Genomic DNA, 57,671 nt, shown 5'->3' with positions numbered 1-57,671 from the left:
TAGCTGCGCCACCACAAAGGGCGACGACGGCACCTGCCCGGGTGCCGTCGTCGCCCTATTGCTGTTGGTGGCTTCTAGCCGCGTGCGGCAGACGGCCGCAAGCCTGTGGTCACCGCAAATGCCAGCGCCGGCCCGGTGCTTCCAGCCACCGGATGAACGTTGACGGGGGCCTCGGCGGCAGCCAGGAAAGCGCTGCCGCCCCGGGAAAGCTGCAGGTCGCCCTTGGGTGAGTCCAGGTAGACATCACCGGCAACCACAATCACCACTGCCGCGCCGGACTGGGCCAGCGGGACCGGCGCCGCACCGGGCGCGAGTTCGATGCGCTGCAGCTGGAACTCCTCAAAGGGTGGGCGGAAGAGCTCCTGGTCCATCACCGTCAGTTCGGCGTCAAGCATCGGCACCGCCACCGGCTGGAAATCAATGGTCCGCAGCAGCTCGGGGACGTCAACGAACTTCGGGGTCAGCCCGCCCCGCAGGACGTTGTCCGAGGACGCCATGACCTCAACACCCAGGCCATGCAGGTAAGCGTGGACGTTTCCGGCGGGCAGGTAGACAGCCTCACCCGGCTCAAGCGAGATGCGGTTAAGCAGCAGCGAGATCAGGACGCCGGGATCGCCGGGATACTTCTCATTGAGGCTGATCGCTGTGGACAATTCGGCGTCAAAGGGAGCCAGCGGAGCTCCGGAAAGCAAGGCGGCCACCACCAGGGCGGTATCCTCAGACACTGCCTCACCGCCGGAGATCAGGCGCTCGAACGCCTTCCGCAGGCCGGCGCCTTCGTTGGTGTCCTCAAGATCCGCCAGCAGGGCGCTGATCAGTGCCGGCGCGGCGCCCTCGACGGCGTCAAACGCGGCGGCGACGTGCTGCAGGATTTCCCGGGCCTGCGCTGCCGGACGGAAGCCGCACAGCGCCTCAAACGGCGTCAGGGCAAGGATCATCTCGGGCTTGTGGTTGTCGTCCCGGTAGTTCCTGTTCGGCGCATCCGGGGCAAGGCCCTCCGCGTTCTCCCGGGCGAAGCCTGCCCGGGCCTGCTCCAGGCTGGGGTGGACCTGCAGGGATAACGGCTGGGCGGCCGCCAGGATCTTGGCGAGGAAGGGCAGGCGGGGACCGAAACGTGCCACGGAGTCTGCGCCCAGGAAATGCTCCGGGTCGCCCGCGATCAGGGCGTCCAGGGCGGCAGCGGATCCGTCCTCCGGCAGGCGGGCCACGGACGGAGAGTCAGGGTGCGCACCGATCCACAACTCTGCTTCGGGGCCACCCGACTCCGGCCGCCCCAGCAAGGCGGCGATCGCCGTCGTCGATCCCCAGGCGTAGTCCCGGAGGACATTGTCAATCTCGTACAAGGCGGTGTCCGTTCCGTAGGTAGGTTTGGTGGCGGTGGCTACAACGGGGCGCACTGGCCGTTGGTTGCCACGAGTTCGCGGATGGCCTGTTCGTTGCCCTGGCTCTTGAGCGCGTTGAGCATCGCTTCGGTGATCGGCTCACCGTCAGGGGTGGTGGTCACGGACGTGAAGTCCGACGGCGGGGGAGACTGCTGCGCCCGGGTGCTGCCGGCAAGCAGCGGAGCGGCCGGGTATCGTCCGGGCGCAGCCTGCAGCTGTCCGCCGACGGCGCTGGGCTCCACCATCGCGTCATCCGGCAACCCGGCGGACTGGGCTTCCGACGCCGAGGCCAGCAGCTGGTCCACCCGGGCGTGGATGACGTCGAAGTCGGGAACGGTGGAGAAGGACGCGTCAAAGTCCGGCGGACCGATGGTAAGCCGCTTGATGTCCTGGCCCTTTGCCTTGATGGCCAGGTCCACGAAGCTGCCGAGCTGCGAGGAGGAGATGTTGGAGTCCACCACCTTGGTTCCCGCGTTGGCGATCTCCTCGAACTTGGCCAGCAATGTGGCGGGGTCCAGCTGCTTGAGCATCGCCTGCTGTACGCACTGCTGGCGCTGGATGCGGGCATAGTCGTCCACGAATTCACGTGACCGTCCGTACCAGAGAGCATGGTAGCCATCCAGCGTCTGGTCGCCCGCGGCGATCCAGCCCAGGGGCATGCCGTGGATGCCCCTGGCCTCATCAATGGTCTCGCCGCTGATGGGCACCCAACCCCCGGCCTTGATCCTGATGCCGCCCATGGCGTCGATAAGCTTGGAGAAGCCTTCCATATCCACCAGCACGTACGCCTGCACCGTGATTCCCAGCGTCCCGGAAACTGCCTCGAGCGTTGCCTGGGCGCCGGGATCTGCCACGCCCGGATAGAGGTCTGCGTGCTCGTTGGTCACTTCGGTGTTGATGGCGTTGATCAGGCATGCATCGCCGCAGTCGTAGCCGTCAGGGTAGATGGCCCGCATGGGGGAGTCCTCGCTGAACCGGGCGTTCTGGAGGTTCCGGGGCACGGAGATGATGGCGGTTTGGCCGGTCTTGGCATCGACGCTCAGGACCGAAAGGCTGTCCGTGCGCCTGCCGGTACGGTCATCACCGGCGTCCCCGCCCAGCATCAGGAAGTTGTAGCGGCCGTCCACGGGGTCGATCGCGGGGCCGGAGGAGAAGATGCTGCCGATCGCGTTGCGGCCCACATTGAGCAGGTAGGCGGCGTAACCGAGCGTTCCGCTGCCCAGGACCATCGCCAAAACCAGCGAAATTACGACGGCGGGCCGTGCCGGCGGTGCCAGCAGGACCGGGCGGATGAGCCGCAGGGTATTGATAAACAAGATGGCCCAGCCGGCAGCGAGTGCCACCAGCAGGATCACGATGACCAGCGAGGCAAAGGGGTTGGTAACGATGTTGATGAGCAGGGTCCGGTTGAACAGCAGCAGCAGTACGGCAAGCAGCAGGACCGCCCATACGCAAAGCGTCACCCTCAGTGCCGCCCGTCCGAGTTTGCGGTCGCCCGCTACAAGCTGCGCGCTGCCCGGAACGAGGAGTGTCATCAGCACCAGCACGAAGCCGCGCTTGGTCCGGACCGGAGTGGAAGCGCTGACAGGGTAGCGGACCGGATCGGTAAGCGTTGTGTCCGAGGCTGACCGGGGGACCTTGCTGCTGGACATGGCCGCCTTCCTAACGGCTGCCCCGGAGCGGGCCGCTGCCTTCGGCGAAGACCTCGCTGACCTTCTGCCGCAGGTTTGCCCCCTTGCGCGAGGCTACGGCATTCAGGTCCGCGGCGAACTCTAGGAGGTCCGCGCGCAGTGATGCAGCAAGTTCGTCCGTGCCTGCTGCAAGCATCCGGACCGCCAGCAGTCCGGCATTGCGCGCGCCGGCGATGGAAACCGTGGCCACGGGAACACCTGCAGGCATCTGCACGATGGAGAGCAGGGAGTCCATGCCGTCCAGGGTCTTCAGCGGGACGGGCACTCCGATCACGGGGAGCGGAGTGACGCTGGCCAGCATCCCTGGCAGGTGCGCGGCGCCGCCGGCGCCGGCGATGATCACCCGCAGCCCGCGCTCGTGGGCGGTTTGGCCGTAGCGGATCATTTCGGTGGGCATCCGGTGGGCGGATACAACGTCCGCTTCAAAGGGAATTCCAAACTCAGCCAGGGCGTCAGCCGCGGCTTCCATGACCGGCCAGTCCGAATCCGAACCCATCACCAGGCCTACCAGGGGCCTTGCTGCGGAACCCTGGGAAGGGGTGGTGTCGGCGCTCATGCTTTCTCCTCAAGAATTACTGGCGGTTCTTCGGCGGGTACCCGCCCATCCCGGATGATGCCTGCCACCGTTCCTGCGCGGCGCCGGACGGAGTCAACCTCGTCCGTGGATGATCCCACGAGGTTCACGTGGCCAATCTTGCGGCCCGGCCGTACCGACTTGCCGTAGCAGTGCACTTTGGCCGCCGGCTCGCTGGCCAGCGCCAGCGGGAAGGCGGAAAAAAGGTCCTGGTTGTCGCCGCCGAGAAAGTTCTTCATCACCACAACCGGGGCCAGCACATCGGTAGCCCCCAGCGGGAGGTTCAGGACCGCCCGGAGATGCTGTTCAAACTGGCTGGTCACCGACCCGTCCTGGGTCCAGTGCCCGGTGTTGTGGGGGCGCATAGCCAGTTCGTTAATGAGGAACCCTGCGCCGGAGCCCGGGGTTTCGAAGAGCTCCACGGCGAGGACCCCTGTCACTCCCAGCTCGTGCGCGATGCGCAAGGCGGCGTCCTCCGCGGCAGCTGCAACCTCCACCGGGATGTCCAGGGCAGGGGCGATGACTTCGTCGCACACCCCGTCCACCTGGATGGTGTGCACCACGGGCCAGGCCCGGGCTTCGCCGTCGGGCGTCCTGGCCACCAGGGCGGAAAGTTCGCGGGTGAACTCGACTTTTGCCTCCGCCAGGAGGGGGCTCATTGCCTCAAACCACGCAGCGGTTTCGGTAGCGTCCTCCGCGGAGTAGACGATCCGGACACCCTTGCCGTCGTAGCCGCCGCGGGGGGTCTTCAGGACCACCGGCCATCCGGTGTCCTCGCCGAAGCTGATGAGCGCGGCCACATCCGTCACCGACGCCCATACGGGGTTGGGCAGCTCCAGCCGGTCGATGGCGGCACGCATCACCAGCTTGTCCTGCGCATGGACGAGGGCATCGGGGCCGGGCTGGACGTTGACGCCGGCGTCCTGCAGTGCCCGGAGGTGGTCCGTGGGGACATGCTCATGGTCGAAGGTCATCACGTCCAGGCCCCGGGAGAACTCCAAGAGGGTCTGCAGGTCCTTGTAGTCGCCCACCGGTGAGGTGGACACTGCCGGAACAGCGGAAACGTCCTCGCCTTCGGCAAGGACACGGAGTTCAAAGCCGAGTGCAGTCGCGGCTGGGGCCATCATTCGCGCGAGCTGGCCGCCGCCAACCACACCTATTACTGGAAAAGTCACATATGCCAGCCTACCGAAGACAGCCAGGTATCCCGCTTTTGGGACGCAGCGGAGGCGGAGTTTCCGCCCTGCCCGCCGAATCGGGTGGCACCTGCGGGGGCTGCCCCTCAGCTTCGGGGGCTAAAATAGGCCTCTGGCCGAGTGGCCCATAGTTCCAACGGCCATGGAGGGTCATGTTTAACACACTTGCAGATCGCGTCCGCGGACTCGCCTCACTTTTCTGGCGTGAGGTAGCCAAGTTTGGAGCCGTAGGCGGTGTGGCATTCGTCATCGACAACGGCCTCACGTATTACCTGATGCATGGTCCGATGACGGACAGTGAGGCCAAGGCCCGGTTTGTTGGCGCCTCGGTGGCCACCATCTTTTCCTGGATCGCAAACCGTCTCTGGACCTTCCGGCACCGCCGGCAGGACAACGTGCTCCGCGAATTCGTGATGTTCATCCTCATCAACGGAATCGGCATAGGGATCTCCACAGGCTTCACTGCCCTGGCAAAATACGGGTTCGGCATCACCGACAAGAACATGCTCTTCTTCGCGGGTGTGGCAGGCATCCTTGTGGCCACGGTAGTGAGGTTCTTCGCGTACCGGTTCCTGGTGTTCAACAAGGAGCTGGACCAGGAACCGGAGTTCTCCCACGACCACGAACTCATCGAAATCCACCACCATGCCGCAGACAGCGTGAGCACCGGCGTGACGGAGCGGGAGCCATTCACGGAGGGCCCCGCCCAGCCCAAAAACTAAGGGCCGGGCCGCCTCAGCGCGTCAGCTGCCGTGGATGCGTTCCGCGGCCAGCAGCTTTTCAGTGGGTTCCACATCGGGGTGCGTCAGGACCACTGAACCCCCGCTCCGCCATGCGCCCAGAGCGTTGGCCAGCGCCGCCTCCAGTCCGTCCCGCCCCGGGATGTGCAGGCGCACGGACTCTTCGTGGGGCATGGCGAAACCGTCAAGCAAATCGTGGTGGGAGTGCCTTCGGCCGTCCTTGGCAACGATCGCGCAGGCAGAGGGGTCGGCCTCGGTGTGTTGCATAAACACGTCTCCGTGGGAGCGCACTTCAGCCGCGTAGTCCAGGTAGCCGGCCGGCAGTTCGCCAGCCCAGCGCATTGCCAGGGCCGGCAGCGCAACCGCCACGACGGCGTCGTACTTTCCTGCTGCCGATTCCGGCTGTGCCGTGGCGAGGAGTTCCGCCTCGCCGCCGTCGAGGACTGTTTCAAGGCCCAGCTGCCAGGCTGCCAGGGCCCATACCATTCCTTTCCAGTGTGCGGGCAGGTCCAACGCCAACCGCATGCCGGGTTCGGCGTCCAGTTCGACCTGGAGGAGGTTGCTGGTCTTTGCCACCCAGTTGTCCAGCACCTTTCCGGACAGCTCCACGCGCTCTGAGTCGGGGCCGTACCAGGTGAGGCGTGGGGCGGTGGAGTTGCCTGAGCGAAGGCTGGTCATCAGATCGATTGCCGGGGTAGTCATGGCTCAATCCTGCCATTGAGGACCGGCGCGGTCACTGGGGCGTGATGTCATTCGGCGCACGATGTTTTTGGTGTGACCTTCGTCTCAGGCAAAGACGCTGCACTTGTCACTGCAGGGCCCCGTGGGCCGGTAAAGTCCTGCGTTTTTGAGCCGTTGCGCTGCATAATCCGTGCGGTGATGGGTAGTGCCGGCAAAACTTCGGGCGTGGCGTGCACCAAGTTGGGGGCCTTTGGTGATTATTATCCGGGCAGCGGCTTGACTCACCCTAGTTACACGCGTGTAATTAGATAACTAAAGGCACCTGCGTAAATACCGGCACACAACCGAGTGTCCACGTATCCAGGCAGGAGCTGCAACATCAGGAGGGTCGCCGTGGGGCAAGCAGAGCGTATCCAGGAAGATGCCGTCGTGGCCGGCCAGGCAACGGCAAAATACCGTGCGCGGGGCGTACCCAGCGATTGGTACGTCGATCCGGCCGATCCTGACGCCGCGGAGCGGTACAACTCGAATAACAAGGACCTCCTGCAGGACCAGGCCACGGCTTTCCTTGCCGCGCACGAAGCACTCCTGGAGGGCGCCCAGGACCCCGAGGACGAGCTCGATCCGCCCATGGAGCTGGCGGCCGGAACGGCGCAGCCCGTCTGGATCGGGCTTCCGTTCCAGCAGGACTTTGCCGACGAAGGCGAGCTCGGCTGGCAGACCGATGCCCTGTGCGCCCAAACCGACCCCGAGGCGTTTTTCCCCGAAAAGGGTGGCTCCACCCGCGACGCCAAAAAGGTCTGTGGAGCCTGCAACGTGCGGTCCCAATGCCTTGAATACGCGCTGGCCAATGACGAACGGTTCGGCATTTGGGGAGGCCTGTCCGAGCGTGAGCGCCGGCGGCTAAGGAAGCGAGCAGTCTAATTCATCAGGATGTTCACGTCACTGCCGTTGTGGTCGCCCACAACGGCAGTGCCTATCTCCCCAGAACCCTGGCAGCCCTGGCGGACCAGACCCGGCCACCGGACTACGTCATCGGTGTCGATGCCGCTTCCCGGGATAATTCCAGGATCCTCCTTGAGCAGGCCCTGGGCGGAGCACATGTAGCAGGCCACCGCGGAAAGAGCGGCATGGGCGCTGCGGTGTCAGCAGGTCTTGCCGAACTCGCCCCTTGGCGGGGAGACCACGGCAAAGGACGGCCAGAGTGGATTTGGCTGCTTCATGATGACGCCGCGCCGGCTCCGGGAGCCCTGGCGGAACTTCTCCTGGCCGTCGAACGCGCACCCTCCGTCACAGTTGCCGGCTGCAAGCAGCTGGATTGGCACGCCGAACGCAAGCTCGTGGATGTTGGACTCTCGACCAGCCGCTGGGCCGAACGATTGACCCTCATTGACGCTGATGAACTCGACCAGGGGCAATACGACGGCCGCAGCGATACCTTTGCGGTGAACTCGGCGGGCATGCTGGTTCGACGCGACGTCTGGGAACAGCTTGGCGGTTTCGATTCCGCCCTTCCCGGCAGCGGCGACGACGTCGACTTCTGCTGGCGGAACCGGCTGGCGGGACACCGTGTGGTGGTGGTGCCTGCGGCCCGGATGTTCCATGTGGCCCACCGGCCCCAGGCCTTGGGCAACGCCGCGGCAGCCCGCAAGGCACAGGTCCACCTGCGGCTGAAGCACGCGCCGCTCTGGATGGTCCCCGTTCACGGTGTGGCGGCCCTTCTGGGCAGCATCTTCAAAATGGTGTTGAGTATCGCCGTGAAGGATCCCGGGCACGGCTTCACCCAGCTGGCAGCAACATGCGCGGCGCTGGGACGCCCCCGGGCCGTCTTGAGGGCAAGGGCGAACGCCAGGAAGTCACGCCGGATCCACCGGTCCGTCATTCGGAAACTCCAGACGCCCCGCCGTGAGGTCTGGAGCCACCGGCGCTCCCTCATGGAGGCCCTGGGCTCGGACGGCGCCGCCGCGGACCACCTCGAACACGACCCGTTGGCGAACCAGCCCACCGGCGACGCCGCCGATGACTTTGCGGCACTTGCCACCAGCAGGCGCGGCTGGGTGGGCAACGGTGCGCTGGCCGCGGTCATCATTGCCTCTGTTGCCTCCCTGCTGGGCTTGACCGGACTCTTCGGGGCCCCGGCAGTCTCCGGCGGTGCGCTCATTCCCGTCGCCACCGGCCTGGGCGACATCTGGCACCATGCGTCAGGCTGGTGGATATCGCTGGGTGCAGGGCTGCCGGGACGCGGTGACCCCTTCGGATATGTCCTCTGGGTCCTGGGTGTACTGGGCGGCGGTGACGCCAACGCCGCCCTGGCCTGGCTGCTGCTGCTCAGCACGCCGCTGTCCGGCCTCACCGCCTGGTTTGCGGCGGGCGGGCTGACGGTACGCCGCCGCCTCCGCCTGGCAGCAGCACTCTTCTGGGCCGCTGCCCCGGCCCTGCAGGTGGCCCTAAACCAGGGCCGGACCGGGGCCCTTGTTGCGCACATCATGATTCCACTGCTGGCACTGGCCCTGTTGCGGGCTACCGGCGCGGCGGTGGGACAAGGGCGTTTCGAGCTGCCGGCTCCCGGCGACCGCCCTTTGACCGACCGGCCACCAGCCAAACCCGGAATCAATGGAATGCCGTCATGGACGGCTGCAGCGGCGGCAGGCCTTGCCCTGGCCGTTGTGACCGCATCCGCGCCATCCCTGTTGGTACCGGCCACAGTAGTCATAGTCCTCTGTGGGCTCCTGCTGGGCCGGCGCGGCCGGACAGTGTGGTGGGCATTGCTGCCCACTGCGGCTTTGTTTATCCCGTTCGGCCTTTCAGCCTTGGACAGGCCGCGCGCCCTGCTGGCTGATCCCGGCATGCCGCTGGGTTTCGATGCCGCTCCGCTGTGGCAGCAGCTGCTCGGCCAGCCGCTTGAGTTCGGCGTCAACAGCGGCCTGGCAGGACTGCCGTACTTCGCGGACAGCACCGTGCCGTGGGCACTGTTGCTGTCGCTCCTCATTGCAGTCCCCGTCCTGCTCCTGGCCGTGGCGGGCATCGGCCTGCCCGGAAACCGGGCCGGAATTGCCAGGGCCCTGTGGGTCGTCGCCACCATTGCGCTGGCCGGAGGCTGGCTTGCGGGGCACGTGGCCACCGGCATGAATGCCGACACCATGGTCACCCCGTTCACCGGGCCGGCGGTTTCTGCAGCGGCCTTCGCACTGCTGGGTGCCGGCGTCGTGGGGGCTGAACGGCTGCTGGACACCGCAGACGTGTCAGTGGCAGGCGCTGGAAGGCACAAGACGGTCCTGAAGTCAGTGGCCGCCTGTGGCATGGTGCTCCTCCTGGTGGGACCCCTGGCGGGAATGGCGGCGTGGTCGGCGCAGAACATCCTCCGCCCATCTGTTGTTACCGCCCAATCGCCCGAGGCTTTCACGGCGCTGGGCACGCCGCGGCTCGTCGAGGCAGCAGGTGCGCGCACCCTCCCGGCAACGGCGATCGACCGCGGAACCGGGCCGGAACAGACACGCACCCTGTTGATCAGCACCGGCGAAAACGGCACGTACGACGCCTCCCTCATGAGGGGCGCGGGCACAACGTTGGACAGTCTTTCGGCCATCGCCTCGGTGCGGAACATCCTGGGCGCGCCGGGAGTGGAAACAGTGCGCGACGACGACGACGTCACCGCCGCGGTCCGCCGCGTGGTGGCAACGCTGGTGGCCGGCCAGGGCGTGGACCCCCGGACCGACCTCGAACAGCTCGGCGCCGGCTTTGTGGTTCTCCGTGCAGCAGATACAGCGGCCCAGCTCACGGCCAGCAGGATGGACGCGGTACCCGGGCTCATTGCAGTGGGCCAGACGGACGTCGGCTGGCTCTGGCGGATCACGCCGCTGAACCAGCCTGCCCTCCAGGCGGCGGACGTTGCCCACCGGGTGCGGGTTGTTGACGCGGAGGGTTCCACCATCGCGCTGGTCCCTTCAGGTTACGACGACGTCGATGCTGCTGTTCCCGAGGGACCGGAGGGCCGCCTGGTGGTGCTGGCGGAACGGGCGGATCCCGGCTGGAGCGCGTGGCTGGACGGCCGCAAACTGACGTCGACTACGTCGGGATGGTCCCAGGCTTTCACCCTCCCTGCCTCGGCCGGCCACCTCACGGTCCGCTACGGGAACCCGTGGGCCCTGTGGTCCGGGATCGCCCAGTTCACCGTCATTGGACTGACGGTAATGCTCGCCATCCCGATGCCCGCCCGGCGCCAGAAGACGGGTTTTTCCCGGGACGAAGGCTCGCTGCGTAAGGAACACCAGAATGCGTAACACATCCACAACCGCGGAAGCTTCAGAGGCAAACGGTGCCGTCGGCGTCGAACCCGCGGGAAGCCCGGAGCCTGCCAGGCGCCCGACTAAGGGGCGGAAGGCGCTGCTCTCCGGCCTGGCGTCCGCCGCCGTCGTGATCGCCGGTGCCGGCGCGGTTGTGGCTGCCGGGTCAGTCCTCCCGCAGCCGGTTTCCAGCCGCGCCCTGCCCGCGGGGGTCTCGGCAGTTCCAGCCGGAACCGCCGTTGGAGTCTGTCCGGGCCCCGCCCGGCTTCTGGAAGGCACCGAAGCGGGCACTGATCCGCAGTTCAGCCCGGAGTCGGACACTGCGGCAAGTTCGGTCACTGGGGCAGTGCTCAGCGCCGGCGGGGTGCTGCCGGCCAGCAGGTTGTTGGCACTCAGTGGAACCACCGCCGTCGAGATTGCCAAAGAGCCCGCCCAGGCCACTCCCGCGGGAAGCCCCCCGGAGCTCCTCGCAGGAGTGGTGGCAGGCCGTTCGGTGGACCAGGTCAGCGTCCTCAGCGCCGACGCCCTGGCAAACCAAAGGGCCTCTGCGGCCGCGGCCATGAGGTTCACGGCAACGGACGGCGACCTGCAGGGCACCGCGGCAGCCAATTGCCAGCAGCCGTCCAACGATCAATGGCTGGCCGGTGCCAGTACCACCGTGGGCCGTACGTCAATGCTGGTACTGACCAATGCGTCCACCACGCCGGCCACTGTCAGCCTGGAGCTTTTCGGGTCTGCCGGGCAGATCCAGGCACCCGGCAGCCGGGGGCTGCTGGTGGCGCCCGGTACCTCGCGGCCGGTGGTGCTCGCAGGCCTGGCCCCGGGGGAGGCCCAGTTGAGCGTGCACGTGCGCAGCGCCGGTGGCCCCATAGCAGCCGTCATCCAGCAAAGTGTCCTGCGCGGCCTGACACCTGGCGGCGTGGACTTCATCACGCCCGGAGCGGCGCCTGCCGTAAGGCAGGTTATGACCGGCGTTGATATCCAGGACCCCGGCCAGGTTGCGGCGGCCACCGGAAGGCCGGGCTACGAGGACGCCGGCCCGGCGCTGCAGCTGACCGTTCCCGGCCCCTCGGACGCCGTGGTGGAGGTCAAGCTCTACGGACGCGACGGCCAAAAGGCTTTGCCCAACGGGGGAGTCATCACTGCTAAAGCAGGCACCGCCACAGAGATTCCGCTGGCAGGCGTCCCGGCCGGACATTACACGGTGGTTGCATCGTCGGATGTCACCTTCGTCGCCGCCACCCGGGTCACTCGAGGCCTCAAGGACAGCAAAGCAGCCGACGTCGCGTGGGCAGCGTCGGGAGTGAGGCTTGGCAGCCAGCACGTAGTCCCCGTTCCACAGGGGGGCCAGCGCCACCTCGTTTTTGGTGCCCTCGACAACCGGGCAACCATCACCTATTCGGCCATCACCGCCGATGGCAAGGTCCGCGCAGCCTCCACCGCCGATATCGCCGGTGGAACCACGGCGTCCATCGCCATCCCTGAAAAGGCTGACGATTCCGCCGTCGTGGGATACGTGGTGTCAGCTTCAGGCGACGCCGCCTACGGAGCCCTGCTGGTGCAGCGTGACGGCAGGGACGACGTCTCGTCCCTGGCCTTCCTCCCCGCAGCGGCGGGCCAGGAAACGGTGCCCGTCACGCTGAGTTACTGATTTCCGGATGTCCGGTACTGGCCGCCAGCATGACGCGCCGGCCGGCAGCAGCCGGTGACCCGGGATCAGTACCGGCGGCGGTACACGGGATCCAGGGTCTCCGGGGCTACCCCCAGCATTTCTGCCGTGTGCTCCACCACCACGTCATGGACCAGATCATGGAGTTCTTCGACACTGCCGCACGCCTGCTCAACTACGCGCCGGTACACCGTGATCATGGGCCCGTCTTCGTCCGTCGCCGGGGAGTAGGAACCCATGGGGGCCGTGGTGGCATTCGCCGCCAACTGCTCGAGGTCCGGCGGGATTTCATCGACGCCGAACCGGACGCCGTCAAGGGTCTTGCCCCAGATGTCGTGCAGCCGTTGCGCGGAGTCCAGCACCATGTCATCGAAGCGGTCTGAGCGCGTGCGGTAACCGGGATGGGTGGGGAGCATCACCTCGCCGCGAAGGCCCCGTCCGTGGCGGTTCCGGCGGCGCATCATAAAGCTCTTGCCCGGCGACGCGGTGCCCTGGTCCGGGTCAGCCAACCGGACCGAAAAGCCTGATTCATGGTTCGATGACTGCATACATCGACTGTAAACCCGGGGGAGGATTTACGCGACACATGGGCGGCGTACCTGCCGGGGCGCGTCGACCCGGGGCGGCAATGCCGTGTTTTGCCTCCTGCACGGAGTAGTCTGTGATGTCGTGGGAGCTATCCGTCAGTGTTCAAGATCTGCGTGCCGCCAGTCAGCGGTAGCTACTCTGACGTACGTCTACGCCGACTCCACAGCGGTACTCGGTCCGCTGGCCACTTACGCCGAACCCCATTGCTACGACCTCTGCGAGCAGCACGCGGATTCCCTGACTGTCCCGCGGGGCTGGGAGGTCCTGCGTCTGGCAATGCCCTCCACTCCGCAGCAGCCGGGTCCGGACGACCTTCTGGCACTGGCCAACGCCGTCCGGGATGCCGCTGCCTTGCCCGCCCAGGCGCCGCCGACTTCCGGGAAGCGCGGCCCCCATTCGGCGCTCGAGGCACCGGCGGGAGCCGAAGGCGCCCGAAGGGGCCACCTCCGCATACTTCGGGAACCGTCCTGACGCGCATCTGGCGGTAGGCTGGAAGCTGCAATTCCGTCCGCTACCGGCGCCAGCGCGCCCGCCAGGGAGCATGAATAATGCCAAAGATCAGTCCTGAACTCCTGTCCGTCCTGCGTTGCCCCGTGACAGGGTCATCCCTGGTGCAGGAAGGCGAGGAACTTGTTGCAGCCGCCGCGGGCGAATCCGGAGTGAAGCCCCGCTACCCCATCGAGGACGGGATTCCCCTTCTCCTTCCGCCCGAACTGCTGGCGGCAGCGGCAGCGGCCGGATCGGACCAGCACGATTCAAACCACCACGAAACCGTCGCCGGCGCAGCCCAGGCCGTTTAGCCCTTCACCGGACAGCACAGACCACCAGCGCCAACGTCCCGGTCCCCGGGCCGGGCGTTGCAAGCAGCACCGGCCCACCGCCGGGCAGAGTAAAGGATTCATCCATGGCTTTTGATTACAAGGTTGCCGACATTTCGCTGGCCGAGGCCGGCCGGCACCAGATCCGCCTGGCAGAGCACGAGATGCCCGGCCTGATGTCCCTCCGCGAGGAATTCGGACCCAGCCAGCCGCTTCAGGGTGCGCGGATCGCCGGATCGCTGCACATGACGGTGCAGACGGCGGTGCTGATCGAAACCCTCACCGCCCTGGGCGCCGAGGTCCGCTGGGCTTCCTGCAACATCTTCTCCACCCAGGATGAAGCCGCCGCTGCCGTGGTGGTGGGCAAGGGCACAGTGGAGGACCCGCAGGGCGTTCCGGTATTCGCGTGGAAGGGCGAAACGCTCGAGGAATACTGGTGGACTGCAGAGCAGATCCTCACCTGGCCCGGCGCGGAGGCCAACCCGGAGCTCGGCCCGAACATGATCCTTGACGACGGCGGGGACGCCACCATGCTGGTGCACAAGGGCGCCGACTTTGAGGCAGTGGGCACCGTCCCGTCCACCGACCCGACGGATTCCGAAGAGTACGGCATCTTCCTGGACGTGCTCCGCCGCTCGCTCGCCGCCGACCCGCAGAAGTGGACCCGCACGGCCGCCACCATCAAGGGCGTCAGTGAAGAGACCACCACCGGCGTGCACCGCCTGTATCAGCTGGCTGAACAGGGCAAGCTGCTCTTCCCGGCGATCAATGTTAATGACTCCGTCACCAAGAGCAAGTTCGACAACAAGTACGGGATCCGGCACTCCCTCCCGGACGGCATCAACCGGGCAACAGACGTGCTGATGGGCGGCAAAGTCGCCGTCGTCTGTGGCTATGGCGACGTCGGCAAGGGCGCCGCAGAGGCACTGCGCGGCCAGGGTTCACGCGTGATCGTCACCGAGATCGACCCCATCTGCGCACTGCAGGCGGCGATGGACGGCTACCAGGTGGCCAAGCTGGAATCGGTCCTGGCCAAGGGTGACATCTTCATCACCACCACAGGCAACAAAGACGTCATCATGGCCGAGCACATGGCGGGCATGAAGAACAAGGCGATTGTGGGCAACATCGGCCACTTCGACAACGAGATCGACATGGCCGGACTCGCCAGAACCCCCGGCATCAAAAAGGTGGAAATCAAGCCGCAGGTCCACGAATGGGTTTTCGAGGAGGACCCCGCCACGGGAGAGGCCAGCCGTTCCATCATTATCCTTTCCGAGGGCCGCCTGCTGAACCTGGGCAACGCCACCGGACACCCGTCCTTCGTGATGAGCAACTCGTTCGCCAACCAGACCATCGCCCAGATCGAGCTGTGGACCAAGAAAGACCAGCCTGAGGGGGAGCGCGAGTACGGGAACCAGGTCTACGTCCTGCCCAAGGTCCTGGACGAGAAGGTGGCACGCCTGCACCTGGACGCCCTGGGCGTGGAGCTGACCGAGCTGACCAAGGACCAGGCCGAGTACCTGGACCTGGACGTCGCCGGCCCGTACAAGCCCGAGCACTATCGTTACTAAGAAGTAAAGTGCCCGGGTGCCCAGCGCGCCCGGGCCGTTACTTTCTGCGCCTAGGATCAAAATATGGAGCCCGAAGTCCAATCCCGCCGGCCGGGTCGTGTGAAAAAGATACTTGTGGTGGTGGCCGTGTGCCTCCTCGCTGCTGTGGGCGGCGTGTTTGCTGCCGTGGCACCGGGCATTGCGCGCGGAGCCATCGAATCCGAGGCAGGGTCCGCCGTCAGGACCTCACCCGGCATCGCCGCGCCGGTCATTGCGCCGGTAAAGCTCGACGCCGCGCCGGCCAACGGCGCAAAGCAGGTTAACCCGGCCGCCCCGGTGTCACTGAAGGTGGCCAACGGCACCATTGAACGCGTCACCCTCACCAGCACTTCCGGTGAGACAGTGGAGGGCAGCATGGACGCCGCGGGGACAGGCTGGACGGCGTCCGGGCCCCTGAAGTTCAACACGGACTACAGCTACACATACGTGGTGAAGGACGGTGCCGCGCGCGAAACCAGCACCACCCAGTCCTTCAGCACGGTGTCCAGCTCCCATGAGGCAGATGCGGCAATCTACCCGCTGGACGGCATGAAGGTGGGCGTCGGACAGCCGCTGCAGGTCATCTTCAGTGAACCTGTGGTCAACCGCGAGGCCGTGGAAAAGGCCATCAGCATCACCAGCAGCGCCGGCCAGGTGGGCGCCTTCCACTGGCACAGCGACACGATGGTCCGGTACCGGGCGGAAAACTTCTGGGCAGCCAACTCCACCATCACCATGGACATGCAGCTGTTCGGCGTGGACCTGGGGAACGGCCAGATCGCCAATTTCAACAAAAAGGTGAACGTCTCCATCGGCGACAAGAAGGTGGCCGTCGCGGACGCAGCCGCCCACACCTTCACGCTCAGCGTCAACGACCAGGTGGTCAAGACACTGCCGGTGAGCATGGGGGACAAGCGGTTCCCGTCCGCGCGCGGGTACGGCGTGCTCATGGAAAAGAAACGCTATGACCACTTCCGCGCGTCAAGCATCGGGCTGAAGCCCGACGATCCGGCGTATTACGGGGACGTCGACGTGGAATACACCATCAGGCTCACCCTCAGCGGTGCCTACATCCACCAGGCCCTTCCGTCCGCTTTCCCCTTCATCGGCAACACCAACGTCTCACACGGCTGCATCGGATTTGCCCCCGACGGCGCCGCATGGGTCTTCGACAACATGGGCACCGGCGACGTCGTCCAGATCGTGAACACCGAGGGCGACTACGCGGCCCACGACGACGGGTTTGGCGACTGGAACATCCCCTGGAGCGAATACGCCAACTAAGGCTCAGCTGCCAAACGGCAGCCGGTGCAGCCGCTCACCCATCTCGGCGCTCCGCCGTCGTGCCTGGGACAGCCTGGCCAGCTCCCTGCTCCGCCGTTCAGCCATAACGGCGGCCAGGTAGTCATCCGGGCTGGTCCCGGCAGGCGGCTGCGGGGCCACGTGTGCGGCAAGCTCTGTTGCGATCGACCCGGCCATGCCGGCCCTTGACAAGGGTGCCATCCGACCGGCCTGGCGGATGAACTGCGATGCCCGGCGCGCCGTCGCATCCGGGACCCTTCCGATGTCTGCCGCCGCCGCCCAGGACCGCAGCCGGGGCGGAACAAGCACCGGCGGGGACTCCTCAACCGGGCCACGGCTGCGGATGGCGTACGTCCCGGCCATCAGGTCGCCCAGCCGGCGCGACCTGTCATTGAACAGGGCCACGGCAATGGCCAGCCCGCCAAAAGTCAGGTAGATCTCCAGGAAACCGGTCAGCCCACGGATGAGTGCATGGCGGAACCGGATGGCGCCCCCGTCTTCCCGCACCACACGCAGGCCGGCTGCGAGCTTGCCGAGCGAAAGCCCGCGGCTTAGGGTCTCCACGGCCACCGGAACAATCACCAGGCAGAAAACCACACTGGCCACCACGAGGGCCCGCATGGCCGACTCGTCCAGGTCTTCGCCCGCGGCGGATACTCCCATCAGGATCGCCACCAGCAATATTGTGCTCAAGGCCATGTCCAGGAGCAGGCCCAAAGCGCGGGCTGCAAAGGATGCCGGACGCAGTTCCAGGACAACGGCCTCACCGGTGATGATCGAGCTCACACTGTTCCTGTTCCTCCGGGCTGACGGGACGCTCATAGTCTATGGCGGGCCGCTAGGCTGGTGCCGTGGATATGGACGCGTTCTCCGCCGTCAACGCGGACAAGTGGTCCCGGCTGCACGAACTTGCCTACAAAGGCAGGCTCAGCGGGCCGGAAGCGGACGAACTGCTGACGCTGTACCAGTCCACGTCCTCCCACCTTTCCCTCATCCGGTCGCTGGCCCCTGAGAGCGGCCTCTCCGCCTCCCTGTCCGCCACGCTTGCCCAGGCGCGGACGCGTTTCACCGGGGCCAGGTCCAATGTGATGGCGGACCTGGCACGGTTTTTTGTGGTTGCCCTTCCGGCTGCCTTCTACCGGCTTACCTGGCTCACGTTGGCCTGCGGGGCGGCCTTCGTCCTCATCGGTACGGCCTACGCCCTCTGGATTGGCACATCCCCCGAGGCCTTGCGGGCGGTGGCGTCCGAAGCTGCAGCCAGGCAGTACGTCGAGGAGGACTTCATCAGCTATTACTCGGAGAACCCGGCAGCGTCCTTTGCCGGCGCCGTCTGGACCAACAACGCCTGGATCAGCGCGCAGGCTGTGGCCCTGGGAATCACCGGAGTGTGGGTGCCGATGATTCTGTTCAGTAATGCCCAGGGGGTAGGCATTGCGGCCGGAATCTTCGCGGCCGCCGGGAAGTCGGACGTCTTCTACAGCTACATTCTGCCGCACGGCCTGATGGAACTGACCGCGGTGTTTATCGCCTGCGCCGCCGGCCTCCGGATCTTTTGGGCGATGGTATCGCCGGGGCCGCGGACCCGTGGCAGGGCTGTGGCCGAGGAAGGCAGGTCCCTGGTTACGGTAGCCCTGGGACTGGTCCTGGTGCTCTTCGTCTCCGGACTGGTGGAAGGGTTTGTGACACCGAGTACGCTGCCGGTCTGGGCAAAGATCGGCAGCGGGGCTGCGGTGCTGGCCGGTTACTGGCTGTATGTATTTGCCTGCGGGCGGCCCGCCTACCTGGCGGGGGAGCGAGGCGACTTGCGCCGGGAGGACGCAGGCTATACGGAAATCGCTGCCTGAGTCGTTGCCTGAATCGTTGTAATTCCGCCGGGGTGGTTCCTCGCCCAGCCCGAAGCCCGGGCGGTAGGCTCGTCAACAGATAGAGCGTGCCGGCGGACGTAGAACCTGGCGCGGAAAACCAACGGAAGTGACGCTGCTGTGAAAGACGAAACTCCTGCCCGCGCCAGGCGCGCCGAGCCGCAGCCGGAACCGGTCCTGGACACGTCTGGGGACTCTGACGAGCCGGCGTTCTCCTGGATGACTCCCGCCGGAACGGGCACCGGCGGTTCCGCAGCAGACGGTTTTGATAAATCAGTTGCCGAAGCGCCGCGGGAATCAGCCGCGGACGGGAAGGCAACGAGGCTGGCGAACGCCGGAACGTCGGCCGCCGGCTCCAGTGCAACAGATGCGGGTCCGTACACAGCCGACGCCGGCCAGGCCGCGGCAGGCGGTGGTGGTTCGTCCGCCACGGCGGTCGCCAGCGCCGGCACGGGTCCGGAAGCCCGCAAAGCCGCCCAGCCGGAGAGCCGGGCGGACCGGAAAGCCGCAGAAGCCGCCGTCGAAGATGGGGGCACCACGTCCGGGCACGGCAGCGCACCTGTGTTCAAGGAACCGCTTCCCACCTCCGCCCTGCAGGTCCGTCCGCCAGAGGAGGAAGTGGAGCGCCGGAACGCGCAGCGCGAGAGCGCAGCCAACGCCAAGCCGGTGGCTCCGCGGGTAATGCAGGTCCTGCTTGCCATCTTCTTCCCGCTGATCCTGCTCATCCTTGCCGTGCGCGCAGTGACCAGCCCGTTGTTCCTGTGGGTGGAGTACAACCGCCCCGGATTCCCCGGCGACGGCTACGGGTTCAGCACCGACGACAGGATGACCTACGGCTCGTACGCCGTCGATTACCTCAGTAACTGGTCCGGCCCACGCTACTTGGGAGACCTGGTCCACCGCAGCGGCGACAAGCTGTTTAAGGACGGCGAAGTCAGCCACATGGCGGACGTCAAACTGGTGATCCTCTCCACCTTCGGTGCCGGCGTGCTGCTGGCCCTGGTCAGCATCATCGCTGTCCTCTACCTGCGCAGGCGAAGCACCGGCGGAGTCCGCAGGGGACTGTTCGCCGGCTCCATCATCACGCTGGTCTTGATCCTCGGCCTGGGTTCCCTGGCAGTGTTGGGTTGGCAGCAGTTCTTCACCGAGTTCCACCGGATCTTTTTCGCCGACGGTTCCTGGACGTTCAGCCTGGATGACACACTGATCCGGCTGTTCCCCGGCCAGTTCTGGATCGACGCCGGGATGGTGATCGCGGGGCTGGTGCTGCTGACCGCGCTCGCCACGCTCATCCTCACATGGCCCACACGCCGGCGCCGCGGCCTCGTCAAGGACGAGCCCGCGGCAGCGGGCCAGGCAGTAGGTCAGGAGTAAAGTTTGGAGATTTCGGTTCCGTAGTCCTGCACGACGGCGGCGCGCTTCAGTTTGAGGGAGGGCGTCAGGTGTCCTGACTCGACGGTGAACTGGGCGTCCAGCAGGATGAACTTGCGGATGGATTCCGCCTTGGATACGAGCTGGTTTGCGTGGTCCACCGCCTCCTGCACCGCTGCGGCCACCTGCGGGTCCGTGACGGCGTCCCGCAGCGCCAGTGCCGGCAGCCCCTGTTCGGACCGCCAGTTGTCCAGGCCTTCAGGGTCAAGGCTCACGAGCACCGAGACAAAGGGCTTGCCGTCACCCACCACTACGGCGTGGGCCACCAGTTGGTGGGCGCGGATCCTTTCCTCCAACGGCCCGGGTGCAACGTTTTTGCCGCCGGCGGTCACCAGCAGGTCCTTCTTCCGCCCCGTGATGGTCAGGAACCCCTGGGGGTCAAGATTCCCGAGGTCGCCGGTGCGGAAGAAGCCGTCCACGAAGGCTTCTGCGTTAGCGGCCTGGTTGTTGTGATAGCCGCGGAAGACGCCGATCCCCTTCACCAGGATTTCACCGTCCCCGGCTACCCGGACGGTGGTGCCGGGGATGGGGATGCCCACCGAACCCACCCTCGTGCGGGACGGCGTGTTGGCGGTGCACGGAGCGGTGGTCTCGGTCAGGCCGTAGCCTTCCAGCACGGCGATCCCGGCCCCGCGGAAGAAATGGGCTTCCTCCGGTGCAAGGGCACTGGCGCCGGACACTGTGTATCCCACGTCGCCGCCGAAGGCCTGCCGAAGCCGCTGGTAGAGCAACCTGTCGAAGACAGCGTGGCGGATCCTGCAGAGCAGCCCCGGACCGCTGCCCTCGCCCCGGCTGCGCTTGTCCTCCGCCTGCGAGTACTCGATGGCTGTTGCCGACGCTGTGCTGAAGAGCCGTGCCTTGCCGCCCACGGCTGCTGTGTGCGCTGCGGTGGCGCGCACCTTCTCGAAGATCCGCGGAACCACCAGCAGGAACGTGGGCCTGAACGATTTGAGGTCATCAAGGAGCTGGGCAGCGCCAGTGTGCCCGAGCGTGGCGCCGGCCGTCAGGCAGACTATCTGGACGGCCCGGGCCAGGACGTGGGCGAGCGGCAGGAACATCAACGTGCGGGCTTGGTCCTGGAGCAGCAGTTCCGGAAGGAAAGCGACGATGTTCCGGGCCACCAGGGCGAAGTTGCCGTGCGTGATTTCGCAGCCCTTGGGGTTCCCGGTGGTGCCCGAGGTGTACACCAGGGAGGCGACGTCATCCAGTCCGGCCCGGCTCCGGTGCCGTTCCAGCTCCGCTTCGGTGACCCCGGTTCCGGCGGCGGCCAAGCTCGCGAGGTCCGGGGCATCTGCCTCGAAGTCCATCCGGACCACGTTGATGAGCCGGTCCCGCAGGAGTTCGGAACCGGCCAGGACCCCGGTCACCAGCTTCACCTTCGCACGGTCCTCGGCAAACACGCGCCGCACGGCTGCGTCATGAAGGATCCACTCCACCTGGCCGGCGGACGACGTTTCGTAGATGGGAACAGTCACTCCGCCGGCGAACCAGATGGCGAAGTCGACCAGCGTCCATTCGTAGGAGGTGGCGGACATCACCGCCACGGTGTCGCCGGGTTCAAGGCCGCCGGCGATCAGGCCCTTGGCGAGGGCCGTGATATCCTGCAGGAATTTCTGCGCCGGCACGTCAATCCAGCCGTTGGGCCCCTTGCGCCGGTAAAGGGCATGGGCCGGGTTGGCGGCCTGCTGCTCGAGCAATAGATCCGTGACGTTGCTGGCGGCATCAAGCTCAACCAGCAGTTCGGTGCTCGCTTCTCTCACAGCAGGTCTCCGTTCCGCTGCCACGCCGCGGCGGCGGCTCCGTAGGGGTCTCCTGCCATCCTGCCCTAGATCCAGGAAGGCATCCACATCCGGAGCCGCCACTCCTGGTACGGGATGACCTCGGCGGCCCAGACAGGATAGAAGAAGGCTGCCAGCAGGACTGTGGCGGCGACGAACAGGGCCACCAGGTACAGGCCGGACCGGCGGCGCCACAGCGGATCGGTGGTCCGCCCCAGGACAAGCCCCAAACAGTACACAAGGCCCAGCACCAGGAACGGTTCGAAGGACACCGCATAGAAGTAGAACATGGTCCGTTCCGGGTACATGAACCACGGAAGGTACCCCGCGGCCACCCCGGCCAGTACTGCTCCGGCCCGCCAGTCGCGGCGTCCCGCCCACCAGAACAGGAGTACCACCAGCGATATGGCGGCCGCCCACCAGATCAGGGGATTTCCGACGGACAGGATGGCGGACGTGCATTTGTCCACGTCGCAGCCAGGCGTGCCGCGCTGGGGGGATTCATAGAAGAACGACGTCGGCCTGCCCATGACCAGCCAGCTCCAGGCGCTCGCCTCGTAGGGGTGCTCGGACCCCAGGCCCTGGTGGAACTTGTAGGCCTCCAGGTGGTAGTGCGCCAGGGACCGGACCGGGTCCGGCAGCCAGCTCCACTCAGCGGATGGATTGCTTTGCGCCCAGCGTCGGAAGTAGGCGTTGTCCGAGGCGAACCAGCCGGTCCAGGTGGCGGCGTAGACCATTGCGGCAACCGGAACCATACTCAGGAAGGCCGGGATGCCGTCCTTGATGACGCCGCCGCTGATCCAGCCACGGATCCCCGCCACGCGCCGTGCGCTGAGGTCCCACAGGACGGTGAGGATGCCGAAACCGGCGAGGAAGAACAAGCCTGACCACTTGGTTCCCACCGCAAGCCCCAGGAAGAGCCCTGCTGCAACCCGCCACCAGCGGACGCCCACCCAGGGCCCGGACAGCAGCTGGGCAGTGGTGGGAAGTCCACCGTTGGCGGACGCAGCCTTGGCCAGCCTGGCCGCCAGCCGCCGTCGGCCGTCATCCCGGTCCATCAGCAGCGCGCCAAACGCTGCGAGGATCCAGAACATCAGGAAGATATCCAGCAGCGAAGTCCGGGACATCACCAGGTGGTGGCCGTCCACGGCCAGGAGAAGCCCCGCGGCACCGGCCAGGGGCAGTGAACGGAAGAGCTTGAGCGCTATCAGGGACAGGAGCAGGATGGACAGGGTCCCGGTCAGTGCTGCGGCGAAACGCCAACCGAAGGAGTTGTCCGCGCCGAAGAGCCACATGCCGGCAGCGATCATCCATTTTCCCACCGGGGGGTGGACCACGTACTCGGGGGAGTCCAGGAGGAGGGCAGGGTTTCCGGCGTTGAAGGAATCATTGGCTTTGTCCGGCCAGCTGCGCTCATAACCGCTGATCAGGTACGAGTAGGCGTCCTTGACGTAATAGGTTTCGTCAAAGACCAACTTGTGCGGCGTCTCAAGCCGGACAAACCGCAGGACGCCGCCGGCTGCCGCCGTCAGGACAGGAACCAGCAGGAACCACAGCCGCAGCGACGGCGGGTAGTCCCGCCAGCTTTGGACGGGACCGAGCAGCCGCGCGCGAAGGGACTCCGCCGTGAAGGCCTCTGCCGGCCGGCTCACCCAGGGCCGGGTACGCCGGGTACTTGGCTGTCCCTCACCGTCGGAGGAGGAACTGCCGGACGTCGGGGGTGTGGCGTCTTCGGCCCCAGCCGGCCGCGTCGAGGTCTGCGTCACGAGCCCCATGCTACCTTTTGCAGCTGGCCCGGCCCTGCAGCAGTAGGCTGGTGGCGTGGACCCTAACCCCAGCCCTTTCCCTGATTCCGGCACTGCCACCCCCAACGAGGAAGCCGGAGGACAGCCGTCAGGGGCGCCGGAGGCAGCCGCGGTGCCTGCGCCTGCCGGCGGGCGGATCGTGCTGGCGGCCACCCCGATCGGCAACACGGGAGACGCTTCTGCCCGCCTGGTTGAGCTGCTCGGGACAGCTGACATCGTTGCCGCTGAGGACACCCGCCGCCTGCACCGGCTGGTGCAGAGCCTCGGCGTCACAGTTGCCGGGCGGGTGATCAGCTACCACGAGCACAACGAGGCAGCCAAGACAGCCGAACTGCTGGAACAGGTGCGGGCCGGCAAGACGCTGGTGATGGTCACCGACGCCGGGATGCCCTCGGTGTCCGACCCCGGGTTTCGGCTGGTGGAGGGTGCCGTGGCAGCGGGGCTGCCGGTCACTGCCGTCCCCGGACCGTCAGCCGTACTGACTGCGCTCGCATTGTCCGGCCTGCCCACGGACCGCTTCTGTTTCGAGGGATTCCTGCCGCGGAAGGCGGGCGAAAGGGCGTCACGCCTGGCCGACCTCGCGGGGGAGCGCCGGACGATGGTGTTTTTCGAAGCCCCGCACCGGCTTGAGGTGATGCTGCGGGCGCTGCGTGAACGCTTCGGGTCTGACCGCCGCGTGGCCGTGTGCCGGGAACTGACCAAGACCTACGAAGAAGTGATCCGGGGCTCACTCGGGGAGCTCCTGCAGTGGGCCGAGGCCACCGAGGTCCGCGGCGAAATCGCCGTTGTCCTGGCCGGCGCACCGGAACAGGAGCCAGGAACACCCGGGGACCACGTGGCCGCCGTCAACGAACTGGTGGCCCAGGGGATCCGCCTCAAGGAAGCTGTCGCCGCGGTTGCGGAAGACGTCCGGGTGAGCAAACGGGAACTCTACTCGGCTGTCCTTGCTGCCCGCTAGGCCGACCTTTAGGGGTCCGGCCTGGGCTGTGCAGGTGCACAGCACTTCCCGGCTCCGGTAGTGCGCGAAGGCGTAGACCCGCTGGTGGCGCAGCAGTAGTCTGGCAACTAATCAGCCAGGACGACGGCGGCTACGCCGGCCGCCGCCGAGCTGCCATAACCCTACTGACGAGGGAGTCATTGTGACTGTCACTGCACAGCCGGCCGTTTCCGCAGACCGCGAAAGCGCCCTTTTGGCCACCGTTCCCACTGGCTTGCTCATCAACGGTGAGTGGCGGGCCGCCGCAACAGGTAAGACCTTCGACGTCGAGGATCCGGCTACGGGCAAGGTGCTGTTGAGCATTGCCGACGCCGGCGCTGACGATGGTGCCGCCGCGCTGGACGCCGCCGCGGCCGCCCAGGAGTCCTGGGCCAAGGTCCCGCCGCGTGAGCGCGGCGAAATCCTGCGGCGGGCGTTTGAACTCGTGACCGCGCGGGCCGAGGACTTTGCCCTGCTGATGACCCTGGAGATGGGCAAGCCGTTGGCGGAAGCCCGGGGTGAAGTCACTTACGGTGCGGAGTTCCTGCGCTGGTTCTCGGAGGAAGCCGTCCGTGCGTTCGGGCGCTATTCCGTGTCCCCGGACGGCAAGTCCCGGCTGCTGGTCACCAAGAAGCCGGTGGGCCCCTGCCTGCTGATCACCCCGTGGAACTTCCCGCTTGCCATGGCCACCCGCAAGATTGCCCCGGCCGTCGCTGCGGGCTGCACCATGGTGCTGAAGTCCGCGAACCTGACGCCGCTCACCTCCCAGCTTTTCGCCGCCGTCATGATGGAGGCCGGGCTGCCCGCAGGCGTCCTGAACGTCATCCCCACCTCCACTGCCGGCGCCACCACCGGTCCGCTGATCAAGGACCAGCGCCTCCGGAAGCTGTCCTTCACCGGCTCCACCGAGGTTGGCCGTCGCCTGCTGTCCGACGCGTCGGAAACCGTACTGCGCACCTCCATGGAGCTCGGCGGCAACGCCCCGTTTGTGGTGTTCGAGGACGCTGACCTTGATGCCGCCGTGGCCGGGGCCATGCTGGCGAAGCTGCGGAACATGGGCGAGGCGTGCACCGCTGCCAACCGCTTCATCGTGCACGAATCAGTCGCCGCCGAGTTCGCTGAGAAGTTCGCCGCGAAAATGAAGGAAATGACCACCGCCCGCGGCACCGAACCGGAGTCCAAGGTGGGACCGCTGATTGACGCCAAGAGCCGGGACAAGGTCCACGAACTGGTGTCCGACGCCGTTTCCTCCGGCGCCAAGGCCGTCCTGGGCGGGGGACCGGTGGAGGGCCCGGGCTACTTCTACCAGCCCACCATCCTCTCCGGCGTCACCGAAGGCACCAGGATCCTGTCCGAGGAGATCTTCGGACCCGTTGCCCCGATCATCACCTTCAACAGCGAGGATGACGCGGTCCGGCTGGCCAACAACACCGAATACGGACTCGTGGCCTACGTCTTCACCAAGGACCTCAACCGTGGCCTCCGGATGGGCGAAAGGCTCGAGACCGGCATGCTCGGCCTGAACGCCGGCGTCATCTCGAACGCCGCCGCACCGTTCGGCGGCGTCAAGCAGTCCGGGCTGGGGCGCGAAGGCGGCCTCGAAGGCATCGAGGAGTACCTCTACACCCAGTACATCGGCATCGCGGATCCCTACGCCGGGTAGCACCTTTCCAGGGGCGGCAAAGCCGCCGCACGCAACAGGATCAGGAACGCGCAGACCAGCGCGCTGACCAGAAGCGTGCGGCGGCTTTTGCTGCCCGCGCCACGGCTGTTCCGGCAGCCTGGAACGGCGCCGCCAGCAAGCGTCCCAGCCGTCCAACAACCGACTGCGGCACCCACAATGCACGGATCCTCCGCAGGGCGGGGGTATTGGCACGCAAAGCGGATTCAAGTGCTGCGATCCGGGCGCCGGTCACCTCCCGGTCTGTGCCTGCGGCTCCGGCGCGGCCGGTGGGCCCTGCCGGCACGCCGGCCCCTGGCGGCGGACCGTATTCACGGCGTTCAAAGTCTGTTGTCAACGCGGCCGCGGCCCGGTGGGCAGGATCGTCAAGTCCCCCCGATTCCCCCAGGAGTGCAGAGTCCCGGAGGCGTGCACTGTAAGCCCGCGGGGTCTCGCTGGACTTTGGAGGCAGCCCGTAGTCGGTCCCCAAATCCACCAGTTCGCTCCAGGCCAGCACCGCGGCCGTGCCTGGATCTGCCGGTCGGAGCCGCCGTGCCCGAATGCCTGTCCTGGCCAGGCGTGGCGCGGCTGCCAGGAGGGCAACCCCCAGGACTCCGCCCACGCCCAGCAGCAGGGGCAGGAGCTGCACGCCGGCGTCAGTGCCTCCGCCTCCACCCGGTGCGGGCAGGGGAGCGGCATTTGGTGCCGGGGCGGGAGCAGGCGTGGCGTCCGGGACCAGGTCGTCGTTGTTGTCGAGGGCGCCCGGGGATGAAGGGGCAAAGGCTTCCGAAGCATAGTCGGGCACCACCCCACGGGACGGCGTGGGCTCAAACGGCACCCATCCCAAGCCCTGGAAGTACAGCTCCGGCCACGCGTGGGCGTCCCTGGCGTCCACCTCGTATTCGGGAAGTGCGCCCTCGCCTGCCACGGAAACGGTGGCCCCCGTTAACCTGCCCGGGGCATAGCCCACTGCGATGCGGCTGGGGATGCCTTCGAGCCTGGCCATCACGGCCATGGCCGACGCGTAGTGGATGCAGTAACCGCTTTTCTGGTCCAGGAAATCAGCAAGGACCGAGAGGCCGTTTCCGTCATAGCCGCCCTGCACGGGTGACTGCAGGGAGTACGTAAACTCCGCGGAGCGGAGGTACTTTTGGATGGCCATAGCCTTGTCATAGGGCGTCGCGCCGGAGCCGGCCACCGTGCTGGCAGTGGTCCGGACGATCTCCGGGACGTTGCCCGGGATCCTGGTGAAGTCCTCCGGGATGCCCTGGACGCCGCCCGACGACCGGGCCAGCTGCGCTGCCGTCAACTTCGGAACCGAGGACCGGACCAGGTACTCCTGCCGCCTGGAGGTGGTGTCCGTTCCCTTGATGCTCAAGGTGGCCGGATCCCAGGTCCACCGGCCATCGAGGCCCCGCACGGAGTCCGGGGGGTACGGTGCCGGCAGGTAAGGGCTGGTGAAGGTTCCGGTATCGATTGCCGTCACCACGGGCTGCTGTTCGTCCGCCAGGACCGTATAGCCGGGGTCAATCTGGCTGCCCAGGGAGCGCCGGGAGCCGTTGCGGTCATCCGGACCCCAGGAGTCGCCGTCGAAATGGTCCACGGTGACTGACCGCAGGTACAGCGGTGCCGTGGAATTGGTGGCGTAGGTGATCCGTCCGGTGCCGGCGGGAGTGCGCAGGCTGTTGCCCAGCGAGATCATCGGGTTGAGGCCCGTGGACGTGCCCCACGGATTGACGCGGGAACCCTGCGGGAACGTGCCCTGGTCGAATCCCGGGATGGCCAGCGGCACCAGAATGGTGGCAACGAGCGCAACGGAGCCCGTCAGGGCGGCCCGCCGGACCTGGCCGGGGCTGCGGGCGGAATCCGCCGGGATCCGCGCGTCCGGAACGAACCACTGGCTGCAGGCCAGAATCATCAGGTACCCGGCCACAGCGGCGGTGAATCCCCAGAACCCGACGCTTTGCGGTTTGATCAAGGCCGGCACCACGAGGATGGCCAGCAGCCCCGCGCCCGTGGCGGCGGGCATGCCCAGCGGCACCGCGAGCGCATCCACAAGGATCACGGCCAGGCCCAGGACGGCGCAGACCACCATCACGATCCCGACGTTGGGGGCGACGGGCGCGGTTTCGGACAGTACAGTTTCGCTGGCGCGCCGGATCAGGCGGTCCACTTCGGCCAGGCTCGCCGGGGTGGGGATGACGCCGGCAAAGCTTGAGCTGCGGAAGAACGTGAGTGTCAGGACGGCGCCAAGGGCAAGGAAACCGCCGGCTGTCACCAGCAGGGGTTGCGCCCGCACCGCACGCAGGGCAGCCATGGTCAAGCAGACCACCAGCACAGTAGTGAAAACAGGCCAGTACCAGCCCCAACCCCTCAGGACTCCGTTCAGCGACAGGGCAGACCCGGCCACGCCGACGGCAATGGAGCCTGCCATCGCCCAGGGGTAGGGACCCACACGGGTACGTCCCGCCGCGTTCCCGGCCGGCGGTGCGGGTTGCTGGTGTATTCCGGTGTCCCGGGGCGGCGCGATGGTCATCCTGCCACCTCCGCTCCTCGGCGGACCTCCGTGGCCGGGGTTTCCGGCAACGCCACGTCCTGGTCGAACTGGTTCCAGGCGGCTGCGACCGATACCGACGGCGGCACGGCAGCAGCGCGCCAGCCTCCGTGCCGGAGCTTCTCGAGTGCGTCCTCGAACTCCGCTGCCCGCTCGGTAACAATGATGGCAAAGGCGTTGGTGCCGTACCCGGCGGCCGGAGCGAGGGACAGGGCTTCCAGCGGTGAGATCCTCCCCAGGACGGCGATCAGGGGACCCCGCATCCGGTGCGCCGACAACTTGTCCATCAGGTTGTCATCAAACGGCGGCGGCCCGGAGTCCTGGTGCCTGTGCGAGTCGCGGGGGCGGAAAAGGTCCTTGTGCCCGGAGTCGCGGCGGGCGTGTGGCCCCGTGAGCTGGATCGCCGCGAGGCTTTCAGCGATGGACTGGAGCCCGGACGCTCCGGTGTACTCCTCCACCTCAGGTTCGGGGGCGGAGGGCGACCGCAGGAACGCAGGCTCGCCGCGGGCGTCCAGAAGGCGCAGGCCATAATTGCGCTCAGCCAGGTGGGCGCTGATGGACATCGCGGCAACGACGGCCCATTCAAACGCTTCGCTGGTAATCATGGAGTGGCCGTCCTGCGCCGTGATTCCTGCCGGTGCCGCGCCGGAAGCGCCGGAGAACGCGGTGAACCTGTGGTCCAGGACGATGGTGGCTTCCGGCGTGGTAACGGATTCCTCCTGCCGCACCATCAGGGAACCGTGGCGCGCGGTTGCGGCCCAGTGCACCCGGCGCATGGGGTCCCCATGGCGGTATTCACGCGTCATGACGTCGTCGTCGCTGGGGTTAGCCCGGATCCTGGTGGCCGTGACGCCATCATTGCCCCGGGCGCCGGCCAGCCCGGTCAAGGGAAGCACGACGGCGGCGGGCGTCACCGTGAGCGTGTCGCCGTCGTCTATTGCCTGCCGGTGCAGGGACAGTCCGAACGGGTCGGTGAATTCCGCCGTCACGGGCCCGATGAGGAACTGGCCGCGCTGGGCGGAGCGCAGGTGGTACTCATACCTGCTGGTGCCGCCGGTTGCCGACCGGGACGGAAAGCGGAAGGCGGGCGATTCGCCGAACCGGGAAGGCAGCCTTTCCTCCATGGTGGCCCTGCCGCTGGATGCTCCTGTCCGTGCCACCGCCAGCCGCACGGTGGTGGAGGCCGAGGTTTCGACCGGGGACGGGTTGAATTCGCGGTACACCTGGAAGCGGGGCTTCACCAGCCGGATGCCCGCAAGGGAAACCAACGGAAGGACGAGCAGCAGTACAGCCAGGCTCAACAGGTCCCGGCGGCCCATCACCTGCGCTGCGGCCAGCGCCGTGGCCCCCGCAGCCAGCATTCCCCAGCCCCGCTGGGTGAACAGGTGTCGCGGCAGTTTGTCCAGCAGCGCCATGGGAGACCCGCCTAGTGATTCCTGCTCAGGCCTGCGACTGGGGTGTTCCTGTTCGTGGACCCGGAAGGCTTGTTCCCGGCGTCGGCGGGCCGCTGCGCTATCGGCAGCCGGGACAGGATGCCGCGAAGGACGCTGTGCGGGGTTTCCCCGGCGCCGGCGGCCTTCCGGTCCAGAATGATCCGGTGCGCCAGGACAGCTTCTGCAACCAACACGACGTCGTCCGGCAGCACAAAGTCGCGGCCGTCCAGGGCGGCTGTGGCCTTGGCGGCCCGCAGCAGCTGCAGCATGGACCGGGGGCTCGCACCCAAACGGAGCAGCGGACTCTCCCGGGTTGCCCTGCCCACGGATACCGTGTACTCCTTGACTGCCTGCGAGACGTAGACCTGCTGGACTGTGGCAATCATGGCCGCCACATCGGCAGTGGTTACTACCGCCGACACCTTGGCCAGGGGTGACGTGGCCTGGTGGGTCTCGAGCATTTCGATCTCGGAGTCCTTGTCCGGGTAGCCCATCGAGATGCGCGCCATGAAGCGGTCCCGCTGTGCCTCAGGCAGCGGGTAGGTGCCCTCCATCTCGATGGGATTCTGTGTTGCCACCACCATAAAGGGCTCGTCCAGCCGGTACGAGTTGCCGTCCACGGTCACCTGGTGCTCTTCCATGCATTCGAGCAGGGCCGATTGAGTTTTGGCTGAGGCGCGGTTGATCTCGTCGCCGATCACAATATTGGCGAACACGGCTCCGGGCCGAAACTCAAAGAGCCGGGAGGACTGGTTGTAGATGGAGACGCCGGTGACGTCGGAGGGCAGCAGGTCCGGCGTGAACTGGATCCGGTTAACCGTGCAGTCGATGGTCCGGGCGAGCGTCTTGGCCAAAAGCGTCTTTCCCACGCCCGGGACATCCTCCAGGAGCAGGTGCCCCTGGGCCAACAGGACGGTCAGCGCCAGCTTCGCGGCGTCCGACTTCCCGTCGATCACCGTGTTGACGGTGGTCAGGATCCGCTCGCTGGCCGCGTGGAAGGACGAGGCATCCATGGGGGTCTGGCGGTGCCCATTGAGGTGGCTGACGGGGTCGACCCCCGCCAGGTTGCGGTTCGCAGCGCTCACATCGTTGGCAGTGCGTCGGTGGGATTCCATCGGCAAACCTTTCAGCCAGGGGTTTCACCTGGACGGGACAGCAAAGCCCTGCCTTCGCCCATTGGCGGGCGTCCGCATGTGTTCGTACCAGACTACTAACACAACTGCTTCGGCTGACAGAGAGTTCCAATAAATATGCGGCCGTCCCGGCGGTTTAGGCTTGATGGATGTGCAATCCGCTGATCCCTGCCGCATACCGAGCCTCTGCCCCCGGCGACAGACAGGAATCCGGAACCTCCCAGCAGCGGTCTTTTCCCCCCGCCCCGGAGCCCCTGCCGGTGCCCGTCATGGACAACCACACCCATTTGGATTTCCCGGACGGGGAAGCTCCGGTTGGCATCAAGGAAGCCCTGGACGCCGCCGAGGCCGTGGGCGTCCAGGGCGCGGTCCAGGTGGGCTGCGATCTGGAATCCTCGCGGTTCACGGTCCGGGCGCTGGACCTTGACGAGCGGCTGCTTGGTGCAGTGGCGCTGCACCCCAACGACGCTCCCCGCTATGCCGAACGAGGCGAACTTGACGAGGCGCTGGCGGAAGTTGAGCGGCTGGCAGCCCATCCCCGGGTCAGGGCCATCGGCGAGACGGGGCTCGATTTTTTCCGCACCAAAGGGGAGGGGCTGGCACACCAGCGGCATTCCTTCCGCCGCCACATCGACATCGCCAAGCGGCTTGACCTGACGCTCCAGATTCACGACCGGGACGCACACAGCGACGTGGTGCAGGTGCTCAAGGAAGAAGGTGCCCCGGAGCGTGTGGTGTTCCACTGCTTTTCCGGTGATGAGGAACTGGCGGCCATCTGTAACAGGGAAGGCTGGTGGATGTCCTTTGCCGGCACCCTGACCTTCAAAAACGCCACCAACCTGCGCGCCGCGCTCGCCGTGGCGGATCCCAATCTTGTCCTGGTGGAAACAGACGCCCCGTTCCTGACGCCCCACCCGCACCGGGGCCGGCCAAATGCCAGCTATATGGTCCCCTACACCGTCCGCTCCATGGCGGAATTGACAAACACCGACTTGGCCGGGCTGTGCGCCCGAATCTCGCAAAATACCGTACGGGCATACGGATCCTGGGATTAACAACACGTAGCTCCCGTGCCGGCAAGTGGATACCCGGTATGCAAGATTCTTGGCCGGTTTATAACGCTACGGTTACAGTAAGAAACTATTAGCCGGGGTCGGGGAAGGCCACCGGGTAAATTCACTTCATTTGCGGCAGGATCTGCTGGGCCTGGTTCCAGCCTGCCTGCTGCATGAAGTGTGGCGGTGCAAAGGTGCCCGGACCACTCCTCCTATAGGTGGTGCCGGGCATTTTATTGCGCTATCCCCGTGCCCGGAAGGACCTAAAGTTACGGGCAATCGTGGTCAAGTTCTTCACAACGGACGGTAAGTTCAGCTTTATCAAGGTTGGAACCCAGCTCCTGGTGCTGTGCGCGCTGGTGGTGGGCCTCGTAGCCTTTGTAGGTAATAACAAAACCATCACGCTGAACGTCGACGGCAAGGTCACGTCCGTTCAAAGCTTTGGCGGGACAGTCGGTCAGGTCGTCAAGAGCGCCAACGTCGAACTGAAGCCTGCGGACAGGGTCTCTCCGGCCGTTGATGCCACTGTCCAGAACGGCACGGTCATCAACGTCAACATGGCCAAGGAAGTCAAGGTCAGCCTGGACGGTTCCGAAAAGACGGTAAACACCACCGCGCAGGATGTTGAGGACCTGGTGACCGAACTCGGAGTCGCCAGTGCGTCGTCAGTCTCGGCGCCCAAGGATGCCCAGCTTTCTGTCGCAGGGTCCTTCGTCTCCATCTCCACTCCCAAGTCCGTGAGCATCGTTGCTGACGGCAAAGTGGACACCGCCACCACAACTGCCGCCACGGTGGGCAAGGTCCTGGAAGATGCCGGACTGACCCTCGGCGCCAATGACCGCACTTCCCAGCCTGCGAACGCCCACGTGGTCAACAACATGGTTATCAAGGTCTCCCGCGTGGACACTGGCCAGACCGCTGTGGCCACCGAGGATATTCCGTTCGAGAAGGTGACCACCGAAAGCGCTGACCTGTTGAAGGGTGAAAAGGAAGTCACCCAGGCCGGTGCCGCCGGCAAGGTGGAGAAGACCTTCAAGCTGGTGCTGGTTGACGGCCGCGAAGCATCCCGCACCCTGGTGTCCGAAGCCGTCACCGCGCAGCCCGTGACCGAGAAGACCACGGTGGGCACCAAGGCAAAGCCCGTAGCCCAGGCTGCCCCGGCCCCGGCAGCCAGTGCGGGCGCCAACACCGGTGCCGCTGCCCCGGCCATGATGAATGAGGCCATGTGGGACAAGATCGCCCAGTGCGAATCCACCGGAAACTGGTCCATCAACAGCGGCAACGGCTACTACGGTGGCCTCCAGTTCGACATCCGGACCTGGCTCGGATCCGGCGGCGGTGCCTACGCCCCCAACGCCAGCCTTGCCACCAAGGCCCAGCAGATCGATATCGCCAACCGCGTGTACGCGCAGCGTGGCTTGCAGCCGTGGGGCTGCGGCTGGGCTGCCACCAGCTGACGCGACCTGACTCAAGCCCCGCGGGGCAGTGTGGCCGGGCCCGGATCTTCCGGGGCCGGCCACGCATTTTAACCAGGCCGGGCGCAAGGGGCGCGCGGGATAGGATACCTAGGTGACTGAACCGATCCCCGCCGCGCCCGCACCGCTGTTTGGTGCTTCCGACATACGCCGGCTGGCGGAAGAGATAGGTGTCCGGCCCACCAAGACCCTGGGCCAAAACTTCGTGATTGACGGCAACACGATCCGCAGGATTGTGGCCGCGGCGGGTGTGGGCCCGGACGAGACTGTCCTGGAGGTGGGGCCCGGCCTGGGCTCGCTGACCCTGGGGCTGCTGGACGCTGCCGCTTCGGTAGTCGCGGTGGAGATCGACCCCGTGCTGGCAGCGAAACTTCCGGCCACTGTGACGGAGTGGCGCCCTGCCGCAGCGGGAAGGTTCCACCTGGTGCAGGCTGACGCCATGAAGGTCACAGAGCTTCCGGTCCAGCCCACAGCACTGGTGGCCAACCTGCCTTATAACGTGGCAGTACCCGTGGTACTGCACCTGCTGCAGCACTTCCCCAGCCTGCAGCACGGCCTGGTGATGGTGCAGGACGAGGTGGCTGACCGCCTTGCTGCCGGCCCGGGCTCCAAAACGTACGGTGTTCCATCCGTGAAGGCTGCCTGGTACAGCCGGATGCGCAAAGCCGGCGTGATCGGCATGAACGTCTTTTGGCCGGCCCCCAAGATCCACTCCGGGCTGGTGTCCTTCAGCCGTCACGAACCACCCGCAACCACCGCCACCCGTGAGCAGGTTTTCGCCGTGGTGGACGCCGCCTTCGCGCAGCGGCGCAAGACGCTCCGCGCAGCCCTCGCCGGCTGGGCTGGCAGCGCGGCCGAAGCCGAACGCTGCCTGGTGGCGGCCGGCGTGGACCCCACGGCCAGGGGTGAAGTGATCGACGTTGCAGCTTTTGCAAAGATCGCGGAAGCCCGGGAGGCCCGCCCGTGAACGCACTGGCTGGACGGTTCGTCCCGAGGACCGTCCGGGCCAAGGCTCCGGGGAAGGTCAACGTTTCCCTCGACGTCGGGCCCCTCCGGCCCGACGGCTACCATTCCGTGGCCAGCGTGTACCTCGCCGTATCCCTGTACGAGGAAGTGGCGGCCACCAGTACCGAGACCCCTGGCATCACTGTGAGCCTCAGCCCGGACAGCACCCTCGACCTGGACGACGTCGATATTCCGCTGGACCAGAACAACCTGGCGTATAAGGCGGCAGCCATCATGGCGGACGTCTCAGAGCATGCCACGGGCGTGCATCTGGAAATCACGAAACGGGTGCCGGTGGCGGGCGGTATGGGCGGTGGCTCGGCTGACGCTGCCGCCACGCTCCTGGCCTGTGATGCGCTCTGGAACAGCGGGCTGTCCCGTGAGGAACTGGCCCACCTCGCCGCCGAGCTTGGCGCAGACGTTCCTTTTTCCCTGCTCGGCGGCACCGCTGTGGGCCTGGGCGTTGGCGATGAGCTGTCCCCGGCCCTGGCCAAGGCGCAGACCGACTGGGTCCTGGTCACGGCCGACTACGGACTGCCCACGCCCGACGTCTACAGGACCCTGGACCGGCTGCGGACGGCGGAGGGCATTGACGTTGCGGAGCCGACGGCGGTGGACCCGCAGATCCTGACCGCTTTGCGCAGCGGGGACGCTGAGGCCCTCAGCCGTGTCCTGGTTAATGACCTCCAGCGGGCTTCCATCGAACTGGCGCCTTCGCTGCGCGATACGCTGGGAATCGGTGAAGCACACGGGGCTATCGCGGGCATCGTCTCAGGCTCGGGTCCCACCGTGGCGCTGTTGGCCGATGACCCCGTAGCTGCCGAAGGCCTGGCGGAGAACCTGCGGCGTTACGGCCTGACGGCCCTCGCCGTTCATGGTCCCGTTCCAGGGGCCCGCATCATGTCCGACATCCTCCTGTAAGACGTTCAGTTCCTACCTCAGCAGCAGAAAGCAGTTCCCTTTGGCACACCTTCTTGGCGGCGAGAACCTGACGGTCTCCTACGCAACCCGCACCGTCCTGGACGGCATCACCCTCGGACTCGAAGAGGGCGACCGGATCGGCATGGTGGGCCGGAACGGTGACGGAAAGTCCACCCTGATGCGCCTGCTGGCGCTGCGGTCCACCCCTGATTCCGGACGCGTCACCAAACGCGGGGATGTCAACGTGGGCTACCTGGACCAAAGCGACGTGCTGGACGGCGACCTGACAGTTGGTGCGGCCATCGTGGGGGACCAGGCGGACTATGAGTGGGCGCGGAACCCGCAGATTCGGGAAATCATGGGCGGCCTGGTGTCCGACGTCGACTGGCACGCCAACGTGCACGCCCTGTCCGGCGGGCAGAAGCGGCGCGTGGCCCTGGCCAAGCTGCTCATTGAGGACCACGACGTCATCATGCTCGACGAGCCTACAAACCACCTGGATGTGGAGGGCGTGGCCTGGCTGTCCCGGCACCTGAAGACCCGGTGGCGGGCGAACCAGGGCGCTTTCCTGGTGGTCACCCACGACCGCTGGTTCCTCGACGAGGTCTGCAACAAGACCTGGGAAGTCCACGATGGCATTGTGGACCCCTTCGAAGGCGGTTATGCGGCGTACGTGCTGGCCCGCGCCGAGCGGGACCGCGCGGCGTCGGTCATGGAAAGCAAGCGGCAGCAGCTGGTCAAAAAAGAACTCGCCTGGCTCCGCCGCGGCGCGCCGGCACGCACCGCCAAGCCGAAGTTCCGGATTGAGGCGGCGAACGCCCTCATCGCTGACGTGCCTGAACCCCGGGATTCCACGGCACTGAGCAAAATGGCCACCGCGCGCCTGGGCAAGGACGTCCTGGACCTGGAAAACGTCTCACTGGACTTCCTCGGCGGTGACGAAGGGCAGAAACTGTTCGACAACATCACCCTTCGCCTCACGCCCGGTGAGCGGCTCGGGCTGGTGGGCGTCAACGGCGCCGGCAAGACCACCCTGCTGAAGCTGCTCAACGGCCAGATCGAACCCACGTCCGGCAAGGTCAAGCGCGGCAAGACCGTGGTCACCGCCGTGCTGACCCAGGAGGTCAAAGAGCTCGACGACGTCTCGGACCTGCGCGTCATCGAAGTGATCGAGCGCGAGAAGCGCTCCTTCAACGTGGGCGGCAAGGAGTTCACCGCGGGCCAGCTCGTGGAGCAGCTTGGCTTCACCAACGAGAAGCAGTGGACCCCGGTCAAGGATCTCTCCGGCGGTGAGCGGCGCCGTCTTCAGCTGCTGCGCCTGCTGGTGGGGGAGCCGAACGTGCTCATGCTCGATGAGCCCACCAACGACCTGGACACCGATACCCTCGCCGCCGTCGAAGACGTCCTCGACGGCTGGCCCGGAACCCTCGTTGTGGTCAGCCACGACCGGTACCTGCTGGAACGCGTCACTGACCACCAGATGGCGCTGCTCGGCGACGGCAAGATCCGCGCCCTGCCGCGCGGCGTGGACCAGTACTTGGAACTCCGGGAATCCGCCCTTGCCGGGTCCACCATCACCGGCGGCGGCAACCCCATCACCAGCGGCGGTTCAGCTGCAGCGGCCACCGCTGCCGCCGGCCCGTCCGAGGCCGAAAAACGGGACGCCCGCAAGGCCAAGAACCGCATCGAACGACAGCTCGGCAAACTGGAGCAGCAGGAAAAGAAGCTTCACGACCAGATGGTCAAAAGCACGGCCGGCAACGACTTCGACGCCCTGGCCGAACAGAACAAGAAGCTCAAGGACCTCGCCGGCGAACGCGAAGCCCTGGAACTCGAGTGGCTGGAGGCGCTGGAAGTCCTCGGCGAGTAGGTTCACCTTGGGTGCCGGAGCCGGCCTTCGCCGCCCGGTGCGCCGCGATGCGCTCGTTTCCTAAGGCCCGCTAAGACGCGGTAACGGCGGCACACGTGAGTGGGGCGGCTGTCAGGCAGCGTGCGTCAAAGCGACGAAGGAGCAGCACGCAGAGGACAGGTGCCTCGCTCACGAAGGTGACCCATCGCGACGCAAGCCAACCGCCGAACAACTCAGCCTTCGGACATCAGCTCCGGGTCCTTCTTGAGGCCGGTCAGGCCGTTCCATGCGAGGTTTACCAGGTGCGCGGCGACGGTGTGTTTGTCGGGGTCGCGGCTGTCCTGCCACCATTGGCCGGTCATGGCCACCATGCCGACGAGCATCTGGGCGTACATGGCGCCGTCCTGCGCGCTGAAGCCGCGGCGGTCGAACTCGTCGGAGAGGATGTGTTCCACCTTGGCGGTGACATGGGAAAGCAGGGTGGAGAAGGCCCCCTCGGGCTGCGACGGCGGGGCGTCCCGCATCAGGATCCGGAAACCTTCGGTACGGTCCTCAATGTAGGTCAGCAGCGCCAGTGCGGCCCGCTCCACGAGGACCCGCGGCTTCGCTTCCTCCGTAAGGGCGGTGCTGATGGCGTCCAGGAGGATCCGGAACTCGAAGTCCACCACCTGGGTGTAGAGCCCTTCCTTGGAGCCAAAGTGTTCGTAGATGACAGGCTTGGATACGCCCGCGGACGCTGCGATCTCCTCGATGGTGGTGCCGTCAAGGCCGCGGACTGCGAAGAGGCCCCGGCCGACGTCGATCAGCTGGCTCCGCCGCTGAAGGCCGGTCATCCGTGTCCGCGGAGGGTTGTTGCTCACATTTCCATCATGCACTACGGGTCCCCGGCGGAATTGCCGGCCTGGACGTGGGAAGGAACGAGGCAGAAACGTGGAGGGACCATGGGATGAACGGTCCGTGTCGCGCGGTGCCCCGAACCCGTGGCAAAATAACTACTTGTGCCCAGGCAAAGCGCTGCGGCACGGTCCGCTCTGGTGTAATGGCAGCACCCCGGCCTTTGGAGCCGTGGAGTATAGGTTCGAATCCTATGGGCGGAACTGCTGTGCGAGGAGCGTTCAGTAGGATGACATGCGGTGCCGGGACGGCTTCAGGCCGCGCGGGCACCGCAAACGCCAGCGTAACTAGCAAGGAGAACCCGCACGTGATCCCCGAGAATTCCGGCCCGGCCGCGGTCATCGTTCTGGCGGCAGGCGCCGGGACGCGGATGAAATCGCGCACTCCCAAGATCCTTCATGAGATCGGCGGCAGGTCCATGGTGGGCCACGCCCTTCTGGCCGCACGCAGCATCAATCCCCGCCAGCTTGCCATCGTGGTCCGCCACGAACGTGACCTGGTGGCACGGCACCTTTCAGAGCTGGATCCTGCTGCCGTCATCGTGGACCAGGACGATATTCCGGGCACCGGACGCGCAGTGGAGGCCGCCCTGGAAGCCCTGGACGCCGACCAGCACCTCACCGGAACCGTTGTGGTGACCTACGGCGACGTTCCCCTCCTTTCCGGAGACCTGCTGGCCGAGCTCGTGGCCACACACGAACGCGAAGCCAACGCAGTCACCGTCCTGACGGCAGTCCTTGACGACGCCACCGGCTACGGCCGTATCCTGCGCGCCGACGACGGGACCGTCACCGGCATCGTCGAACACAAGGACGCCTCCGACGCCGAGCGGCTTATCCGTGAGGTCAACTCCGGCATATACGCCTTTGAGGCTGCTGTCCTTCGTGACGCACTGGCCCACGTCACCACCGACAACTCCCAGGGCGAGAAGTACCTCACCGACGTCCTCGGATTGGCGCGGCAGGCAGGCGGCCGCGTCGCCGCCGTCGTCACCGGCGACCGCTGGCAGGTGGAAGGTGCCAACGACCGCGTTCAGCTTTCCGCCTTGGGCGCCGAGCTGAACCGCCGTACCGTCGAGGCATGGATGCGGGCCGGCGTCACCGTGGTGGACCCGGCAACCACCTGGATCGACTCCTCAGTCACCCTTGACGAGGACGTCCGGATCCTGCCCAACACCCAGCTGCATGGTGCCACCACCGTGGCCAGGGACGCCGTCGTGGGCCCCGACACTACGCTCACCGATGTCACCATCGGTGAAGGTGCCAAGGTGGTGCGCACCCACGGTTCAGGAGCGGTCATCGGCGCGGACGCCGCCGTCGGTCCCTTCACCTACCTGCGCCCCGGCACCGTCCTGGGGGAAAGCGGCAAGATCGGCGCGTTCTACGAAACCAAGAACGTCACCATCGGCCGCGGATCCAAGCTGTCCCACCTCGGCTACGCCGGCGACGCCGAAATCGGCGAGGACACCAACATCGGCTGCGGAAATATCACGGCCAACTACGACGGCGAGAAGAAGCACCGTACGGTCATCGGCTCGGGCGTCAGGACAGGCTCCAACACAGTGTTCGTTGCCCCGGTCACCGTGGGGGACGGCGCCTACAGCGGCGCCGGCGCGGTGATCCGCAAGGACGTTCCGGCAGGTGCGCTCGCGCTGACTATTGCTGCGCAGCGCAACACCGAGGGCTGGGTGGCAGCAAACCGGCCCGGCACCCTCTCCGCGGAACTGGCCCAGGCAGCCACCCCAGATTCCTCAAGTACCCCGGCATCTACAGAAGAGGGCAAGCAATAATGAGCGAAATTACGGCGCGCGGCGAAAAGAAGCTGGTGCTGGCCACAGGCCGCGCCCACCCCGAGCTGGCCCGGGAGATCGCCAAGGAGCTCGGCACCGACCTCCTCCCGGTAGACGCCTACGACTTCGCCAACGGTGAGATCTACGTCCGTGCCGGTGAAAGCGTCCGCGGCACCGATGCCTTTGTGATCCAGGCGCACCCGGCCCCGCTGAACAACTGGCTGATGGAACAGCTGATCATGATCGATTCGCTGAAGCGTGCCTCGGCCAAGCGCATCACGGTGGTCTCACCCTTCTACCCGTACGCCCGGCAGGACAAAAAGGGCCGCGGCCGCGAGCCCATCTCGGCCCGCCTGGTGGCAGACCTCTACAAGACCGCCGGCGCCGACCGCATCATGAGTGTGGACCTGCACACCTCCCAGATCCAGGGCTTCTTTGACGGCCCGGTGGACCACCTGATGGCCATTCCGTTGCTCGCTGACTACATCCGCACCCGGGTGGATGCGGCGAACATCACCGTGGTCTCTCCCGACACCGGCCGGGTCCGCGTAGCGGAGCAGTGGGCAGAACGCCTGGGCGGCGCTCCGCTGGCGTTCGTGCACAAGAGCCGCGACCTCACCGTTCCCAACCAGGCCGTTTCGAAGACCGTTGTGGGCCAGATTGAGGGGCGGACCTGTGTCCTGATCGACGACATGATCGACACCGGAGGAACCATCTCCGGCGCCGTCAACGTTCTGAAAAATGCAGGGGCGAAGGACGTAATCATCGCCGCCACGCACGCTGTTTTCTCCGAGCCTGCCGCCCAGCGGCTCTCCGAGTCCGGCGCCCGGGAAGTGGTGGTCACCAACACGCTGCCGCTCACCGCGTCGCAGCGCTTCCCGCAGCTGACGGTGTTGTCCATCGCTCCGCTGATCGCCCGTGCCATCCGCGAAGTGTTCGACGACGGCTCGGTCACCAGCCTGTTTGACGGCAAGGCCTGACCTCTGACGCAGCAAACAAGCCCGGCGGCCGACCAGTCAGCCGCCGGGCGCAAGGGCCCGTTTTCTGTTTCAGGGACAGCCGCTGGTAGACTTTCCAGCGATACCTTGGCGAGGGAGAGCGCCGGTAACCTTTGCGGGAACCGGTCTGCAGTCTCCGTTATCGACTGGGTCTGAATCTCCCTTCGAAGATGGGTCCGGCCACGGCCGCCCGGCGTTGAAGGTCGCAACAGACCTCCGCCCTTGCTGAACACCGTTTAGTTTTCAAGGAGATATCCATGTCTGAGCAGAAGCTCGCAGCAGAAGTACGCACCGAATTCGGCAAGGGCTACGCCCGCCGCGCCCGCATGGCGAACCTGATTCCCGCCGTCATTTACGGCCACGGCGCCGAGCCCATCCACATCACCCTCCCCGCGAAGGCCACCACCCTGGCCGTCCGCACCGCCAACGCCCTGCTGTCCTTGGACATCAACGGTGAAAGCCACCTGGCCCTGGTCAAGGATGTCCAGCGCGATCCGATCAAGCAGATCATCGAGCACATCGACCTCCTCACCGTCCGCCAGGGCGAGAAGGTCACCGTTGACATCCCCGTCCACATCGTGGGCGAGCTTGCTCCGGGCAACGTCTTCAACCAGGAACTCACCGTCATCTCCCTGGAGGCCGAGGCTACCCACCTGCCCACCGCCGTCGAGGTCAGCATTGAAGGCCGCACCGCCGGCGAGCACATCCACGCGTCCGACCTCGTCCTGCCCAAGGGTGCTGTCCTCCTGGCCGACGCCGATGCCCTCGTAGTGAACATCTCCGAGGCCACCGAGTCCGGCGAAGAAGAAGGCGCCGAGGAAGCTGCCGTTTCCGCGGCCGCAGCCGAGTAATCAGCCTGCACTTTCCAGCAGTGGCCGGGTCCCCCAGGGATCCGGCCACTGCCGTGTCTGCCCGCTTCCCCGCCCCCACCACGCGGCGCCCCCACCTTAGGATTGATTCATGACTGACACCTGGTTGATTGTTGGCCTCGGAAACCCGGGGGTGCAGTACCAGGGCAACAGGCACAACGTCGGACAAATGGTCCTTGACGAACTCGCCGGCCGTGTGGGCGCGGGATTCAAGAGCCACAAGGCGCGCGCGCAGGTAGTGGAGGGGCGGCTCGGCATTGGCGGTCCCCGCGTGGTGCTGGCCAAACCCATGAGCTACATGAACGTCTCGGGCGGACCCGTTTCGGCGCTGGCAAACTTTTACGGCATCACACCGGACCGTGTCGTGGCGGTCCACGACGAGATCGACATTCCCTTCAACACGGTGAAACTCAAGACCGGAGGGGGAGAAGGCGGCCATAACGGGCTGCGCGACATCTCCAAAGCGCTGGGCACCAAGGATTATCTCCGGGTCAGGGTGGGGGTTGGAAGGCCGCCCGGCCGGATGGACACGGCCGACTATGTGCTGCGGGACTTTGGCGCCGGCGAACTGAAGGAACTGCCTTTCCTGCTGGACGAGGCAGCCGATGCGGTGGAGATGCTCCTGCGGGAAGGGCTCACATCCGCGCAGCAGAGGTTCCATCCGGCGAAGTCCGAGCGCTAGCAACAAAAAAACTTAAAGTCCCTGGTACCTGTTTCCTTGTCAGTGCCACAAGGTAGTCTTTTTCATAGGCGGGGGAGCAATGGGGCTACCTCCCGCTATCGCGGGACGTAGGGGACAAGTTCATGTCAATCGAGCCACTTAGCTGGGGACGTGGGTCAACATCTCACGACGTTGGGCTGCAAAGCGAGGGCTCCGGCGCGCCCGGGGCCCAACATTGGTCTGCCCCTGCCCGCAGCGCCAATCTTGAAGCGGTCCGCACGGCGCTGACCAACGACGGCTCACTGGGCGCCGTCATCACGGGCGGCCGTGGTGTAGGAAAGTCATCCCTCGCCCGGGCAGCAGTTTCCGACCTCGGAGCAGACGTCTGGTCCCTGCAGCTTCGCAGCGGGCCCGCCGGCGCCAACACACCCTACGGCTGTCTTTCGTTCCTGCTGGCGCGCCTGCCGCAGGCCTACATGGGTTCCCCCACAGCAATTCTTCGGGGGATCACGTCACTGATCCGGAGCGATGCCGCAGGCCGGCGTTGCATCATCACCCTGGACACCACCGGAAGCATTGACGACATGAGCGCGGGAGTGCTCTTGAACATACTCCTAACAGGCACAGCCAAAATCATTGCCGTTGCACCGAAGATCAGTGACCTGCCCGCGGACTTCCATTGGCTGCTCACGGACCGGCGCCTGACAGAAGTCCGGCTCAGCAACCTCAATGAACTGCAGACCCGCCAGGTCCTGTTGTCCCTGCTCGGCCACCGGGTCTCCGCATCGCTGGTCACCACCTATCACCGCATGGTGGGCGGCAACCCGCTGCTGTTGAAAGCACTTGTCACCGAACAGCGGCTTTCGGGCAACCTCGTCCTGTCGGACTCCGTTTGGACCTTGCGCGACAAAGTGGTGCTCGATGGCGCCGCCAGCCTTGACGACATCGTCCGGTCCCGCTGGTCCCGGGAGACACCGGAAACCAGGGAAGTCATCGAGATGCTCTCCTGCGCCAGGCGGGTGGAGCTCTCCCGGCTCACGGCGGTGTACCGCGCCGAGGTGGTGGCGGACATGGAGGATGCCGGCCTGCTGGAAATCGACGACTCGGACCACCGCTGGGTGTCCCTGCGTGAGAAGTACATCGGCGACGTCGTGCGGTCCTGGATCAGCATCGCCCGGCGCCGGGAACTGCGGACCGCGCTTCTGGCCGGTACCGAACCCGATCCGGCTGGGATGACCGTCGAAGAGCTGATGGCCTTCGCCGCGTGGACACACGAGTGTGAGGCCGAGCTGAGCCCCGCCCTGGCGCTGGCAGCGGCCGAAGCCGCCGTCCAGCTGTTTGATCCCCGCTTCGCCCTTGCCTATGCGGACATGCTGAAGCGGACGGACCAGGAGTGGGTACCCGCGCAGCGCCAGAAGGCGGGTGCTTACCTTCAGCTGGACCTGCCGGTCCAGGCCCTCGCTGCCTTGGACGATATTTCCCAGCCCGAGCTGGACAGCCTTGGAGCCGAGGAGTACGCCCGCGTCATAGCGGCCAAGGCCAGGGTGATGTTGTGGCATCCGGAGCAGGCCGGCAAAGTCCCCGCCCTACTCGCCGAAGCCCGGCAACGCCTGGACGGCGCCGCAAACGACGCCGCCTGGCCACACCCCGCAGTGGCAGCCGCGAACCGCGTCGCCCTCAGCGAGTTCGAGTACCGTGCGTTCGTAGGCGACTACGCCGCCATGATCCCAGACCTTGAGGCAGCAGCAGATGCGGCACGAAACCCGGACACGGCCTACAGGATGCAGTCAGCCGTCATCCTGATGACGGCGCTGGCCCTGACCGGGCGGGAAATGGATGCGTTGAGCCTGATGCGGCAGCTTGGAGGCCAAATAACGGACGCCTCGCACGTTGTGGGGCTGCGCGAGCAGTTCACCAGGGAGGCGTACCTGGTGCTGCTGGTGGCCGGGCAGTGGCGGCGGTGTATCGACCTCCTGGGTCCGCACGGAAATGGGGCTTACGACCACCTGCCGTACCGCAGCGCGGCGACTGAACTCGCCGCCGGGCTCGCCTATGTCTATTCGGGCCGCGGCGAGGCCGCACTGGACCCGCTGATTTCTGCGGTGGCGCAGCTGGAGCTCCAGCCGCTCCAAAGTGCCCTCCGCTGTGCCTACGCGGCTACGGCGCTGGCCCACGCGCAGACGGGCAACGCTGCCCAGGCGCGTAAGTTCCTGGCAAAACTTCAGCGGACACCGGGCACCTCGGGCTTCACCACGGAGAGCATCATCGAGTTCTGCGCCCTGGTGGCGGGTCGCTGGCTGGGCGACTCCGAAGCCGTCGCCGGCCTGAAGCAGTCCTCCCGGCGCACCATGGCCGCAGGTCTTTACACAGTCGCCGGGATCAGCCTCCTGGCAGCAACCGTGAACGGGAGCGACGCCGACTTCCGCCTCCTGGAGGATATTGCGGACCGCCGGCAGGGCCCCTTGGCTGAGATCGCCCGGCTGGTCGCGGTGGGGACCCGGACCAAGGATGCCAAGACCCTGCTTGCCGCAGGTGAAATCGCGGCCACCCTCGAACTGGACACTGTGGAGGCCCGGTGCATGGCACTGGCCGTAGACTTCGCGCGGCAGGACGGAGATTCGATCTCGGCCCGGACCGCCCAGGCGCGCCTGGACATCCTGGCTGCCACTGTGGCCAACCTTCCCATTGTGCCGAGCAGCGGCAGCCCGTTGCTGACCGCCCGGGAGCGCCAGATCGCACGGCTGGCCGGCCGCGGAGCGTCCAATCGTGACATCGCCCTGGAAATGGGTGTATCCGTCCGCACAGTGGAAGGCCACCTGTACCAGGTCTTCACGAAGCTCGGCGTAACTTCCAGGGGTGATCTGACTGGACTCGTCTAACGGCCACAAACCGACCGCCGCCCACCGCCCCGTAACCGGCCGGCGCGAACCACTGGACCGGATCTGCAACATTGTCCGGAACGGGACCAGCCAGGCGGTATTTGTGATGGCAGGCCCCGGGATTGGCAAGACGTCCCTGACGGAAGCCATCTCAGACCGGCTTTCCGAGGACCTGAACATATTGCAGATTCACGGCAGTTCCGCCCTTGCCGCTGTGCCTTTCGGCGTCCTGACGCCCTATACGGGAGAGCTGAATGCCGAAGAGTCCGTCTCGCCAGTGGCGGTCCTGCGTTCGATGTGGACGTACTTCGAGAAGCTGAAGGCGGGGCGCAGCGCGCCCGTCCTGTTAGTGGTGGATGACGCACACCACCTGGACGACGCCTCCGCCGGTGTAGTGGCGGATCTGATTTCCGCAGGTTGGGCCACCGTGGTTGCAGCTGCCAGGCCACGGCCCGGGCTGCCGCAGCCACTGGACCAACTCTGGTACGACGGCCTTGCCGAGCGGGTTGACCTCCGCCCCCTCAACCGGCAACAGATCGATGAAGTTCTGGCCCACGTCCTTGATGGAACGGTTCCGGCCGCCACAGTGGATGCCGTGTGGGCTGCGTCCGGAGGTAATCCCCGCATCCTCGACGCCCTGCTGCACGATGCTGCAGAAACCGGTGTCCTGGCCAAACGGAACGGCATCTGGATGTTGCTTGGGCCCGTGCCCGCCGACGGCCCCCAGCTCACCGCGGTGGTGACCAAGGACCACATCCGGCGTGGGCCGGAGGAGCAGGAGGCGCTGAAGCTCATTGCGCTTGCCGGGCCGGTGGGCCGGAAGGTGATTGAGGACGTCAGCGGCGCGGCCGTGGTCCGATCGCTCCTTGACCAACAGATGATTATTGAGACTTCCGGAGTTCCGGCCGAACTCTCCCTGTGGAATGCGCTCTTTGCCAACGCCATCCGAAGTACACTCTCCGTGTCGCGGAGCCTGCAGCTGCTGGAGAAGATCCGGGCCCACCAGAACGGCACCGTGTTGCGTGGGGAGGGCATGCTTCGCTCCGTGGAGTGGGCTTTTGAGTGTGGGCTGCGTGCCCCGGACCCGGAAATGCTCGACGCCGCACGGGAGGCCCTGAGGCGTTTCCGCAACGTCAGCGCCCGCACTATTGCGGCCAAAATCCAGGATCCTGCACTCGTGCCTTTGGCCAAGGCCATCCAGGCACGGGCCCACTACAACGAGGGAGCTTACAGGCAGGCCGCAAACCTGCTTGATGCCTGTTGGCGTCAGCTGTCCGACGAACCCGTTGGTCCCGCTGTCCTCCTGCTCCGGGCAGCGGCCCATCAGGCCACTGGCCAGTCATTGGACGCCATGGTCGAGGACATCCGGGAAAACGCCGCCATGGAGCCGGCCGAGAGCGACAAGCAACACAAGGATAAAGGCCTGCAGGTTATGCGCTTCCTGCAGCTCGGCGCGGTCGTGGATGCCAACGCACTTGCCAGCGAGGTGGGGGCGCTGCGGGGCGCCGACACCGCTGAGGATGCCGGAAGCGAATCCCTTCTGGTGCTTGGCGAGGCGCTTCTGGCCCACGCCCTCGCCGCGGCCGGCCGAGCCGGCGAGGGTTTGGACTCCGCCCTGCTGGCTGCCTCCGAGCTGCCTCCGCTGGAAGACAGCCTGTTCTTCTTTACGGAGTTTGTGCTGGGACGGCTGGTGACCGATTACCTGGCGATGGGTGAGTGGGAGTCGGCCGAGCGCGAACTGGACAACTACGCGGCCGGACATGCGCCGGGAGCCGCCACCTTCAACGGAAGCCTGCAGGTGCTCAGGGGCTACTCCCTCCTGCGGCAAGGCCGGATGGAGCGGGCCTACCAGATGCTGCTGCCGGCAGTCGAGGCGCTGAGGCTCAACGACCCCCTGCAGCTCTTCCGCTTCGGTTCCGCCCTTGGTTTTTACGTGGCGGCCAGGTTGGGGGACTCCGCCCAGGCCAAGCGGCTCGAACAGGATTTCACTGACGCAGTGGCCGGCGGTCCTGCCCACGAGCTGCTGGCCGGCGCTTACGGTGCCGCCGCATCCGAATATCTGTCAAGGGACGGGAAGGGCCTGGCAACGCTCCACACCCTGGCCACCACGCAGGACGCCGCAGCCAGGGCCGGAACCCTGCTCGAAATCCTGGCCATCTGCTGGGAACTGGGTGATCCTTCCGTCATCCCCATGGTGCAGTCGGTCGCGAAGTCGGTGGAAGGCCGGTGGGCGCAGGCGATGTTGACACTGGCAACCGGCTGGGAAGCTGCAGACGGCGATGCCCTGATGGACACGGCAGCTTCACTGGAGGAATCCGGGTTCGTGAATCTCGCACGGGAGGCCTATGCCCGGGCCAGTGCGCTTCTGGAACAGGCCGGAGACCGCCGCCGGTCCAGGCAGGCCGTGGCGCTGCGGGAGAAGTGCGACCACGAGCTGGGGGAGCGGTTCAGGGAGGGCCGGTTCATTGCTGCGGCTCCCGCCGTCCACCTCACCCGCCGCGAACAGGACATCGTGGGGCTCGCGGTACAGGGCCTCACCGACCGCGAAATAGCCCAACGGTTGATGGTCTCTGTACGTACCGTGGAGGGTCACCTGTACCGGACGTACGTAAAGCTGGGCGTCCGCAGCCGCGAGGAGCTGGAGTCAGCCCTCCCGAAATAGGCTGCCATGCGGGTACTGCAGGCAGTCCCGGTAGTCCGTGGACGGCGAATTCGAGTACACCCTACTCGTGCGCATCCTTGTGCCGAAGTATTTACTTAAGGAGGCAAAAGGAACCGGCCGAGAATGGCCGCAAGAGTTGCCGGGTAAACAAGGCTTTTCCGTCCTGACAAACTTCCGGTCCTTCGGGGCCGGGCTGGGCGGGGCCGGCAACGTCAGAGTCTTCTGAGACCGAGACTCTCCCCCCAGCCGTTGCCGGCCCTCATTTCCGCGGGCTGAAGCCCGGAGCGACTGTGGCGGCTGCCCTTCCGGGCGGCCGCCACAGCCGTGCTGTGGGACAATTGAGTGTCATCCGTTGGCATCTCAAGGAGTTAGTTTTGGCCGTAGTATCAACGCCAGCCACACTGGAACGCGCCTTGCCGGTCATGGATAACGCCGAAGTGCAGCGCATCCGCAACGACTTCCCGGTCCTTGACCAAATGGTCAACGGAAACCCGCTGATTTACTTGGACTCCGGAGCCACGTCCCAGAATCCGCTGAGTGTCATCGAAGCCGAACAGGAATTCTATGAGCAGCGCAATGCTGCCGTGCACCGGGGCGCCCACCACCTTGCGGTCGAGGCAACTGAGGCATTTGAGGATGCCCGGCAGACAGTGGCCGGCTTTGTAAACGCTGACTACTCCGAGATCATCTGGACCTCCAATGCAACTGAAGGCCTCAACCTCATCAGCTATGCGCTGTCCAACGCCGGACTCTGGGCTGCCCAGGGGCGGGGAGACGCCCGGCTGAAGGATCTGGCACTGAACCCAGGTGATGAGATCGTGGTGACCGAGATGGAGCACCACGCGAACCTCATTCCGTGGCAGGAACTTGCCTTCCGGACCGGGGCGCTCCTTCGCTACATACCGGTGGACGACGCCGGCAGCCTCCGCATGGACGTGGCCGGCGACATCGTCACCGGGCGGACGAAAGTGCTGGCTTTTACCCACGCCTCCAACGTTCTGGGCACCATCAATCCTGTCCGTGAACTTACCGCGCTGGCACGGAACGTCGGTGCCCTGGTGGTCCTGGACGCCTGCCAGTCCGCCCCGCACATGCCACTGGACGTCAAAGGGCTGGATGTTGACTTCGCAGTCTTTTCCGGACACAAGATGCTCGCACCTACAGGAATCGGGGTGCTCTATGGAAAGTCAGACATCCTGGACATCCTGCCGCCGTTCCTGACGGGCGGGTCAATGATCACCACCGTGACCATGGAGCGCGCCGATTACCTCCCCGCGCCCCAGCGCTTTGAAGCCGGAACCCAGCGTATTTCCCAGGCTGTGGCCCTGGCTGCTGCAGCAAACTACCTGACGGAAACGGGGCTGGACAGGATCCACCGGTGGGAGGCTGAGCTCGGCCAGCGGATGGTCAGCGGACTGGAGTCCCTTCCGGGTATCCGGGTCCTCGGTCCCGCAGCGGGCAAGGACCGGATAGGGCTCGCCGCGTTCGACGTCGAAGGAGTGCACGCCCACGACGTGGGCCAGTTCCTCGACTCCCGGGGAATCGCCGTGCGTGTTGGGCACCACTGCGCCCAGCCGCTGCACCGCCGGCTGGGGTTGACGGCCACCACCAGGGCAAGCGCGTACCTGTACAACACCACAGACGACGTGGACCATTTCCTGGATGCCGTCGCGGGCGTTCGGGCCTACTTCCGCGCCTAAGACACCAACACTTTGAAGGTATGACATGAGCCTTGACCACCTGTACCAGCAGATCATCCTTGACCATTCCAAGGCCCGCCACGGCAGCGGACTCGCCGGAGTGCAAGCGCCGGCGGGCGCCACGACGGGCCAATCGCACCAGCTCAACCCCGTCTGCGGCGACGAAGTAACCCTGCGGCTGGCGGTCACCGACGGCAAAGTGGCACAGATTGCCTGGGACGGCGAGGGCTGTTCCATCTCCATGGCATCCGCTTCCGTCCTCACGGACCTGGCAGAAGGAATGACGGTGGCAGAGCTGCACGAGGTGATCGACAGCTTCCGGGAAGTCCTCCGGTCCCGAGGCAAAATACCTGCAGACCCGGAGCTGCTGGGTGATGCCGCAGCGTTCGAGGGAGTGGCGCGCTACGCGGCACGCGTGAAGTGCGCCATGATCTCCTGGGTGGCGGCAGAGGACGCACTCAACCAGGCAGCCTGACAGCAAAAATCCGGGCCTCCTTCCAGCATGAAGGAGGCCCGGATTTTTTAGCAGGTCATGGTTAAAACAGTGCCATTATGCCGATGATGGCCGTGGCCGCCCCCAGCACCATCGAGATGCCCACCAGCACCACGTGGACGTTGAGGAACTTCGTGGCCTTGCCGGCGGCGTCGCGGGCACGGGGATCTTTCATGACCCGGCGCAGGAACTGCGGCCATACCGCGAGGGACCAGGCGCCGGCGATGATCAGGACCAGCGCGGCGAAGACGGGCAGCTCCACGCGACTAGTGGCTTTCCAGCCAGGCCTGTGCCTGCTTGGCCTGCAGGTTCAGCGCTTTGGCCACCATAGGCTCGGCGGCGTCGGCAATCTTTCCGCCGAGGAACGGAACCGAGGACTTGACGGCACCCTCAAGCTCGACGCGCGTGCCGCCGTCGGCAGCAACCAGCCGCTGCACGGCGGTGACGTCCACGGGGGCGCCGGCGACCTTCAGGGAAATGTTGCTCTGGCGGGAGCCGTCAGGCGCGGGGGCATCCCAGCTTTCCACCTGGGTCACTTTCAGGTGCTCACCCACAAACTTCCGGGCAAACTCCGGAAGCCGGGTGGTGGGAAGGGTCCGTACGGACGTGGTGCTGAACGCGCCGGCGACGTCGCCGTCAACGGTGAAGGATTCGAGGCTGCCGCCTACAAGCTGGCTGACGTGGCGCTGGAAATCCTCATTCACCAGGACAGCTGCAACGCTGGGGACGGAGTGCGGAAGGGAAGTGGTTGCGCTCAGGGCCATGGGTCCTCCTGGGACGTGGGGGTCGGATTAGGCTCCAAACATCCTACGGGGTCCGGGCTGTCCGCTCCGCATCCACCTGTTTCCGCGCCGCCCCGGTGATGTTCCTCGCCATGGCCGGAAAGATCAGGCTGTGGAACGGAAGGACAGCCAGCCAGTACAGCCGGCCGCTGAGGCCTTTGGGGAAGAAAATGGCCCGCTGCCGGTACCGGCTGCCGCTGCCGTCCGGCTCCACGGACAGCTCCAGCCAGGCACGTCCCGGCGCCCGCATCTCGGCGCGGAGCCGCAGCAGTTTTCCGCGGTCGATCCGTTCCACCCGCCACCAGTCCACCACCTCACCGCTGGCCAGCGTGTGCGGATGCCGGCGTCCGCGCAGCAGCCCGGCGCCGCCCGTCAGTTTGTCCAGCACGCCGCGGACCTGCCACGCCAACGGCAGGGAGTACCAGCCGTTCCGCCCGCCGATTCCTTCGATGACCCTCCACACGTGGGCTGGATCGACGTCGCCGTGGAAGGTCCGTTCGTCGATGTACACCTTATGCCCGGCCCAGTCGGGATCGCTGGGCAGGGATCGGCAGCCACCCCCGCGTTCGCCCAGGTGGTTTCCACCTGGCCGTCGCGTTCCTTGCCGAGGGCCAGCGCGACGGCGGTGCGGTAGGCGGTCAGGCCGCCGTCGGGCCGCGGGATGTACTGGTCGATGTTGTGTTCATTGGACACGGCGTCGTGCTGGAGGGACTGGACCAGGGGCACCGCCATGGCCAACGGGATGGGCGTGGTCAGGGCCACCCACAGGCCGGCCAGCTTGGGTGCGGGAACCGGCAGTGCCAGCACGGGCCGGTACGGCAGGCCGGCCTCCGCGGCGTACTCCTGCATCATGCCGGCATACGTGAGGACCTGGCGGCAGCCGACGTCGAACGTGCGGTTGAGCGGGCCCTCCAGTGACGCCGCGGAGACGAGGTAGTAGAGCACATCGCGCACGGCGATGGCCTCGATGCGGTTCCGGACCCAGCTGGGAGCGGGCATCAACGGCAGGGCTTCGGCGAGGTGGCGGATCATCTCGAAGGAGGCTGAGCCGGAGCCTATGACCACGCCCGCCTGGAACACGATGGCGTCCACCGGACTGTCCAGGAACACTTTGCCGACCGCTTCGCGGGAACGCATGTGGGTGGACAGTTCCACGCCCTGGGGATGGAGCCCGCCCAGGTAGATGATCCTGTCCACACCCGCCGCCGCAGCGGCATCAGCGGCGGCCCGGGCCATCGCCTGTTCCTTGGCTTCGAATCCTGCGCCTGCAGCCATCGAGTGCACGAGGTAATAAAAGACGTCGACGCCCGCCAGGGCTGCCCGCAAGGCGACGCCGTCGTCCAGGCTGCTCTCCACGACTTCCACCCTGTCCCGCCAGGGAACTCCGGCAATTTTGCCGGGGGAGCGCACCAGGACTTTGACAGTATGGCCCTCCTCCAACAGCTTTGGCACCAACCGGCCACCGATGTAGCCGGTGGCCCCGGTGACGAGCACGGATTTGCCGGTGCCATTCATCTGGATCTCCTCGGAACGTTGCGCGCTGTTGCAAGTGCGTGGATGCCACGCCAGCTTAGCAATCCGGCCGGAGGCTGCAGTTCGCCAGCCGCCGCCCCAGCTTTTCCAAAGGGCCGCCAAGCATGCTGGGGCCGTTCAGCGAAACCGAGCGACCACGACGAGGGGGGAGCCGGTTATGACTCGATGGAGAAAAAAATGGCAAAACTTCGCAAGCCGCGGAAGGAGGTCAGCATGCCACGTTCCAGCGCTTTGACGAACGCAATGACGCGTAAGGTCACCGCCGGGGCATTGGCTCTCGTAATTGGGGCGGGAGTAGTCCCGTCCGTGCTCGCACCCGCTGTTTCTGCTGCTCCCACCGGCCAGGACTTCACGCTTAATGCCGGCGACATGCGGTTCATCCTGAAGCAGATCAAAATCGCCGAAAACCACGCAACCAAGGAGAACGCGCAAGGCCAGGATGTTCCGGGCCAGCCGCTCGTGGGCAGCGGGCCTAACCAGATCGCCAATCCGTTGCTGCCCTACGGCCTCCGGACTGTTGACGGAACCGATAACAATCTCCTCGCCGGGCAGGAGGATTTCGGCTCCGCAAGCCGCGAATTCCCCCGCATGACAGAACCGGAGTGGCGGAGCACATCCGCCGGGGAGAGCTACAAGTCCGTCAACAAAAGCCTGACGGACAACAATCCGCGCTTCATCAGTAACGTGATTGTCGACCAAACCGTCACCAACCCTGCCGCCGTGGCAGCAGCCGGCAAGGCGCACCGCACGGTCAATGACGAACCTACTGCGGTACCGTGCGAAAGCGAGGGTGTGCCGGAAAATTGTGTTCCCGCCGGCGAGACCCTGGACATCCCCAACGTCACCACCGACTTCGGACTCTCACCGCCTTACAACGGAATGTTTGCGCTCTTCGGCCAGTTCTTCGACCACGGTGTGGACTTCACCAAGAAGACCAGCAACTACGTCATGATGCCGCTGGCTGCGGATGATCCGCTCTACGTCCCGGGCGGGCGGACTAACTTTATGCTGCTGAGCCGTGCTGAGAACCAGCCCGGCCCCGACGGCGTCCTGGGCACCGCCGACGACGAACAGAACGGCACCAACACGGACTCACCGTGGGTGGACCAGAGCCAGACCTACTCATCGCACTCGTCCCACCAGGTGTTCCTGCGCGAATATACGTTGAACGAGGCCGGCGATCCCGTCACTACCGGTGAGCTCCTCGAAGGCGAGCCCGGCGGCATGGCAACATGGGCCGACATCAAGGACCAGGCAAGGACTTTGCTTGGACTTGAGCTGTCCGATCACGACATCGCCGAGATCCCCAAGCTGGCCACCGACCAGTATGGCCGCTTCCTGCGCGGACCCAACGGCCTGCCGCAGTATGAGACGGCCAGCGGGCGCGTGGAGGGGAACCTGGCAACCCCGGTGGCCCCGCCAGCGGATGTGGAGCGAATTGGCATCGCCTTCCTGGATGACATCGCACACAACGCCGCACCTTTCAATTCCCAGACCGGCCAGGCGCTCGGTGCCGACGCCGACACCATCGCCAACCCGGTAGCCCAGCCGCTCGCGACGCGGGGCACCTACGACAACGAGACGCTTGAAGCGCATTTCATTGCCGGTGATGGCCGCGTCAATGAGAACATCGGCCTCACCGCCATTCACCAGGTCTTCCATTCGGAACACAACCGGCTGGTGGGCTACATGCAGAACCTGGTGACAACGCAGAACCTCGACTTGAACGAGTGGAGGCTTCCGAACGGCCAATGGAACGGTGAGCGGCTGTTCCAGGCCGCACGCTACGTGACGGAAATGGAATACCAGCACATTGTGTTCGAGGACTTCGCACGCAAGATCCAGCCCGGCATCAACGCCTTCAACCCGTTCATGCAGTCAGATACCGGTATCGACCCTGCGATCATGGCAGAGTTCGCACACGCCACCTACCGGTTTGGGCACTCGATGCTGACCGAAACCGTGGACCGGAAAACAAACGACGGCACCGACATCGGGATGCCGCTGCTGGACGCCTTCCTGAACCCGGCGGCCTACTACTCAAGCCCGAACGGTACGCTGACGCCAAAGCAGGCAGCCGGCGCCATCGCCATGGGAATGACGGACCAGGTGGGTGCCGAACTCGACGAGTTCGTCACCGACACCCTGCGGAACAACGTCCTGGGCCTGCCCTTGGACCTCGCCTCGCTGAACATCGCCCGTGGCCGGGAGACCGGCGTTCCTTCACTGAACAATCTCCGTACGCAGCTGTACAACTCCACCGGCGAATCGTCCCTGAAGCCGTACACGAGCTGGGTGGACTTTGGCCAGAACCTGAAGCATCCCGATTCCGTGGTGAACTTCATGGCTGCCTACGGCGAGCACGACACGATCAAGGCAGCCACGTCCATCACCGACAAGCGCGCGGCGGCCCAACGCCTGTTCGACATGGACACCGCCGACACCGAAACTCCTGCCGACGCCTACGATTTCGTCAACAGCGCCGGAACCTGGGCAGGAAAAGCAAGCGGCCTCGACAGCGTTGACCTGTGGGTGGGCGGCCTGGCCGAATACCAGAACCTGTTCGGGGGCCTGCTGGGCTCGACCTTCAACTACATCTTCGAGCGCCAGATGACCGACCTGCAGGACGGGGACCGGATGTACTACCTGTCCCGCACTTCAGGGCTGAACCTGCGGACACAGCTGGAAGGCAATTCGCTTGCCGAGCTCGTTATGCGCAATACGGACGCTGCGGCCCTCAAGGCTGACGTCTTTGGCGTGGCGGACTGCGAATTTGAAATCAGCAGGATTGCTGCCAGCACCGGGAACTCCGTGACGGACGACCTGACCTCCGCCTGCGACGAGTCAAAGCTCCTGATGAGAATGTCGGACGGCACCATCCGGTACCGCGTCAGCAACGCGGTGGACCGCCCGGGACTCAACGCGCAGTCCACGTTCAACGGAACGGTCCTGGGGGACCGGATCTGGGGTGGCATCGACAATGACACCTTCTGGGGCAACGAAGGCGACGACATCATTGAAGGCAACGATGGCGCCGATACCGTTCTTGGCGGCGACGGCGATGACCGAATCACCGACTCCCATGGCGATGACGTCCTCAAGGGCGGCAACGGCAATGACGCCATTGACGCCGGGCCCGGGCTGGACATCATTATGTCCGGCGAAGGCGCGGACTTCTCGAACGGTGGCCTCAACAGCAACGAAACCTTCGCCGGAGAAGGAAACGACCTGGTTCTGTCCGGCGACGGTGCCGACATCGTCTTCGGCGGCGGCGGGGACGACTGGCAGGAAGGCGGAAACTCCAACGACCTGCTGCAGGGTGACAGCGGAGCGCCGTTCTTCGACGATATCAATGCTCCGGGCCATGACGTCCTGATCGGCGATTCCGGCGAGGACGACTACGACGCTGAAGGCGGTGACGACGTGATGGTTGCCGGCCCCGGCATCGAACGCAACCACGGCGTCTTCGGCTTCGACTGGGTCACGCACGCCCGCTCCATCGAACCGGGAAATTCGGACATGCGAATGATCGTCGTTGACGGACCGAACACGCTGAGGGACCGTTTCCTGCTGGTCGAAGCGCTCTCGGGTTGGGACAAGGATGATGTGCTCCGCGGGGACGATGATGTGCCCTCGCAGCCTGACGAAGAGATCAACGTCGAAGGCCTGACCAATGTGCTGGATGCCGCAGGCATTGCGCGCATCAACGGCCTTGCTGACCTCCTGCCTGCAGGGGCCACCAGCTTCGGCGCGGGCAATATCATCATCGGCGGCTCGGGCAGCGACGAGATTTGGGGCAACGGCGCCGACGACATCATCGACGGTGACAAGTGGCTCAACGTCCGCCTCAGCGTCCGCGATGCACAGGGGGCTGAGGTCAGGACAGCAACGTCGCTGACGGAGCTCCAGGCGGACATCATGGCCGGCACTATCGATCCCGGCAATGTGTCCATCGTCCGCGAGATCCTTTCCAGCCCCGGTGCTTCCGATGTGGACACAGCGGTCTTCACGGGTGCGCTGAACGAATATGACATCACCAACGTTGGCGGCGTCACCACCGTTGTACACGCCCGCGGCACCGGTGAAGACGGCACCGACCGGATCACCAACGTTGAAAAGCTGCGCTTCCTGGACACGACGGTGGACCCCCCGGCACCAGTGGACCCCGTGGATCCCGTTGACCCCGTGGATCCTGTGGATCCTGTGGATGAAGTTCCGCCGGCCCCGGCCATCGGGACTGCCCAGGCGGGCGACACCACGGCCACCGTCCGTTTCTCGGCACCCGCCACTGGGATCGCCGCAGAGTCGTTCACCGTGCTGGTCCGACAGGGCAACACCGTGGTTCGGACAATTGAAGGTATAGCTCCGACGCAGACAAGCGTTACGGTGACGGGCCTTACCAACGGTACTGAGTACAACTTCCAGGTAATTGCCCGGAATGCTGCGGGTGCGAGCCCAGCCTCGGCTGCGTCCAACGTTGTTACCCCCGCAGCCCCGGTTGTTGGTGAGCCAGTATTCGTTCCGCCGGCGGTGTCCCCGTTTGCGGACGTCACCACTACCCAGCTCCACTACCTCGAGATGGCGTGGCTCGCTCACAAGGGCATCTCCAACGGCTGGACGGAAGCTGACGGCACGGTGACGTACCGTCCACTCCAGTCCATCAACAGGGATGCGATGGCGGCCTTCCTCTACAGGGCAGCAGGGTCTCCGGACTTCACGCCGCCGGCGGTTTCACCGTTCGCTGATGTGTCCACGGGCCAGCAGTTCTACAAGGAGATGGCGTGGCTCGCGGACCAGGAGATCTCCACCGGCTGGCAGGAGCCAGGCGGCAGGGTGACGTACCGCCCGTTGCAGGCCATCAGCAGGGATGCGATGGCGGCCTTCCTCTACAGGGCAGCAGGGTCTCCGGACTTCACGCCGCCGGCGGTTTCACCGTTCGCTGATGTGTCCACGGGCCA

General features: G+C 66.0%; 42 protein-coding genes, 1 tRNA gene and 1 pseudogene (1 of these 44 cut by a window edge). 28 read left to right on the top strand and 16 right to left on the bottom strand.

Annotated features, from left to right (window positions below; all coding sequences use genetic code 11):
• On the top strand, positions 1-3 hold the end of the coding sequence (locus ACFVYC_RS11530) for a lipid II:glycine glycyltransferase FemX (RefSeq protein WP_387549937.1). The gene continues 1,053 nt to the left of window position 1, outside the view; the window shows 3 of its 1,056 coding nt (coding positions 1,054-1,056); its start codon lies beyond the left edge, outside the window; its stop codon occupies positions 1-3.
• Positions 4-74: 71 nt separating this feature from the next.
• Here ACFVYC_RS11530 and manA read toward each other — a convergent pair whose 3' ends face one another.
• From manA to ACFVYC_RS11510, 4 genes are read right to left on the bottom strand one after another with little or no spacing between them, the layout of a single operon-like run.
• Positions 75-1,343 carry a mannose-6-phosphate isomerase, class I gene (manA, locus tag ACFVYC_RS11525; RefSeq protein ID WP_387550090.1) on the bottom strand — a complete coding sequence of 423 codons (1,269 nt, stop codon included), beginning with the start codon at positions 1,341-1,343 and terminating at the stop codon, positions 75-77.
• 38 nt (positions 1,344-1,381) lie between these two features.
• Entirely contained in the window at positions 1,382-3,034 is a 1,653-nt protein-coding gene (locus tag ACFVYC_RS11520) for an LCP family protein (RefSeq protein WP_387549935.1), read from the bottom strand.
• Positions 3,035-3,044: 10 nt separating this feature from the next.
• Entirely contained in the window at positions 3,045-3,629 is a 585-nt protein-coding gene (gene purE / locus ACFVYC_RS11515; protein ID WP_387549933.1) for a 5-(carboxyamino)imidazole ribonucleotide mutase, read from the bottom strand.
• Entirely contained in the window at positions 3,626-4,822 is a 1,197-nt protein-coding gene (locus ACFVYC_RS11510; protein WP_387549931.1) for a 5-(carboxyamino)imidazole ribonucleotide synthase, read from the bottom strand. The genes purE and ACFVYC_RS11510 overlap by 4 nt, the downstream gene beginning before the upstream one ends.
• A gap of 173 nt (positions 4,823-4,995) precedes the next feature.
• Here ACFVYC_RS11510 and ACFVYC_RS11505 point away from each other — a divergent pair, with 173 nt between their 5' ends.
• Positions 4,996-5,565 (top strand): GtrA family protein, encoded by a 570-nt coding sequence (locus ACFVYC_RS11505; RefSeq protein ID WP_387549929.1) that lies wholly within the window; start codon positions 4,996-4,998, stop codon positions 5,563-5,565.
• Positions 5,566-5,586: 21 nt separating this feature from the next.
• Here the strand turns inward: ACFVYC_RS11505 and ACFVYC_RS11500 are convergent, their stop codons facing one another.
• Positions 5,587-6,285, bottom strand: a complete 699-nt coding sequence (locus tag ACFVYC_RS11500; RefSeq protein WP_387549928.1) for a TIGR03089 family protein — start codon at positions 6,283-6,285, stop codon at positions 5,587-5,589.
• 372 nt (positions 6,286-6,657) lie between these two features.
• Between ACFVYC_RS11500 and ACFVYC_RS11495 the strand changes: the two genes are divergently transcribed.
• The 3 genes from ACFVYC_RS11495 to ACFVYC_RS11485 are packed head-to-tail and all read left to right on the top strand — an operon-like array spanning position 6,658 to position 12,198.
• Positions 6,658-7,188, top strand: a complete 531-nt coding sequence (locus ACFVYC_RS11495) for a WhiB family transcriptional regulator (RefSeq protein WP_387549927.1) — start codon at positions 6,658-6,660, stop codon at positions 7,186-7,188.
• A gap of 29 nt (positions 7,189-7,217) precedes the next feature.
• Positions 7,218-10,544 carry a glycosyltransferase gene (locus ACFVYC_RS11490; protein WP_387549926.1) on the top strand — a complete coding sequence of 1,109 codons (3,327 nt, stop codon included), beginning with the start codon at positions 7,218-7,220 and terminating at the stop codon, positions 10,542-10,544.
• Positions 10,537-12,198, top strand: coding sequence for a DUF5719 family protein (locus ACFVYC_RS11485; RefSeq protein WP_387549924.1), 1,662 nt, complete (start codon positions 10,537-10,539; stop codon positions 12,196-12,198). The genes ACFVYC_RS11490 and ACFVYC_RS11485 overlap by 8 nt, the downstream gene beginning before the upstream one ends.
• A gap of 65 nt (positions 12,199-12,263) precedes the next feature.
• Here the strand turns inward: ACFVYC_RS11485 and ACFVYC_RS11480 are convergent, their stop codons facing one another.
• Positions 12,264-12,764, bottom strand: coding sequence for a metallopeptidase family protein (locus ACFVYC_RS11480; protein WP_387549923.1), 501 nt, complete (start codon positions 12,762-12,764; stop codon positions 12,264-12,266).
• Between the two features lie 121 nt (positions 12,765-12,885).
• Between ACFVYC_RS11480 and ACFVYC_RS11475 the strand changes: the two genes are divergently transcribed.
• The 4 genes from ACFVYC_RS11475 to ACFVYC_RS11460 all read left to right on the top strand — a co-directional run bounded on the left by ACFVYC_RS11475 (position 12,886) and on the right by ACFVYC_RS11460 (position 16,498).
• Positions 12,886-13,275 carry a DUF3499 domain-containing protein gene (locus ACFVYC_RS11475; protein ID WP_387549921.1) on the top strand — a complete coding sequence of 130 codons (390 nt, stop codon included), beginning with the start codon at positions 12,886-12,888 and terminating at the stop codon, positions 13,273-13,275.
• A gap of 77 nt (positions 13,276-13,352) precedes the next feature.
• Complete coding sequence (locus ACFVYC_RS11470; RefSeq protein WP_387549920.1) at positions 13,353-13,604, top strand: Trm112 family protein; 252 nt, start codon at positions 13,353-13,355, stop codon at positions 13,602-13,604.
• 104 nt (positions 13,605-13,708) lie between these two features.
• The gene (gene ahcY, locus ACFVYC_RS11465) at positions 13,709-15,196 is read left to right on the top strand and encodes an adenosylhomocysteinase (RefSeq protein WP_387549919.1); all 1,488 of its coding nucleotides are present in this window, start codon (positions 13,709-13,711) and stop codon (positions 15,194-15,196) included.
• Between the two features lie 63 nt (positions 15,197-15,259).
• Entirely contained in the window at positions 15,260-16,498 is a 1,239-nt protein-coding gene (locus ACFVYC_RS11460; RefSeq protein ID WP_387549917.1) for an Ig-like domain-containing protein, read from the top strand.
• A gap of 3 nt (positions 16,499-16,501) precedes the next feature.
• On the opposite strand, the gene ACFVYC_RS11455 is transcribed toward ACFVYC_RS11460, so the two are convergent.
• Positions 16,502-17,302: an RDD family protein gene (locus ACFVYC_RS11455; protein ID WP_387549916.1), complete on the bottom strand. Its 801-nt coding sequence runs from the start codon at positions 17,300-17,302 to the stop codon at positions 16,502-16,504.
• A gap of 65 nt (positions 17,303-17,367) precedes the next feature.
• On the opposite strand from ACFVYC_RS11455, the gene ACFVYC_RS11450 reads away from it, so the two are divergent.
• Positions 17,368-18,360, top strand: coding sequence for a stage II sporulation protein M (locus tag ACFVYC_RS11450; protein WP_387549915.1), 993 nt, complete (start codon positions 17,368-17,370; stop codon positions 18,358-18,360).
• A gap of 138 nt (positions 18,361-18,498) precedes the next feature.
• Positions 18,499-19,752: a TIGR01906 family membrane protein gene (locus ACFVYC_RS11445; RefSeq protein ID WP_387549913.1), complete on the top strand. Its 1,254-nt coding sequence runs from the start codon at positions 18,499-18,501 to the stop codon at positions 19,750-19,752.
• Here ACFVYC_RS11445 and ACFVYC_RS11440 read toward each other — a convergent pair.
• Together ACFVYC_RS11440 and ACFVYC_RS11435 are read right to left on the bottom strand one after the other, a co-directional pair.
• Positions 19,743-21,569: an AMP-dependent synthetase/ligase gene (locus ACFVYC_RS11440; RefSeq protein ID WP_387549912.1), complete on the bottom strand. Its 1,827-nt coding sequence runs from the start codon at positions 21,567-21,569 to the stop codon at positions 19,743-19,745. The two genes, ACFVYC_RS11445 and ACFVYC_RS11440, sit on opposite strands and share 10 nt — an antisense overlap.
• A 65-nt stretch (positions 21,570-21,634) precedes the next feature.
• On the bottom strand, positions 21,635-23,362 hold the full coding sequence (locus ACFVYC_RS11435) for a dolichyl-phosphate-mannose--protein mannosyltransferase (protein WP_387549910.1): 1,728 nt from the start codon (positions 23,360-23,362) through the stop codon (positions 21,635-21,637).
• 46 nt (positions 23,363-23,408) lie between these two features.
• On the opposite strand from ACFVYC_RS11435, the gene rsmI reads away from it, so the two are divergent.
• Complete coding sequence (rsmI, locus tag ACFVYC_RS11430; RefSeq protein ID WP_387549909.1) at positions 23,409-24,350, top strand: 16S rRNA (cytidine(1402)-2'-O)-methyltransferase; 942 nt, start codon at positions 23,409-23,411, stop codon at positions 24,348-24,350.
• A 181-nt stretch (positions 24,351-24,531) separates the two neighbouring features.
• Positions 24,532-26,031 (top strand): NAD-dependent succinate-semialdehyde dehydrogenase, encoded by a 1,500-nt coding sequence (locus ACFVYC_RS11425; RefSeq protein ID WP_387549907.1) that lies wholly within the window; start codon positions 24,532-24,534, stop codon positions 26,029-26,031.
• Between the two features lie 40 nt (positions 26,032-26,071).
• On the opposite strand, the gene ACFVYC_RS11420 is transcribed toward ACFVYC_RS11425, so the two are convergent.
• The 3 genes from ACFVYC_RS11420 to ACFVYC_RS11410 are packed head-to-tail and all read right to left on the bottom strand — an operon-like array spanning position 26,072 to position 31,130.
• On the bottom strand, positions 26,072-28,564 hold the full coding sequence (locus ACFVYC_RS11420; protein WP_387549906.1) for a DUF3488 and DUF4129 domain-containing transglutaminase family protein: 2,493 nt from the start codon (positions 28,562-28,564) through the stop codon (positions 26,072-26,074).
• Complete coding sequence (locus tag ACFVYC_RS11415) at positions 28,561-29,997, bottom strand: DUF58 domain-containing protein (RefSeq protein WP_387549905.1); 1,437 nt, start codon at positions 29,995-29,997, stop codon at positions 28,561-28,563. Before ACFVYC_RS11415 ends, ACFVYC_RS11420 begins: the two co-directional genes overlap by 4 nt.
• 11 nt (positions 29,998-30,008) lie before the next feature.
• On the bottom strand, positions 30,009-31,130 hold the full coding sequence (locus tag ACFVYC_RS11410) for an AAA family ATPase (protein WP_387549903.1): 1,122 nt from the start codon (positions 31,128-31,130) through the stop codon (positions 30,009-30,011).
• Between the two features lie 167 nt (positions 31,131-31,297).
• Here ACFVYC_RS11410 and ACFVYC_RS11405 point away from each other — a divergent pair, with 167 nt between their 5' ends.
• The 5 genes from ACFVYC_RS11405 (at position 31,298) to ACFVYC_RS11385 (ending at position 37,474) form a co-directional block, all read left to right on the top strand.
• Positions 31,298-32,203, top strand: coding sequence for a TatD family hydrolase (locus ACFVYC_RS11405; RefSeq protein ID WP_387549901.1), 906 nt, complete (start codon positions 31,298-31,300; stop codon positions 32,201-32,203).
• 281 nt (positions 32,204-32,484) lie between these two features.
• Positions 32,485-33,660 carry a transglycosylase family protein gene (locus ACFVYC_RS11400; protein ID WP_387549899.1) on the top strand — a complete coding sequence of 392 codons (1,176 nt, stop codon included), beginning with the start codon at positions 32,485-32,487 and terminating at the stop codon, positions 33,658-33,660.
• A 112-nt stretch (positions 33,661-33,772) separates the two neighbouring features.
• Positions 33,773-34,645 (top strand): 16S rRNA (adenine(1518)-N(6)/adenine(1519)-N(6))-dimethyltransferase RsmA, encoded by an 873-nt coding sequence (gene rsmA, locus ACFVYC_RS11395; RefSeq protein ID WP_387549898.1) that lies wholly within the window; start codon positions 33,773-33,775, stop codon positions 34,643-34,645.
• The gene (locus ACFVYC_RS11390) at positions 34,642-35,604 is read left to right on the top strand and encodes a 4-(cytidine 5'-diphospho)-2-C-methyl-D-erythritol kinase (RefSeq protein WP_387549896.1); all 963 of its coding nucleotides are present in this window, start codon (positions 34,642-34,644) and stop codon (positions 35,602-35,604) included. Before rsmA ends, ACFVYC_RS11390 begins: the two co-directional genes overlap by 4 nt.
• Before the next feature lie 40 nt (positions 35,605-35,644).
• Positions 35,645-37,474: an ABC-F family ATP-binding cassette domain-containing protein gene (locus ACFVYC_RS11385; RefSeq protein WP_387549894.1), complete on the top strand. Its 1,830-nt coding sequence runs from the start codon at positions 35,645-35,647 to the stop codon at positions 37,472-37,474.
• A 212-nt stretch (positions 37,475-37,686) separates the two neighbouring features.
• Here the strand turns inward: ACFVYC_RS11385 and ACFVYC_RS11380 are convergent, their stop codons facing one another.
• Positions 37,687-38,313, bottom strand: a complete 627-nt coding sequence (locus tag ACFVYC_RS11380; protein WP_387549892.1) for a TetR/AcrR family transcriptional regulator — start codon at positions 38,311-38,313, stop codon at positions 37,687-37,689.
• Positions 38,314-38,478: 165 nt separating this feature from the next.
• Here ACFVYC_RS11380 and ACFVYC_RS11375 point away from each other — a divergent pair.
• The 9 genes from ACFVYC_RS11375 to sufU all read left to right on the top strand — a co-directional run bounded on the left by ACFVYC_RS11375 (position 38,479) and on the right by sufU (position 50,380).
• A tRNA-Gln gene (locus tag ACFVYC_RS11375) sits at positions 38,479-38,550 on the top strand.
• A gap of 104 nt (positions 38,551-38,654) precedes the next feature.
• A complete protein-coding gene (gene glmU, locus ACFVYC_RS11370) occupies positions 38,655-40,136 on the top strand; it encodes a bifunctional UDP-N-acetylglucosamine diphosphorylase/glucosamine-1-phosphate N-acetyltransferase GlmU (RefSeq protein WP_387549891.1) in 1,482 nt (493 codons plus the stop codon).
• The gene (locus ACFVYC_RS11365) at positions 40,136-41,116 is read left to right on the top strand and encodes a ribose-phosphate diphosphokinase (protein WP_387549890.1); all 981 of its coding nucleotides are present in this window, start codon (positions 40,136-40,138) and stop codon (positions 41,114-41,116) included. The genes glmU and ACFVYC_RS11365 overlap by 1 nt, the downstream gene beginning before the upstream one ends.
• A gap of 275 nt (positions 41,117-41,391) precedes the next feature.
• Positions 41,392-41,985, top strand: coding sequence for a 50S ribosomal protein L25/general stress protein Ctc (locus ACFVYC_RS11360; protein WP_387549889.1), 594 nt, complete (start codon positions 41,392-41,394; stop codon positions 41,983-41,985).
• A 109-nt stretch (positions 41,986-42,094) separates the two neighbouring features.
• Positions 42,095-42,685, top strand: a complete 591-nt coding sequence (pth, locus tag ACFVYC_RS11355; protein ID WP_387549887.1) for an aminoacyl-tRNA hydrolase — start codon at positions 42,095-42,097, stop codon at positions 42,683-42,685.
• A 122-nt stretch (positions 42,686-42,807) separates the two neighbouring features.
• On the top strand, positions 42,808-45,543 hold the full coding sequence (locus tag ACFVYC_RS11350) for a LuxR C-terminal-related transcriptional regulator (RefSeq protein ID WP_387549885.1): 2,736 nt from the start codon (positions 42,808-42,810) through the stop codon (positions 45,541-45,543).
• A gap of 52 nt (positions 45,544-45,595) precedes the next feature.
• Positions 45,596-48,205, top strand: coding sequence for a LuxR C-terminal-related transcriptional regulator (locus tag ACFVYC_RS11345; protein WP_387550089.1), 2,610 nt, complete (start codon positions 45,596-45,598; stop codon positions 48,203-48,205).
• A 374-nt stretch (positions 48,206-48,579) separates the two neighbouring features.
• A complete protein-coding gene (locus ACFVYC_RS11340; RefSeq protein ID WP_387549884.1) occupies positions 48,580-49,905 on the top strand; it encodes a SufS family cysteine desulfurase in 1,326 nt (441 codons plus the stop codon).
• A gap of 25 nt (positions 49,906-49,930) precedes the next feature.
• On the top strand, positions 49,931-50,380 hold the full coding sequence (gene sufU / locus ACFVYC_RS11335) for a Fe-S cluster assembly sulfur transfer protein SufU (protein ID WP_387549882.1): 450 nt from the start codon (positions 49,931-49,933) through the stop codon (positions 50,378-50,380).
• 61 nt (positions 50,381-50,441) lie between these two features.
• Here the strand turns inward: sufU and ACFVYC_RS11330 are convergent, their stop codons facing one another.
• The 3 genes and pseudogenes from ACFVYC_RS11330 to ACFVYC_RS11320 form a co-directional block, all read right to left on the bottom strand.
• On the bottom strand, positions 50,442-50,660 hold the full coding sequence (locus ACFVYC_RS11330) for an SCO4848 family membrane protein (protein WP_387549880.1): 219 nt from the start codon (positions 50,658-50,660) through the stop codon (positions 50,442-50,444).
• A gap of 4 nt (positions 50,661-50,664) precedes the next feature.
• Complete coding sequence (locus tag ACFVYC_RS11325; protein WP_387549878.1) at positions 50,665-51,162, bottom strand: DUF2505 domain-containing protein; 498 nt, start codon at positions 51,160-51,162, stop codon at positions 50,665-50,667.
• Between the two features lie 43 nt (positions 51,163-51,205).
• Positions 51,206-52,695 (bottom strand): annotated as a pseudogene (locus ACFVYC_RS11320) (SDR family oxidoreductase).
• A 231-nt stretch (positions 52,696-52,926) separates the two neighbouring features.
• Here ACFVYC_RS11320 and ACFVYC_RS11315 point away from each other — a divergent pair.
• Positions 52,927-57,671 (top strand): peroxidase family protein (locus ACFVYC_RS11315; protein WP_387549876.1); only part of this gene is annotated, 4,745 nt, incomplete at its 3' end.

The sequence above is a fragment of the Pseudarthrobacter sp. NPDC058329 genome, assembly GCF_042879835.1.
In the GTDB taxonomy this organism is placed as follows: domain Bacteria; phylum Actinomycetota; class Actinomycetes; order Actinomycetales; family Micrococcaceae; genus Arthrobacter.
Note: the sequence above shows the minus strand (reverse complement) of the source record. Positions and strands in the feature narration are given on the sequence as shown.

Excerpts from the sequence above, each read along its gene's own strand:
- ACFVYC_RS11520 (WP_387549935.1), bottom strand. The coding sequence starts at position 3,034 with ATGTCCAGCAGCAAGGTCCCCCGGTCAGCCTCGGACACAACGCTTACC.
- sufU (WP_387549882.1), top strand. The coding sequence starts at position 49,931 with ATGAGCCTTGACCACCTGTACCAGCAGATCATCCTTGACCATTCCAAG.
- ACFVYC_RS11485 (WP_387549924.1), top strand. The coding sequence starts at position 10,537 with ATGCGTAACACATCCACAACCGCGGAAGCTTCAGAGGCAAACGGTGCC.
- ACFVYC_RS11325 (WP_387549878.1), bottom strand. The coding sequence starts at position 51,162 with ATGGCCCTGAGCGCAACCACTTCCCTTCCGCACTCCGTCCCCAGCGTT.
- ACFVYC_RS11360 (WP_387549889.1), top strand. The coding sequence starts at position 41,392 with ATGTCTGAGCAGAAGCTCGCAGCAGAAGTACGCACCGAATTCGGCAAG.
- pth (WP_387549887.1), top strand. The coding sequence starts at position 42,095 with ATGACTGACACCTGGTTGATTGTTGGCCTCGGAAACCCGGGGGTGCAG.
- ACFVYC_RS11505 (WP_387549929.1), top strand. The coding sequence starts at position 4,996 with ATGTTTAACACACTTGCAGATCGCGTCCGCGGACTCGCCTCACTTTTC.
- ACFVYC_RS11460 (WP_387549917.1), top strand. The coding sequence starts at position 15,260 with ATGGAGCCCGAAGTCCAATCCCGCCGGCCGGGTCGTGTGAAAAAGATA.
- ACFVYC_RS11500 (WP_387549928.1), bottom strand. The coding sequence starts at position 6,285 with ATGACTACCCCGGCAATCGATCTGATGACCAGCCTTCGCTCAGGCAAC.
- ACFVYC_RS11420 (WP_387549906.1), bottom strand. The coding sequence starts at position 28,564 with ATGACCATCGCGCCGCCCCGGGACACCGGAATACACCAGCAACCCGCA.
- ACFVYC_RS11480 (WP_387549923.1), bottom strand. The coding sequence starts at position 12,764 with ATGCAGTCATCGAACCATGAATCAGGCTTTTCGGTCCGGTTGGCTGAC.
- ACFVYC_RS11435 (WP_387549910.1), bottom strand. The coding sequence starts at position 23,362 with ATGGGGCTCGTGACGCAGACCTCGACGCGGCCGGCTGGGGCCGAAGAC.
- ACFVYC_RS11350 (WP_387549885.1), top strand. The coding sequence starts at position 42,808 with ATGTCAATCGAGCCACTTAGCTGGGGACGTGGGTCAACATCTCACGAC.
- ACFVYC_RS11470 (WP_387549920.1), top strand. The coding sequence starts at position 13,353 with ATGCCAAAGATCAGTCCTGAACTCCTGTCCGTCCTGCGTTGCCCCGTG.
- ACFVYC_RS11415 (WP_387549905.1), bottom strand. The coding sequence starts at position 29,997 with ATGGCGCTGCTGGACAAACTGCCGCGACACCTGTTCACCCAGCGGGGC.
- ahcY (WP_387549919.1), top strand. The coding sequence starts at position 13,709 with ATGGCTTTTGATTACAAGGTTGCCGACATTTCGCTGGCCGAGGCCGGC.
- ACFVYC_RS11410 (WP_387549903.1), bottom strand. The coding sequence starts at position 31,130 with ATGGAATCCCACCGACGCACTGCCAACGATGTGAGCGCTGCGAACCGC.
- purE (WP_387549933.1), bottom strand. The coding sequence starts at position 3,629 with ATGAGCGCCGACACCACCCCTTCCCAGGGTTCCGCAGCAAGGCCCCTG.
- ACFVYC_RS11365 (WP_387549890.1), top strand. The coding sequence starts at position 40,136 with ATGAGCGAAATTACGGCGCGCGGCGAAAAGAAGCTGGTGCTGGCCACA.
- ACFVYC_RS11405 (WP_387549901.1), top strand. The coding sequence starts at position 31,298 with ATGTGCAATCCGCTGATCCCTGCCGCATACCGAGCCTCTGCCCCCGGC.